General features: G+C 37.6%; 60 protein-coding genes (2 of these 60 cut by a window edge). 47 read left to right on the plus strand and 13 right to left on the minus strand.

Translation table 11 applies throughout. The features are described from left to right. From AC6CHJ_RS11455 to AC6CHJ_RS11495, 9 genes are all read left to right on the plus strand, one after another. On the plus strand, positions 1 to 268 hold the 3' portion of the coding sequence (locus tag AC6CHJ_RS11455; protein WP_066789619.1) for a YlbF family regulator. The gene continues 80 nt to the left of window position 1, outside the view; only the last 268 of its 348 coding nucleotides appear in the window; the start codon falls outside the window, past its left edge; its stop codon occupies positions 266 to 268. A 161-nt stretch (positions 269 to 429) separates the two neighbouring features. Next, a complete protein-coding gene (locus AC6CHJ_RS11460) occupies positions 430 to 1944 on the plus strand; it encodes a coproporphyrinogen III oxidase (protein ID WP_498288630.1) in 1515 nt (504 codons plus the stop codon). A 246-nt stretch (positions 1945 to 2190) separates the two neighbouring features. After that, a complete protein-coding gene (locus tag AC6CHJ_RS11465; RefSeq protein ID WP_498288631.1) occupies positions 2191 to 3051 on the plus strand; it encodes a DUF2785 domain-containing protein in 861 nt (286 codons plus the stop codon). A gap of 516 nt (positions 3052 to 3567) precedes the next feature. Beyond that, a complete protein-coding gene (locus AC6CHJ_RS11470; RefSeq protein ID WP_150285001.1) occupies positions 3568 to 4497 on the plus strand; it encodes an ABC transporter permease in 930 nt (309 codons plus the stop codon). Then, the gene (locus tag AC6CHJ_RS11475; protein ID WP_150285002.1) at positions 4497 to 5432 is read left to right on the plus strand and encodes an ABC transporter permease; all 936 of its coding nucleotides are present in this window, start codon (positions 4497 to 4499) and stop codon (positions 5430 to 5432) included. Before AC6CHJ_RS11470 ends, AC6CHJ_RS11475 begins: the two co-directional genes overlap by 1 nt. Before the next feature lie 27 nt (positions 5433 to 5459). Next, entirely contained in the window at positions 5460 to 6518 is a 1059-nt protein-coding gene (locus AC6CHJ_RS11480) for an ABC transporter ATP-binding protein (protein WP_498288634.1), read from the plus strand. Beyond that, positions 6511 to 7407 (plus strand): ABC transporter ATP-binding protein, encoded by an 897-nt coding sequence (locus AC6CHJ_RS11485; protein WP_150285003.1) that lies wholly within the window; start codon positions 6511 to 6513, stop codon positions 7405 to 7407. Before AC6CHJ_RS11480 ends, AC6CHJ_RS11485 begins: the two co-directional genes overlap by 8 nt. A gap of 245 nt (positions 7408 to 7652) precedes the next feature. Continuing rightward, entirely contained in the window at positions 7653 to 9290 is a 1638-nt protein-coding gene (locus tag AC6CHJ_RS11490; RefSeq protein WP_147196216.1) for a peptide ABC transporter substrate-binding protein, read from the plus strand. A 183-nt stretch (positions 9291 to 9473) separates the two neighbouring features. Beyond that, positions 9474 to 10259 carry an enoyl-CoA hydratase gene (locus tag AC6CHJ_RS11495; RefSeq protein WP_249774722.1) on the plus strand — a complete coding sequence of 262 codons (786 nt, stop codon included), beginning with the start codon at positions 9474 to 9476 and terminating at the stop codon, positions 10257 to 10259. A 58-nt stretch (positions 10260 to 10317) separates the two neighbouring features. Here AC6CHJ_RS11495 and AC6CHJ_RS11500 read toward each other — a convergent pair whose 3' ends face one another. Next, entirely contained in the window at positions 10318 to 10503 is a 186-nt protein-coding gene (locus AC6CHJ_RS11500; protein ID WP_066789599.1) for a YhzD family protein, read from the minus strand. 133 nt (positions 10504 to 10636) lie between these two features. On the opposite strand from AC6CHJ_RS11500, the gene AC6CHJ_RS11505 reads away from it, so the two are divergent. From AC6CHJ_RS11505 to yhaM, 3 genes are read left to right on the plus strand one after another with little or no spacing between them, the layout of a single operon-like run. After that, complete coding sequence (locus tag AC6CHJ_RS11505; RefSeq protein ID WP_498288637.1) at positions 10637 to 11848, plus strand: metallophosphoesterase family protein; 1212 nt, start codon at positions 10637 to 10639, stop codon at positions 11846 to 11848. A 22-nt stretch (positions 11849 to 11870) separates the two neighbouring features. Beyond that, complete coding sequence (locus tag AC6CHJ_RS11510; protein WP_498288639.1) at positions 11871 to 14729, plus strand: ATP-binding protein; 2859 nt, start codon at positions 11871 to 11873, stop codon at positions 14727 to 14729. Further along, positions 14726 to 15664 (plus strand): 3'-5' exoribonuclease YhaM, encoded by a 939-nt coding sequence (gene yhaM / locus AC6CHJ_RS11515; protein ID WP_147196222.1) that lies wholly within the window; start codon positions 14726 to 14728, stop codon positions 15662 to 15664. The genes AC6CHJ_RS11510 and yhaM overlap by 4 nt, the downstream gene beginning before the upstream one ends. 38 nt (positions 15665 to 15702) lie before the next feature. Here the strand turns inward: yhaM and AC6CHJ_RS11520 are convergent, their stop codons facing one another. After that, positions 15703 to 16578: a peptidylprolyl isomerase gene (locus AC6CHJ_RS11520; protein ID WP_446738992.1), complete on the minus strand. Its 876-nt coding sequence runs from the start codon at positions 16576 to 16578 to the stop codon at positions 15703 to 15705. 157 nt (positions 16579 to 16735) lie between these two features. Between AC6CHJ_RS11520 and AC6CHJ_RS11525 the strand changes: the two genes are divergently transcribed. Then, positions 16736 to 16846: a YjcZ family sporulation protein gene (locus AC6CHJ_RS11525; RefSeq protein ID WP_147196225.1), complete on the plus strand. Its 111-nt coding sequence runs from the start codon at positions 16736 to 16738 to the stop codon at positions 16844 to 16846. Between the two features lie 94 nt (positions 16847 to 16940). On the opposite strand, the gene AC6CHJ_RS11530 is transcribed toward AC6CHJ_RS11525, so the two are convergent. The 6 genes from AC6CHJ_RS11530 to AC6CHJ_RS11555 all read right to left on the minus strand — a co-directional run bounded on the left by AC6CHJ_RS11530 (position 16941) and on the right by AC6CHJ_RS11555 (position 19942). Then, on the minus strand, positions 16941 to 17126 hold the full coding sequence (locus tag AC6CHJ_RS11530) for a hypothetical protein (RefSeq protein ID WP_066789589.1): 186 nt from the start codon (positions 17124 to 17126) through the stop codon (positions 16941 to 16943). Between the two features lie 115 nt (positions 17127 to 17241). Then, a complete protein-coding gene (locus AC6CHJ_RS11535) occupies positions 17242 to 17826 on the minus strand; it encodes a DUF3267 domain-containing protein (RefSeq protein ID WP_066789587.1) in 585 nt (194 codons plus the stop codon). 221 nt (positions 17827 to 18047) lie between these two features. Further along, complete coding sequence (locus tag AC6CHJ_RS11540; protein WP_066789585.1) at positions 18048 to 18563, minus strand: HTH-type transcriptional regulator Hpr; 516 nt, start codon at positions 18561 to 18563, stop codon at positions 18048 to 18050. A gap of 117 nt (positions 18564 to 18680) precedes the next feature. Beyond that, positions 18681 to 19055, minus strand: coding sequence for a YtxH domain-containing protein (locus tag AC6CHJ_RS11545; RefSeq protein WP_066789583.1), 375 nt, complete (start codon positions 19053 to 19055; stop codon positions 18681 to 18683). Between the two features lie 146 nt (positions 19056 to 19201). Then, positions 19202 to 19543 carry a DUF3147 family protein gene (locus AC6CHJ_RS11550; protein WP_251647594.1) on the minus strand — a complete coding sequence of 114 codons (342 nt, stop codon included), beginning with the start codon at positions 19541 to 19543 and terminating at the stop codon, positions 19202 to 19204. Beyond that, positions 19544 to 19942 (minus strand): MarR family winged helix-turn-helix transcriptional regulator, encoded by a 399-nt coding sequence (locus AC6CHJ_RS11555; RefSeq protein WP_498288642.1) that lies wholly within the window; start codon positions 19940 to 19942, stop codon positions 19544 to 19546. Positions 19943 to 20227: 285 nt separating this feature from the next. Between AC6CHJ_RS11555 and AC6CHJ_RS11560 the strand changes: the two genes are divergently transcribed. The 11 genes from AC6CHJ_RS11560 (at position 20228) to AC6CHJ_RS11610 (ending at position 27771) form a co-directional block, all read left to right on the plus strand. Further along, the gene (locus tag AC6CHJ_RS11560; protein ID WP_498288644.1) at positions 20228 to 20755 is read left to right on the plus strand and encodes a GNAT family N-acetyltransferase; all 528 of its coding nucleotides are present in this window, start codon (positions 20228 to 20230) and stop codon (positions 20753 to 20755) included. Between the two features lie 9 nt (positions 20756 to 20764). Then, positions 20765 to 22237 carry an amidase family protein gene (locus AC6CHJ_RS11565; RefSeq protein ID WP_498288646.1) on the plus strand — a complete coding sequence of 491 codons (1473 nt, stop codon included), beginning with the start codon at positions 20765 to 20767 and terminating at the stop codon, positions 22235 to 22237. A gap of 104 nt (positions 22238 to 22341) precedes the next feature. Continuing rightward, the gene (locus tag AC6CHJ_RS11570) at positions 22342 to 22470 is read left to right on the plus strand and encodes a hypothetical protein (protein ID WP_498288648.1); all 129 of its coding nucleotides are present in this window, start codon (positions 22342 to 22344) and stop codon (positions 22468 to 22470) included. Continuing rightward, complete coding sequence (locus AC6CHJ_RS11575) at positions 22471 to 22860, plus strand: NUDIX hydrolase (protein WP_498288650.1); 390 nt, start codon at positions 22471 to 22473, stop codon at positions 22858 to 22860. It abuts the gene before it with no gap. Positions 22861 to 22901: 41 nt separating this feature from the next. After that, complete coding sequence (locus AC6CHJ_RS11580) at positions 22902 to 24167, plus strand: acyl-CoA thioesterase/bile acid-CoA:amino acid N-acyltransferase family protein (protein ID WP_498288652.1); 1266 nt, start codon at positions 22902 to 22904, stop codon at positions 24165 to 24167. A 61-nt stretch (positions 24168 to 24228) separates the two neighbouring features. Continuing rightward, entirely contained in the window at positions 24229 to 24507 is a 279-nt protein-coding gene (locus AC6CHJ_RS11585; RefSeq protein ID WP_498288654.1) for a YesK family protein, read from the plus strand. Positions 24508 to 24585: 78 nt separating this feature from the next. Further along, positions 24586 to 24990, plus strand: a complete 405-nt coding sequence (locus tag AC6CHJ_RS11590) for a VOC family protein (RefSeq protein WP_150285013.1) — start codon at positions 24586 to 24588, stop codon at positions 24988 to 24990. Between the two features lie 43 nt (positions 24991 to 25033). Next, positions 25034 to 25483 carry an NUDIX hydrolase gene (locus AC6CHJ_RS11595; RefSeq protein ID WP_498288656.1) on the plus strand — a complete coding sequence of 150 codons (450 nt, stop codon included), beginning with the start codon at positions 25034 to 25036 and terminating at the stop codon, positions 25481 to 25483. 37 nt (positions 25484 to 25520) lie between these two features. Beyond that, a complete protein-coding gene (locus AC6CHJ_RS11600) occupies positions 25521 to 26000 on the plus strand; it encodes a GNAT family N-acetyltransferase (protein ID WP_498288657.1) in 480 nt (159 codons plus the stop codon). Between the two features lie 152 nt (positions 26001 to 26152). Further along, entirely contained in the window at positions 26153 to 26671 is a 519-nt protein-coding gene (locus AC6CHJ_RS11605; protein ID WP_498288659.1) for a GrpB family protein, read from the plus strand. 38 nt (positions 26672 to 26709) lie between these two features. After that, complete coding sequence (locus AC6CHJ_RS11610) at positions 26710 to 27771, plus strand: DUF2332 domain-containing protein (RefSeq protein WP_498288661.1); 1062 nt, start codon at positions 26710 to 26712, stop codon at positions 27769 to 27771. Between the two features lie 41 nt (positions 27772 to 27812). Here AC6CHJ_RS11610 and AC6CHJ_RS11615 read toward each other — a convergent pair whose 3' ends face one another. Both AC6CHJ_RS11615 and AC6CHJ_RS11620 read right to left on the minus strand, forming a co-directional pair. After that, positions 27813 to 28340, minus strand: a complete 528-nt coding sequence (locus tag AC6CHJ_RS11615) for a tryptophan transporter (protein ID WP_498288663.1) — start codon at positions 28338 to 28340, stop codon at positions 27813 to 27815. Between the two features lie 132 nt (positions 28341 to 28472). Next, complete coding sequence (locus tag AC6CHJ_RS11620; protein WP_066789561.1) at positions 28473 to 28898, minus strand: HIT family protein; 426 nt, start codon at positions 28896 to 28898, stop codon at positions 28473 to 28475. A 246-nt stretch (positions 28899 to 29144) separates the two neighbouring features. Between AC6CHJ_RS11620 and AC6CHJ_RS11625 the strand changes: the two genes are divergently transcribed. Both AC6CHJ_RS11625 and AC6CHJ_RS11630 read left to right on the plus strand, forming a co-directional pair. Further along, positions 29145 to 29885, plus strand: a complete 741-nt coding sequence (locus tag AC6CHJ_RS11625; protein ID WP_066789558.1) for an ABC transporter ATP-binding protein — start codon at positions 29145 to 29147, stop codon at positions 29883 to 29885. Next, positions 29878 to 31059, plus strand: a complete 1182-nt coding sequence (locus AC6CHJ_RS11630; protein ID WP_150285020.1) for an ABC transporter permease — start codon at positions 29878 to 29880, stop codon at positions 31057 to 31059. The genes AC6CHJ_RS11625 and AC6CHJ_RS11630 overlap by 8 nt, the downstream gene beginning before the upstream one ends. A gap of 56 nt (positions 31060 to 31115) precedes the next feature. On the opposite strand, the gene AC6CHJ_RS11635 is transcribed toward AC6CHJ_RS11630, so the two are convergent. After that, positions 31116 to 31646 (minus strand): antibiotic biosynthesis monooxygenase family protein, encoded by a 531-nt coding sequence (locus tag AC6CHJ_RS11635; RefSeq protein WP_498288665.1) that lies wholly within the window; start codon positions 31644 to 31646, stop codon positions 31116 to 31118. 340 nt (positions 31647 to 31986) lie between these two features. Here AC6CHJ_RS11635 and hemE point away from each other — a divergent pair, with 340 nt between their 5' ends. The 5 genes from hemE (at position 31987) to AC6CHJ_RS11660 (ending at position 38205) form a co-directional block, all read left to right on the plus strand. Then, complete coding sequence (gene hemE, locus AC6CHJ_RS11640) at positions 31987 to 33048, plus strand: uroporphyrinogen decarboxylase (protein WP_150285022.1); 1062 nt, start codon at positions 31987 to 31989, stop codon at positions 33046 to 33048. A gap of 84 nt (positions 33049 to 33132) precedes the next feature. Next, positions 33133 to 34065, plus strand: a complete 933-nt coding sequence (hemH, locus tag AC6CHJ_RS11645) for a ferrochelatase (RefSeq protein WP_498288667.1) — start codon at positions 33133 to 33135, stop codon at positions 34063 to 34065. Positions 34066 to 34139: 74 nt separating this feature from the next. Continuing rightward, the gene (locus AC6CHJ_RS11650; RefSeq protein ID WP_150285024.1) at positions 34140 to 34646 is read left to right on the plus strand and encodes a FixH family protein; all 507 of its coding nucleotides are present in this window, start codon (positions 34140 to 34142) and stop codon (positions 34644 to 34646) included. A gap of 113 nt (positions 34647 to 34759) precedes the next feature. Then, the gene (locus AC6CHJ_RS11655; RefSeq protein ID WP_147196261.1) at positions 34760 to 35329 is read left to right on the plus strand and encodes a TetR/AcrR family transcriptional regulator; all 570 of its coding nucleotides are present in this window, start codon (positions 34760 to 34762) and stop codon (positions 35327 to 35329) included. 65 nt (positions 35330 to 35394) lie between these two features. Further along, positions 35395 to 38205, plus strand: coding sequence for a YhgE/Pip family protein (locus AC6CHJ_RS11660; RefSeq protein WP_498288669.1), 2811 nt, complete (start codon positions 35395 to 35397; stop codon positions 38203 to 38205). Between the two features lie 180 nt (positions 38206 to 38385). Here the strand turns inward: AC6CHJ_RS11660 and yhfH are convergent, their stop codons facing one another. Beyond that, positions 38386 to 38511: a protein YhfH gene (yhfH, locus tag AC6CHJ_RS11665; RefSeq protein ID WP_084246941.1), complete on the minus strand. Its 126-nt coding sequence runs from the start codon at positions 38509 to 38511 to the stop codon at positions 38386 to 38388. 139 nt (positions 38512 to 38650) lie between these two features. Here yhfH and lplA point away from each other — a divergent pair, with 139 nt between their 5' ends. From lplA to AC6CHJ_RS11695, 6 genes are all read left to right on the plus strand, one after another. Next, positions 38651 to 39643 carry a lipoate--protein ligase gene (gene lplA / locus AC6CHJ_RS11670; RefSeq protein WP_147196265.1) on the plus strand — a complete coding sequence of 331 codons (993 nt, stop codon included), beginning with the start codon at positions 38651 to 38653 and terminating at the stop codon, positions 39641 to 39643. Between the two features lie 98 nt (positions 39644 to 39741). Further along, positions 39742 to 40446: a response regulator transcription factor gene (locus tag AC6CHJ_RS11675; RefSeq protein ID WP_066789539.1), complete on the plus strand. Its 705-nt coding sequence runs from the start codon at positions 39742 to 39744 to the stop codon at positions 40444 to 40446. A 2-nt stretch (positions 40447 to 40448) separates the two neighbouring features. Continuing rightward, a complete protein-coding gene (locus AC6CHJ_RS11680) occupies positions 40449 to 41447 on the plus strand; it encodes a sensor histidine kinase (RefSeq protein ID WP_147196267.1) in 999 nt (332 codons plus the stop codon). A 97-nt stretch (positions 41448 to 41544) separates the two neighbouring features. Continuing rightward, complete coding sequence (locus tag AC6CHJ_RS11685; RefSeq protein WP_498288671.1) at positions 41545 to 42318, plus strand: ABC transporter ATP-binding protein; 774 nt, start codon at positions 41545 to 41547, stop codon at positions 42316 to 42318. Further along, a complete protein-coding gene (locus AC6CHJ_RS11690) occupies positions 42284 to 44224 on the plus strand; it encodes an FtsX-like permease family protein (protein WP_221298000.1) in 1941 nt (646 codons plus the stop codon). Before AC6CHJ_RS11685 ends, AC6CHJ_RS11690 begins: the two co-directional genes overlap by 35 nt. Before the next feature lie 119 nt (positions 44225 to 44343). Then, complete coding sequence (locus tag AC6CHJ_RS11695; protein WP_147196274.1) at positions 44344 to 45900, plus strand: fatty acid--CoA ligase family protein; 1557 nt, start codon at positions 44344 to 44346, stop codon at positions 45898 to 45900. 55 nt (positions 45901 to 45955) lie between these two features. Here AC6CHJ_RS11695 and AC6CHJ_RS11700 read toward each other — a convergent pair whose 3' ends face one another. Beyond that, positions 45956 to 47308 (minus strand): amino acid permease, encoded by a 1353-nt coding sequence (locus AC6CHJ_RS11700; protein WP_392996010.1) that lies wholly within the window; start codon positions 47306 to 47308, stop codon positions 45956 to 45958. A gap of 181 nt (positions 47309 to 47489) precedes the next feature. On the opposite strand from AC6CHJ_RS11700, the gene AC6CHJ_RS11705 reads away from it, so the two are divergent. The 10 genes from AC6CHJ_RS11705 to trxB all read left to right on the plus strand — a co-directional run. Further along, positions 47490 to 49463 (plus strand): S9 family peptidase, encoded by a 1974-nt coding sequence (locus AC6CHJ_RS11705; protein WP_498288674.1) that lies wholly within the window; start codon positions 47490 to 47492, stop codon positions 49461 to 49463. 195 nt (positions 49464 to 49658) lie between these two features. After that, complete coding sequence (locus tag AC6CHJ_RS11710) at positions 49659 to 50303, plus strand: DedA family protein (protein WP_244946695.1); 645 nt, start codon at positions 49659 to 49661, stop codon at positions 50301 to 50303. A gap of 285 nt (positions 50304 to 50588) precedes the next feature. After that, positions 50589 to 51821 (plus strand): EAL and HDOD domain-containing protein, encoded by a 1233-nt coding sequence (locus AC6CHJ_RS11715; protein WP_147196282.1) that lies wholly within the window; start codon positions 50589 to 50591, stop codon positions 51819 to 51821. A gap of 179 nt (positions 51822 to 52000) precedes the next feature. Continuing rightward, positions 52001 to 52399, plus strand: coding sequence for a cytochrome c551 (cccB, locus tag AC6CHJ_RS11720; protein ID WP_066789520.1), 399 nt, complete (start codon positions 52001 to 52003; stop codon positions 52397 to 52399). Between the two features lie 150 nt (positions 52400 to 52549). Then, positions 52550 to 53491, plus strand: a complete 942-nt coding sequence (gene hprK, locus AC6CHJ_RS11725; RefSeq protein WP_147196284.1) for an HPr(Ser) kinase/phosphatase — start codon at positions 52550 to 52552, stop codon at positions 53489 to 53491. A 28-nt stretch (positions 53492 to 53519) separates the two neighbouring features. Next, positions 53520 to 54329, plus strand: a complete 810-nt coding sequence (gene lgt / locus AC6CHJ_RS11730) for a prolipoprotein diacylglyceryl transferase (RefSeq protein ID WP_066789516.1) — start codon at positions 53520 to 53522, stop codon at positions 54327 to 54329. 35 nt (positions 54330 to 54364) lie between these two features. Further along, a complete protein-coding gene (gene ppaX / locus AC6CHJ_RS11735) occupies positions 54365 to 55024 on the plus strand; it encodes a pyrophosphatase PpaX (protein ID WP_498288677.1) in 660 nt (219 codons plus the stop codon). After that, the gene (locus AC6CHJ_RS11740; protein WP_249774702.1) at positions 55017 to 55535 is read left to right on the plus strand and encodes an acyltransferase; all 519 of its coding nucleotides are present in this window, start codon (positions 55017 to 55019) and stop codon (positions 55533 to 55535) included. Before ppaX ends, AC6CHJ_RS11740 begins: the two co-directional genes overlap by 8 nt. Positions 55536 to 55733: 198 nt before the next feature. Further along, the gene (locus AC6CHJ_RS11745) at positions 55734 to 57254 is read left to right on the plus strand and encodes a tetratricopeptide repeat protein (RefSeq protein WP_147196291.1); all 1521 of its coding nucleotides are present in this window, start codon (positions 55734 to 55736) and stop codon (positions 57252 to 57254) included. A 90-nt stretch (positions 57255 to 57344) separates the two neighbouring features. Then, positions 57345 to 57671, plus strand: partial view of a thioredoxin-disulfide reductase gene (trxB, locus tag AC6CHJ_RS11750; protein WP_147196293.1) — the beginning only. The gene runs 621 nt beyond the window's last position; only the first 327 of its 948 coding nucleotides appear in the window; its start codon is at positions 57345 to 57347; its stop codon lies beyond the right edge, outside the window.

A 57671-nucleotide genomic window follows, 5' to 3' on the forward strand; every position in this document is an offset into this window, starting at 1 on the left:
GATTGAAACAGTAAAGGGCGATAAAGAAGCAAAGGCTATTTTTAAGAGTTTCAGAGAGGTACAAATGAAACTTCAGAAAAAACAAATGCAAGGCGAGCAAATTGGCGAAGATGAGTTGCAATATGCTCAAAAAACTGCACAGCTAGCACAGCAAAATAAAAAAATCGCCAACATGCTGCAAGCAGAAATGGCTTTAAGCGGATTGATTGAAGAAATTAATCGTACATTAGTCAAACCAATTGAAGGATTGTATAATGAATTAAATTAGTTTTGAACAGCAGGCAACGTGAAAATACGTTGTCTGCGTTTTTTTGTGGAAAGAGAATGGACCTATAACTAATTACGCTTTGCACGATAAAATTTGCTACAATAGGTGAGATGGTTTGAAATCAGAGAGATTGAAACACATGGTAGAAAGAAGTGACTGGAATGAAAGTATTAAAAATAAATCCCGCATATCCGCAAGACTTTATGCGTGTTTTTCATGATATTACAAACTTATTTTTTGAAGATACAAAGATAGCGAAAAAAGAGATGGTGCCTGATTTAGAAGTGCATTTTACACATTCAATCAGTGATGACCATCTAATTAAAACAGAGGCAGAATTACAAGCAGAGGATGAAATTTACCGAAGCCATTATGAACAACAATATGCAAACGAAGGTACGGAAAGAGAACAGAAGATTCGTTTGAAAAGAGCTTTATCACATGTTTTGCTCGATACCTTAGAGCAAATGACAGAGATTAAGCAGCAGTGGGGAATCCTAACGGGCATACGTCCGACAAAGCTTTACCATAAATTTCGTAAAGCAGGCTTATCAGACGAAGAGATTCATCAAAAATTGGTATCTGAATTTAGCTTGTCAGATGGAAAGATAGACATGCTCAAGAAAATTGTTCAAACACAATTAAAGACGATTCCTGATTTAGATCAGATACACCAAGAAGTCAGCATCTATATAGGTATTCCTTTCTGTCCCACGAAATGTGCGTACTGTACGTTTCCTGCATATGCGATCCAAAGTAACAGAAAACAAGGGCGTGTTGCGACATTCCTAGATGGCTTACATTATGAAATAGAAGAAATGGGCAAGTGGCTTAAAGAAAATAATATAAAAATCACTTCTGTTTACTTTGGAGGAGGTACGCCCACTTCAATAGAAGCAGATGAAATGGATGCGCTATACAAAACGATGTTTGATTCATTCCCATATATGGAGGAAGTCCGCGAAATTACAGTAGAAGCAGGAAGACCGGATACCATTACAGAAGAAAAGTTGGAAGTGATGAAAAAGTGGGGAATTGATCGCATCAGCGTAAATCCTCAATCGTATACAGACGAAACGTTGAAAGCGATTGGACGGCACCATAGCGTTCAAGAGACCATAGATAAATTTTGGATGGCTAGAAAGTCTGGCATGAATAATATTAATATGGACTTGATTATCGGCCTTCCAAATGAAGGGCTAGATGAATTTGAACATTCAATAGAAGAAACAGAAAAAATGATGCCGGAATCTTTGACAGTCCATACACTAAGTTTCAAACGCGCTTCTGAAATGACGCATAACAAGGAAAAATATAAAGTGGCGGATCGTAAAACAGCGGAAGCCATGATGCACCGTGCTCATAGCTGGACAGAGGAGCATGGCTATACACCGTATTATTTATATAGACAAAAAAATATTTTGGGGAATTTAGAGAATGTCGGCTATTCGCTACCAGGCGAAGAAAGCATCTATAATATAGCAATCATGGAAGAAGCTCAAACCATCATTGGCTTAGGATGTGGTGCTTCTACAAAGCTTGTTAATAATGCCACAGGAAAAATTAATCAGTATCACAATCCTAAAGAACCAGCCCAGTATATTCTAACGTATCAAGATGCCTTCGATAAAAAAATCGACGCACTTAACGAACTATATGATATTGTGAAGAAATAAGCACCCATGCAATTTCTATACGGATTCTGTATAGAAATTGCTTTTTTTATTTCCAAATACAGACATATCTTGTAGATAATCAGGCTATACATAAATAACACATATTTAGCATAGGATAAATCATGTTAGGCAACGGACAACCTAGAGCAATAATGGTATAATAATTAGTACAATACAGAGTAAACGACATTATTCGACAGATTCATAGTCTTTAGTCGGCGGACTATTCGTATTGGAGGTTTAATTATGGACGAATATACACTCAAAACACAACTAACGGCAATCCATCAAGGAGAAGCCGAAGAAGAACAAAATCTATCTGAAATCATAACAGCGATGATTGAACATATAGGTTCTCCCGATAGCGACCTTAGAGAAAATCTTATCTACCAAACACTCTCTCGCTATATTGAAGACAATCGTTTGTCAGATGAGATGCTGACAGATCTCTTAAAGCTAGCTTTAAGTGATGATTATTTATTTTACGAAATTGGTGATGTGGGAACAGATCATATTTTCAAAAGAGCATCTGCTGTCTTATTAATTAAGTGGATACTCACGAAGGATCTAGAACGCGCATTCCTTTCTTTGCCACTCCTCGATAAAGCGAGGAATGAATTAGTCTTATATTTAGATTTAGAACAAGATTTAAGAGGTTACATTCCCGAAAAGGGATGGGCATGTACGATTGCTCATACAGCAGATGCAATTGATGCTTTAGTAAAGAATCCAAAATTGGATGTTGAGCAATTCCCTTCTATATATGAAGCTCTTGTGAATAAAGTATTTACAGCAACCATTGTATATGTAGATGACGAGGAAGAACACTTATTGGCACCGATCGTAACCATGCTTGGAATAGGATTATCTATTGAAACGGTTAGCGGCCTATCTCAGAAAGTACCAGTCTTTTTGGAACTCCAAAAAGAAAAGATGGAAGAGGAAAAATACGTAAGACTCTATAAAAATAGCAAAAATTTCTTAAAGAGCATGTATATTGCGACCGAGGAAAAGGAAGAATGGCTTCCTATCCACTCGAAGATTAATGTATGTTTGACTAATATTAATCAGCTGCACCCTCAAAGAAACTATATTGGAAAAATTTAATACTCCAAGACCTTCTCATTCATTAAATGAAAGAGAAGGTCTTTTTTATTAGATCTTATTAGGCTAATTAAAGCAAAATGCATGAAAAAAGTGCTATTACGACAATAAATAGATTAAAAAGAGAATTTAATATTAATTTCTAAGTTACCTATCCTATAATATCCGACATAAAAAATGATGATTCTCACTTTCTATCGCAAAATACGTAAAAAAATAATATAAATGTGACAATAGACTGAATATACTGGAACTAATATTTATGCTATTTTATTTATTTTTACTAAGTTAATTAACTATTTAGATGATTATCTATAAATAAAAATACAAAATCAACTAATAAATTGGGAAAACGATGACATTTTTGAATTAGGCTAATTGTATCTCATTTAAAAATATTCTATCAACTTCTTTTTTTCTTGTTATTAGTTTGATATAGTATTAACAAGCAAGGTTGTCGAAAAGCTGTTTTTGGTGACGACAACTACTTCTAACTATTAGATTGAGGAGGATATGAGAATGGTTAAGTATATCTTAAAAAGGCTTGCCTATATATTAGTTGCATTGTTTGTAATTGTTACAGCAACGTTTTTCTTAATGAGAATTGCTCCAGGTAGTCCTTTCGCTAGTGAGAAAAGTGTACCGCCTGAAATTCAAAAGGCATTAAATGAGGAATATGGATTGAATAATCCATGGTATATCCAATATAAAGATTATTTGGTTTCCACTGCAAAATTTGATTTTGGTGAATCAATGAAATATAAAGGTCGTTCAACAAACGATATGATTTCTGAAAGTTTCCCAATTTCACTTACTTTAGGGATTGAAGCAATGCTATTAGCTGTTGGCTTCGGTATATTAATTGGTGCGGCATCCGCGCTTTATCATAATAAATGGCCCGATTATCTCGGAACCACGTTTGCCGTCTTAGGCATATCTGTCCCGTCCTTTATCTTAGCGGGTTTATTGCAGTATTTTGTCGGGTTAAAGTGGGAGTTACTGCCGATAGCCGGCTGGAATGGCTTCATGTATAGCGTTTTACCAGCTATATCTATTGCCATCATGGATATGGGATTTGTCGCTAAATTAACTCGATCAAGTATGCTTGAACAAAATCATAGTGAATATGTAAAGATGGCTCGTGCCAAAGGGATTGGCAAGTGGACAACTCTTTTCAAGCATTCATTGCGTAATGCTTTAATGCCGGTTGTGACTTATTTAGGACCACTAGCTGCTGGTGTTATTACAGGTAGTTTCATTATAGAACAGATTTTTGCGATTCCTGGCTTAGGTAAATACTTCGTTACAAGTATTTCGAATCGTGATTACACTGTAATCATGGGTACAACAGTATTCTATTCAATTATTCTTTTATTTGCGGTATTACTCGTAGATATTCTATATGTAATTATCGATCCACGTATTAAGTTGAAAGGAGCGAAAAAATAATGACGCAATCATTTAAAGAAATTCCGAAAATTTCAAAAGATAAGTTTAAAATTATCGGAAGAAATGATAAAGATACAGAGAAATTAGCAGATAAATCCGTATCCTTCTGGAAAGAAGTAAGACTGCGATTTTCTCATAATAAGCTAGCTGTTTTTGGTTTAGTAGTTTTAGTAATCGTTGCATTGCTAGCTATTTTCGTTCCTTTGCTTTCTCCATATAGCTATCGCGAACAACTAGGTCTTTATAATGCACCACCTTCTTCAAAACATTGGTTTGGTACAGATGACCTTGGACGAGATGTGTTTGTACGTGTTTGGTTTGGAGCTCGAATCTCCTTATTTATTGGTCTGTCAGCAGCAATAATTGACTTAATTATTGGCGTAACATGGGGAGCAGTTTCAGGTTTATTGGGCGGACGCGTAGATGATATTATGATGCGTATTGCCGATGTTCTTACAGCGGTTCCTTATCTATTAGTAGTTATTATCTTGCTAGTAGTAATGAAACCAGGTTTAATTCCTTTAATTGTTGCTTTATCTATCACAGGTTGGGTAAAGATGGCTCGTATTGTACGTGGTGAAGTATTATCTATTAAAAATCAGGAGTATGTACTTGCAGCAAGAACTCTAGGTGCTGGCACGAAGCATATTATCCTAAAACACCTTGTACCTAATGCTCTAGGTGCAATCTTAGTTACTATGACATTAACGATCCCAAGTGCTATTTTTACAGAGTCATTCCTAAGTTACTTAGGATTGGGTGTTTCTGAACCAATGGCAAGTTGGGGAACAATGGCCTCAGAAGGGAATAAAGCAATTGATACAGCACCATGGCGTCTAATCTTCCCAGCTGTATTTATCTCATTAACAATCTTTGCGTTCAACGCAGTAGGTGACGGCCTTCGTGATGCGCTTGATCCAAAATTACGTAAATAATAATCTTTTAAAGAAGTAGGTGAGAGTATGAGCGAAACATTATTAGAAGTAAAAGATTTGAAAATAAACTTTAAAACTTATGCAGGGATTGTCCAAGCGGTACGCGGTGTTAACTTTGATTTAAAACAAGGCGAGACATTAGCTATTGTAGGGGAGTCAGGCTCCGGGAAATCCGTTACAAGCAATGCGTTGATGAAACTCATTCCACAACCACCTGGCATATATGATCAAGGTCAAATTCTCTTTGAAGGAAGAGATTTGATTCCATTGACAGAAAAAGAAATGACAAAAATCCGCGGTAATGAAATTGCGATGATCTTCCAAGATCCGATGACTGCGTTAAACCCAACGATGAAAGTTGGTAAGCAGATTATGGAAGTAATCTTAAAACATAATAAAAAAGCAACTCGTGACTCAGCTAAAAAGAGAGCGATTGAATTGTTGGATGAAGTAGGGATTCCTTTCCCAGAAAAACGGTTCAAACAATATCCACATGAGTTTTCAGGCGGTATGCGTCAACGTGTAGTTATTGCGATTGCGCTTGCAGCAGAGCCGAAACTATTAATCGCCGATGAACCGACAACAGCACTTGATGTAACGATCCAAGCGCAAATTATAGAACTGATGAAGAAAATTCAAAAGAATAGTAATACATCCATCATTTTCATTACTCATGATCTAGGTGTTGTAGCAAATATCGCGGATCGTGTAGCTGTTATGTATGCTGGCCAAATTGTCGAATATGGCGGGGTAAATGAAATATTCTATAATCCAAGACATCCTTATACATGGGGATTGCTTGGCTCTATGCCGGATTTAGAAAACAGTGAAGATGAATTATTGCGCACAATTCCAGGTTCACCGCCTGATTTAACTAATCCTCCAAAAGGGGATGCCTTTGCACCACGAAATGAGTTTGCTATGCAAATTGATTATGAAGAAGAACCGCCAATGTTCCAAGTAAGTGAAACACACTTTGCGAAAACATGGCTCTTACATCCTGATGCACCGCAAGTTCCAATACCGGAGGCTGTGCAAAAACGTATTGATGGTTACTTAGCAAAGGACGGTGTTAAACATGTCTGAGAAAATTCTAGAAGTCAAAAACTTAACGCAGCAATTTGGTTCTATTAAGGCTGTTGATGGTATTAGTTTTGATGTTTATAAAGGTGAAACATTGGGTCTTGTAGGGGAATCAGGCTGCGGTAAATCGACAACTGGCCGTTCCATTATCCGTTTGTATGATATGACAGATGGTGAGATCAAATTCAAAGGCGAAGATATTAATGGGAAGAAATCAAAAAGGGATTTAAAAGAATTTAATCGTGAAATGCAGATGATTTTCCAAGATCCCTATGCTTCATTAAATCCTCGTATGACAGCAGGAGAAATTATTGAAGAAGGCTTCGAAATACATGGCCTCTATAAAAATAGAAAAGAACGCAAAGAAAAAATAGGTTCTTTACTAGAAGTAGTAGGACTAAATCGTGAACATGCGAACCGCTATGCGCATGAATTTTCAGGCGGACAACGCCAACGTATCGGTATTGCTAGAGCGCTAAGCTTAAATCCAAGTTTCATTATTGCGGATGAGCCAATTTCTGCACTAGACGTATCCATTCAAGCACAAGTCGTGAACTTATTGAAAGAACTGCAAAGAAAACATGGTCTTACTTATCTGTTCATCGCTCACGATTTATCAATGGTGAAATATATTAGTGACCGTATTGCAGTAATGAGACGCGGAAAAATCTTGGAGCTTGGGACTTCAGAGGAAATCTATCAGAATCCGATACACCCTTACACGAAGTCATTGCTTTCAGCAATTCCATTGCCAGATCCTATTTCTGAAAGTACACGTGTAAGAATACCGTATGAACACGAAGACACTGATGCAGAAGCAACAATGCATGAAGTATTTCCGGGACATTTTGTATACGGTACAGATCAACAAATTGCAAAATGGTATAAATAGTTTTGTCTTTTATTTAATAATGAAAGATTTACTATATAAATCAGAGAGAAGCTATAGTTATATAACTAAAAACACAGAAAATTATAATAAAAGTATGTAAATAAGTTATATAATTAAAATATAAGAAAATTAAATTATCACTGAAAAATTAAATAATTTTCTTTTTTTATATAGTTTCCTCTGATATAGTTATAATAGTTACTCTTTGCTAGTAGCTAAAATGTACACCATAGAGGGGGATATTTATGAAGAAAAAGTTTTTATCGCTAGTGCTATTATCAGCATTAATGCTAGTGCTTGCGGCATGTAACTTTGGAGGTTCTAAAGACAAAGATGAATCATCTGGCTCAGGCTCTAAAGGCGGAGACAAAACATTGAATCTATCAATCACTTCAGAGCCACCAAGTTTAAATCCACAACTTGCTAATGACAGTACTTCTGGTGCGGTTATTCGTGCAGCATTTGAAGGTCTTACTCGTGTAGACAAAGACGGTAATGTTCAAAATGCAGCAGCAGAAGATGTAAAAGTAAGTGACGATAAATTAACGTATACATTCAAGTTGCGTGATACAAAATGGTCAAATGGCGATTCTGTAGTAGCTGGCGATTTCGCTTACGCTTGGAAATGGGCATTAGATCCAAAGAACGCTTCTGAATACGCTTCAATTTTGTACCCAATTAAAGGTGCAGAAGCATACAACAGCGGAAAAGGTTCTGCTGATGATTTAGGTATTAAAGTTGTAGATGACAAAACATTAGAAGTAACACTTGAAAATCCAACACCTTACTTCTTAGAATTAACAGCATTCTATACATACATGCCTGTTAATGAGAAAGTAGTAAAAGACAATAAAAAATGGTTCGCTGAAGCTGGCGATACTTATGTAACAAACGGTCCTTTCACATTAAGCGAATGGAAACACAACGACTCAATCACTCTTAAAAAGTATGCTGACTACTGGGATAAAGACAACGTAGCTTTATCTACTGTTAACATCAAAATGGTTGAATCTGAAACAACTGCTAACCGTATGTTCAAAAGCGGCGATATCGATTACTTAGGTTCTCCATATCAAACAGTACCACTTGATGCAATGGATGCTTACAAAAAAGACAAATCTTTAAAATCAGTTCCATATGCAGCAATCTATGAATACAAATTCAATACAAAAGGTAAATTCACTAAAAACGCTAATATCCGTAAAGCATTATCTTATGCAATCGACCGTCAAGGCTTAGCTGATAATGTACTAAAAGGCGGACAAAAACCAGCAATGAGCAATGTACCAGTTGCAATCGAAGGCTTTGAAGAAGAAAACAACAAATTCAAAGACAACGATATCGAAGCAGCTAAAAAAGCGCTTGCAGATGGTATGAAAGAATTAGGCATTAAGAAAGCAAGCGATATCAAAATCGGTATTTCTATCAACACAAGTGAAGCACACGCTGCTATCGCACAATACATTCAAGAAGGCTGGCACAAAAACCTAGGTATCGAAATTAAAATCGATAACTCTGAATGGCAAGTATATCTTGATAAAGTAACTGCTTTAGACTTTGACGTTGCTCGTATGGGCTGGATCGCTGACTATAACGATGCTTACACATTCTTAGAGCGTTATGATACAGCTAAAAATGGTAACAACGATACAGGCTGGGAAGATCCGAAGTACAAATCTTTACTAGTTTCTGCTACAAAAGAAACGGATGAAAACAAACGTCTTGATTTGTTAAAACAAGCTAACACATTGCTAGCTGAACAAATGCCAATCGCACCAATCTACTTCTACGTAAACAACTACGTAGCAAAAGATTATGTGAAAAACATGGCACCTAACAAAATCGGCGAAATTGATTTAAAAGCTGTAGATATTCAAAAATAATTTTGTTTAAGACTGCTTCCATCGAATCAAATCGATGGAATGCAGTCTTTTTTTATAATGAATCTATTAGGATAGCTATTAGAATTTGTATATTAAAAATTAATTTTATTATGACAGCAAAATAAAGAGGTTTTTAGATAAAAAAATCGAATTTATTCATTAAGCAAAGAATGGGGGGAGAATATGAGATTTCAAAGTATAACGTTTGAAAAGAATGGGAGATTAGCGATTATAAGCTTGAATCGTCCCAATGCGATGAATGCTATGGATGATACGATGCTCCAGGAATTGGCCGAGTGCTTTGAATTGCTTAAAAATGATGGAAGTATTCAAGTGCTGATGCTAAAAGGGAGTGGCAAAGTATTCTCTGCTGGCGGCGATATTAAAACGATGCTCGGAACAGGAGAAGATTCAATTGATATGCTACAAGCTATGGATACAATCTCTCGCATGATTAGAGCTTATTATACCCTTCCGATGATTACAATCGCGGCTGTCCATGGGGCTGCAGCTGGACTTGGATTTAGTCTTGCATTAGCAAGTGATATTATTATCGCTGAAGAGAATAGCAAACTTGCCATGAATTTTATCGGCATAGGTTTGATTCCAGATGGAGGCGGCCATTTCTTTATGAAAGAAAGAGTCGGTGTACCAAAAGCGAAACAGCTGATATGGGAAGGCAAGACGTTGGATGGTCCTTCAGCAAAAAGTCTGGGGCTGATTGATCAAGTAGCAGAAAAGGGGACAGCTGTTGAACAAGCTGTACAATTGGCACAAAACTTACTACATTCACCTCTAGCAGCCATGATTGAAACAAAAAGGATTTTAAATGGCCATAAACAAAAAGAATTAGATGAAATATTAGCGTTAGAAGCAAAAGGCCAACAGCTAATGAGACAAACTAGTGACCATTTAGAAGGTATACAAGCATTTATAGAGAAGCGTGACCCACATTTTGAAGGAAAGTAAAAAGAGACATTTCGACTTGAAATGTCTCTCTTTTCATTTATTCTTTCTAAAACTTCCACTATACATGAAATAGAATTAGCTTGCCTTGAGGATCTACTAGGCGATGAGTTTTTTCGCTATAGCCTAATTCTTCAATTTTTTCAGCCCCTTGTGATTTTGCTGTTGCCTGATCTGGAAAATCCCAAGCTTCATCTTTTAAAATTTCTCCCGATTTCTCGAATGCTGTAAAACGGTATGTTTGCATTCTAATCACCCCTTATATGAATATGTATTCATTATACAAAAAAATTGAAATAGCTGTACAATATATCGATACAAAATGTTAGAATAGTATGATAAAGTAAGAACAAATATTCGTATAAGGAATGAGGGATACAATGTCATCTATACGATTTTTCCACTGTGCTGATTTGCATCTGGATAGCCCTTTTAAAGGAATGTCTGATTTACCTTCCCATGCTTTCAAACGGCTTAGAAATAGCACATTCGATGCTTTTCAACAATTGATAAATGATGCCATACAAGAAAGACCAGATTTTATTTTAATAGTAGGCGACTTGTATGATGGAGAGGAAAGAAGTCTTAGAGCCCAGCAAATTTTTCAAAAAGGGATGGAGCAGCTCGCGGTGCATAATATCCCTGTCATTATTAGTTACGGAAACCATGATCATCTAAGCGGCAAGTGGACGCGTTTCTCGTTGCCGTCCAATGTCCAAGCTATGCCAGCAGAAACCGAGACCATCACTCTTCATATAAGAGGAATGAACGTCAATATTACGGGATTCAGTTATCGTGAAAGACATATTCCACAAGCGATGGTACAGAGTTATCCAGCCGCAAAAGATCGAGAAGCAATACATATCGGCATGCTGCATGGCAGTATTCGTGGGGATGCTACGCATGATGTCTATGCGCCTTTTACAATAGAAGATTTATTATCAAAACAATATGATTACTGGGCGCTTGGCCATATCCATAAACGCCAGATTTTGCATGAGAATCCGATGATCGTATACCCTGGTAACATTCAAAGTAGGCACCGTAAGGAACTAGGGGTAAAGGGTTTTTATGATATCGAACTATCTAAGGGACAGGCCACCTACAATTTCAGGCCTGCTTCCGCCGTAGTCTTTGAAGAAATAGAAGTGGACTGTAAAGAGATTCTGCATGCAAATGATTTGCTGAAAGTCTGTGCTGAAGCAATCGACGGATTTCGTAAAGAATACGGTGCTGGCCTCGTATGGCTCCATTTAAAAAATATCGATGAACGAGCCCGCACGTTGTTTGAAGATGCACAGCTTGCAGAATGGGTTGACATTATGAGAGAAGAACAAGAGAATGAAATGCCATTTGTTTGGATACAAGCTATTGCTGTCGACCTGTCTAGCATTTCTCACTATAAACCTACGTTTGCATCAGAATCAGTTTTGCAGGCGATCAATGAATGGTCTGATGATGAGATGAGAGAAATACTTAAAGAACTTTACCAGCATCCAAAGGCTGGGCGCTATTTAGATGAACTGACCTCTGAAGATTTAAAGAATCTTAGGTTTGATGCTGAGCATCTGTTTAAATTAGGCTTTCAATAAATAGAAGGATAGGGGGCATCATATGCGTATTCGTCGACTGGCTATTTATGGTTTTGGCCAACATGAAGAAATCAATATAAAGCTTCAGGAAGGGATCAACGTGTTTTATGGGATGAATGAAGCCGGGAAAACAACAATCCAGCAATTTATCCTTCAAATACTGTTTGGCTTTCCACAAAAGAATCAACAGCTCCCACGTTATGAGCCTAAAAAAGGAGGCAAATATGGTGGGCTGATTGTGCTGGAAGATGAGGAATTTGGTGTTTGTACAATAGAACGAATCCGAGGAAAGGCTGGAGGCGAAGTAACTGTCCACCTTGCAAATGGTGAATCGGGTGGTGATGAACTATTATCAAAAATTCTGCATAACTATAATCGACAGAGCTTTGAAGCTATATTTGCTTTTTCGGTGCATCCCCTCCAGCATATAGAAAAGCTTTCTGAGGAGGAACTGAGCCGTGTGCTTTTAGCATCAGGGACTACTGGTATTGACCAGCTATCAGCCCTTGAGCAAAAACACGATAAAATACAAAAAGAACTATTCAAAAAATCCGGGAAGCTTCCAATCATCAACAAACAAATAAATGAGATAGCCGCACAAGAAGCAGCCTTGAAAGAATATAAAAGAGCATTAGAGGAATATGAACCTGCCATCAAAAGAATTGATATCCTTGAAAATAAATTAGCTCAATTAGAAAATGATGAAGAAAGACATCGACAAAAGATACAGGAGTTAACCAAATACAAACAGATTTATCCATTGTTAAAAAGAAGAAAAAAAGCTCAAGAAGAGCTTTCATCTATTCGCTATACTACTTTTCCAGTCAAAGGACTTAGTCGATTAGAACAATTGGAAGAAAGGCATTTAGCCAATGAAGCGTCAATAGGAAGTATAAGGAAAGAGCTTAATCGTTTAGAAGATGTGCTACAAAAAGAATGGGATGAAGATCATTTCTTAAAAGTGCAGGAACTGTTGAATAGAGATAGTGAATGGCGGGAATGGCAAGCACAAATTCGCCAATTGAATAGAGAGATAGAAAAACAAAGACAAAGTATGGATGAGCAATTTCAATTAGTAGGTGTCATTCAGAAAGATGAACAGCGCTCATTGTTGGAAGCGGAGGTTTCCATACAGCAGGAAAATCAATTCTATCATCACTTAAAAGAGTTAAAACACCATGAAGACCAATTGGACATGCAGCAAAACATTCTCGATCAAATTCAAAAAGAAATACACTCACTAAGCTACAAGCTTGATGAAGCCTATCAAAATGCACCGACAGAACAAGAGCACACACGCTTAAAACGTTGGCAAGAAGAACGCTCTTCTCAATCACAGCAAGAAAATAGGCAATCGATTAAAGGAGGCAAACAGCAACCGGCAAAACTATTGGCCTTTGGACTAGCAGTAGTTTCCCTTGCTGTAGTTTTTATGTTCAACAGAACTGAGCTTGGCTTTATTGGATTGGCGGCTGCTATCTTTATCTATATAGCGTTTGATCGAAAAAAGACAACACAGAGACAGAATGGACCATATGCCGCAAATGACGCTGAGATGAGAGAAATTGAGGGGCATATTCTTCAATACGATCAGCGAGTGCTCTTCATTGAACAGCAATTAGAAGACAAAGAGAAGGATCAAAAAGCTGCTTTGCAAGAGTTTAATGATCTAACAATTAAAATGAATGAGAGTAAAAGAAAGCTCACTGAATTTCTACACGCTTATCGAATAGGCAGTCAATTCCAGTATGAGTTGTACAATGAACTTTTCCGTCTGATTCGTCAACTACAGCAAGCAAATAAGCAGCTTGAAATGAATCTTGAGCAATTACAAAAACTTGAACGTCTTAACGCTGACAGGCTCCAGGAAGGATATGAAATTTGTGGCATCGCTTGTACAGCTGAAAATTTTGCGGCGGTATTGAACAGCGTGCACCAACAATTAATGCAGGAAAAAAATACGTATGAAAATGCGATCGCTACAAAGCAACAACTTCTTTCTAAGTGGGATGAATTAACACTTCTCCAGCAATCTTATATGGATGAAATGAAAAAGTTATATGCTGAAGCCGGGGTCGACAGTAAAGAAGAATTCTATAAAGCTGGGGAACAATCTGTTTTGAATGCTAATCTAACCACTGAATTATCACAGATTAATGATCAATTGTCTTCCTACGACACAGATCTACTGAATCTAGACTTGCTAGATGAAGAAGCAACGGCTCGTTTAAATGACGAGATGAAGCATGAAAAAAATGTGCGTGAAGAGAAAAATGCCCTGTTAAAAGAAAGAGCAGAGCTGATTGCTAATACGCAACATCTATTAGAAGACGATCAATACAGAAATCAGATACAGTTATTTGAGCAGCAAAAAGCAAAGTTAAACCAACAGGCAAAAGATTGGATTGTATCAAAATTGATCTCTCATGCGATTGCCCAAACAGTCACGAGTTTAAAAGATAAAAAGCTGCCTGCAGTATTAGAGGAAGCCTCTCGATTTTTCGGTCTTTTAACGAACGGACGCTATGATTCACTTTATATCAATTCCGACGGTTATTTTGAAACAGGAGCTGCAGATGGCATGCACTATTCAATGTCTGAACTATCACAAGCAACGAAGGAACAAGCATATATTGCACTTCGCTTTGCATTAGCAAAATCCTTGAAAAATTCTGCGTCGTTTCCGCTTGTTATGGATGACCCGTTTGTCCATTTTGATACTTTGCGGATTCAGAACATGGTACAATTAATTGAGCGCATGATGAATGGCCATCAAATACTTTATTTTACTTGCCATGAAAGAATGCTAGATAAGTGGAGTAATGCAAAAATTATCCATGTAGAAGAATTAAAAAATGAAAGGGGATTGACTTCGGTATGAATGGGGTTGCAACATTACAAGCAGGAGCACCAGTCGATCAATATTTGCTCATTAAACAAGCGACAAAAGGCGTAACCACAGTGGGTAAGCCTTTTATGACACTCATTTTGCAGGACAAAAGCGGGAGTATCGAGGCCAAGCTTTGGGATACAGGAGAAGAGCAAGAGAAGTTGTATCAAGCTGGCGGCATTGTTCGCATCGGTGGCGAAATTCATGATTACCGTGGAAAACTTCAATTGAGGATAAAGGCGATACGTCCGGTAAAAGCGGATGAGAACATATCTGTTACAGATTTAGTCCAGTCTGCAGAAATACCGAAAGAAGAGCTATTCAATCAATTAATGGAATTCTTCTTTGAAATTCAAAATCCAACGATATCTCGTATTACAAGATATTTAATCATGGAAAATCAACAATCATTGATGACATATCCAGCAGCTACGAAAAATCATCACGATTATGCATCTGGATTGCTCGATCATGTTGTTTCTATGCTGAAGCTCGGAAAAGCAATAGCAGACTTATATCCAGTGCTAAATCGGGATCTTCTGTATGCGGGCATTATCTTGCATGATATTGGTAAGGTAATAGAGCTGTCAGGGCCTATTTCAACAAGCTATACGGTAGAAGGTAATATGCTTGGCCATATTTCAATAATGGTAACTGAAATAGCGATTGCAGCCAAAGAATTAAATGTGGATGGGGAAGAGGTTATGCTATTGCAGCATATGGTTCTATCACATCATGGTAAAGAAGAGTGGGGCAGTCCGAAGAAGCCTATGCTTCAGGAAGCTGAAATCCTCCATTACATCGATAATATTGATGCTAAAATGAATACATTAAAACGTGCACTCGGTAAAACGAAGCCCGGAGAATTCACAGAACGACTTTTCCCATTGGATAATCGTTCATTCTATAAACCAACAATAGAATAAAAAAAGCCCTGGATCATGGATCCAGGGCTTTTTATGCATTATTTTGTAGCTGCTGAGCTTTTAAATTGAGCTAATGCGTCTTTTAAGTCTTTGTCTTTAATTTTCACGTCTGCATCTTTTACAAGTTTAGATACTTTTGACAACAGTTGTGATTGGTCAGCTTTTTGAAGTTGAAGTTTTTTCTTAATTTCAGCTTTGTTATCTTCATAAGAGCCTTTCACTTTTGCATCGCGCTCATCTTCTAATTTAATGATGTGATAGCCATATGATGTTTTAACAGGTTCACTGATTTCACCTTTTTTAAGAGCATAGGCAGCTTTAGTAAATTCAGGGACCATTTTGTCTGGACCGAACCAACCAAGTTCGCCGCCAGCTTCTGCTGAGCCAGTATCTGTAGAGTTTTTCTTAGCAAGCTTAGCAAAGTCTTCACCTTTATCTAATTTTGCTTTGATGTCTTTAGCTGTTTTTTCATCAGCTACAAGGATGTGGCTTGCTTTCAACTCTTTTGACATCTCGTCATAATAAGATTTCATATCTGCTTCTGAGACTTTTACGCCATCAGCCATAGCAGCTTCTTGTAAAAGGTTCAATTTAATGCTGCGTTTGAATGATTTGTCATTTAGATTTTGAGCTGCCAACGTTTGTTCGTAGTTTTCGCCCATTTCTTTCTTTTGTTTTTCGTATTCTTTATTAACTTCTTTATCAGACACTTTATATTTATCGTTCAATACTTTTTCAATGACAATCAATTGCAATGCTGATTCACCAACGGAATCCTTCATTTCACTGTAAAGCTGATCTTTTGTCACATCGCCGACTTTTGAAGTTGCGACTTTTTCATCTCCGGCATTTCCGCATGCTGATAACGCGAGTACAGATGCTGCAAGTGTTAATGATAGTACAGTTTTTTTCATCTTTCTAATCTCTCCCAACTTGAGTTCCTACTACTTATGCACATGTAACTATACCATAGAACGATGAGAAAAGGAAAAGGTTGCAGGGGAAATCGCCTAAAGAAGTTTTAAAGTACTGAATAAGATATAAAAGAAATGAGCAAAGGAGGTGCTAAGAATGAGTGGTGGAGGACACGGCGGCTACGGCGGTAACTACGGTTCCGGTTTCGCTTTATTGGTAGTTCTTTTCATTTTATTGATCATTGTAGGTGCAGCTTACATCTACTAATTGAAGAAGGAAAAGCCGCTTACATTGACTTGTAAGCGGCTTTCTTCTTATACACTATAGGCACGAAAAGACTCATGACCATGCATAGTCTATTTTAAACTGTAAACATCATTTCTAAGTAAAATGATACAAGTAAGATTGTGATCAGTACATTAATAGTGCGATAAATTTTAGGTTGTTTCTCCTCGGGGATTTCTTTCTGTGCGCAAAGTGTAAAAGTCATGCGGTTAATTTGGAACAGATAGAATACCGAGAATAGGACGACAATAGCGATGATCAAGTCTTTTCCTCCCCTCTATTAATACCCCTTAAGCATAACAAAAGAGAGATAAATATGACAAGCCAGTTCCCTTTTTATGCTCCACAAAAAAGTAGAAAAAAGAAACAAGCAAAAATCATGGAAGATGAGTAAAGTTTCTGCTTAGGACAGTTTCACTCTCATTGTCATAGGAAATCAAAATTTCAAAGCCTTTATCTGTCTCTTCTATAAATGCTTTTTTAGGTGAATGGATTAAATGTTTTACATACAGCAAATCGATTACGCACAAACCACAGTGATAGGCCAATAAAATGGCGAAATAATGACGGTAAGTCGAATAAATCAAGCCACCCATAATGAGTATGCTATTGAGCACGACAAAAGGAATCGTCAAAGCAATCATATAGCGTAGTTTAATAATGGGTTCGGTAATACGAATGGAGAGCAAAGGAATAACACCAAATTGCTTTTCAAGCTTAAAGCGCAACCGATTGTGGCAACGAGCCAATGGTAAAAAGTGCAGTAACTTATGTGCCGGGTAAACCATTAAAAAACCAGCCAAAAATAATGGGAATAATCGATCTGTCACTGGACTGTCCCGATAGGCAGTCATCGTAATATAAAAGAAAGAAAAGGCCAGTAACATAAATATAGCTGAGAAAAGAAATAGTCGATGATGGCCGTATTGTTTTTTGACATTAATGTGTTTCCAGCAGTGCACCTCTTAGCATCTCCTTTTCTATACGAATAAAAAGCTTAGATACATACAGTAAAGCTTTTTATATAGAAAATCAAGATGAATTTTTTACGTCTCAACATCGTCTACAATGCACAGGAATTTGGCATTAGAAAAAGTACATAAATCTACAAAATTCCACCATTTATTTCGAAAAAAATAAATCCAATATCATCCCAGTAAAAGGCATGATATTGGATATAAAGTCAATCTTCCATCTTCTTTAATGAAACCTCAAAAATCTCCATAAAATCATCGCCGTAGATATTACGAATTAGGGCGATTAATTCGAAAAATTGTGGAAATTCGCCATACAACTCTCTTAGAGGGATAGAACCATCGATCACAGTATGTCTCGAATGATTAAAGTTTCCATACAGTTCTAAAAGTAATTCGTGGCCTTTCTCGGTTAGTTCAACATATGTATTTCGTTTGTCATTATCGCGTTTTGAAAATGACAGCAAGCCGCGCTCTTCTAAATTTTTCGAAAAATTAAAAGCCGTCGAAACATGCATAACGCCGAACTTAGCAATATCCGAGATAGAAGCGCCTTTTAGATTGTTTGCAATAAGCAATACATGATGCTCGTTAATATTTAACCGGTAGGGCTTAATCCATGCTTGCCAATCCTTTTCCACGGCTTTCCAAAGAGCCTTGGATAATTGGGCAATACGTTGTGAATAAAGCATGGCTTCTTTAGCCGCGATCATTTCTTCAGACATAGCGATCACCACTTTCGTCATTTCTTCATATTATAGCATTTTCATAAGTAGTATAGAATGAAATTCGAAAATATTAAAGAAGGAAATTTTTTTGTAATACTATATTGCCCAAGTAAATTATTTCTTTTTACGATTTTTAAATTCTTCCACTTGTTGTTGAATTTCTTCAACAGAGCTTTGCAATGATTTAATATCGCTTTGCAATTTGTTTTGAACAGGTGTTGTTTCTTGTTTCCATTCATTAACGGAAGATTTTACATCATCCACAAAGTGCGGGATAGTTGATTTTGATTCTTCTTTAATTGTTTTAATAGAGTCTGTCATATTTTGAACCTGCGTTTTTAGGTCTTGTAGTTGTGCATTCATTGAATCTTTTGTATCTGAAAGAGATTTGCGAAAGTCCTTGCCAGATTGAGGTGTTGTGAAAAGCATAGCTGCTGCCCCTCCTAATAGGCCAGTAGTCATGCCAAGTAAGAAATTAGAGATTTTCATAGTATTCAGTCTCCTTTCATTATTATATTCATTTCCTTTATATACTATATTAAAACATGTTTTTAGAAAAATAAATTGTTATTTTTTTGGACTGGAAGGTAGAGAAAAGAGAATCAGGTCTTCACAGTTAAACTTTCATATGTACACTATGAAATAAAAGCGCCTATGATAAATTTTTGTCCGATTAAAAATACGCCCCACACAGCTATCCCTAATGATAATGCCAATGCAAGATGTAAAGAATGCTTTAAGGAGATATATATGACAAACAGCATAATCGCAGTTGCCGGAAAACCTGCCAGAACACCGAGTGTAAATTTATTGATTGTATGCGTAGCTTCTCCTTGAATCGTTAGCCAAATAATACTTAAAATACTGATCAATGGTAATGCAGCTACAATGCCTCCGTATAAAGGGAATCGTCTTGCCAATTCTGTAACAACGCCAATAATGACTGCTGAACTTAAAATTTTTAGAAATAAGTACATTTATTTGGATACCTCACTTAATAGCTGAAACGCTTCAACTATCTTATTTCTCTCATCGCTTGTTAATTTATTAAGCGCGTCTTGCAATTTTTCTTCGTCTAGTTCCGTGTTCTTTTTCAAAATAGCATTCCCTTTATCAGTTAAATGGAGATAGACTTTTCGTTGATCCTCAATGGACCTTTCTTTATGGATCCATCCGTTATCTACTAACTTTTTCACATGCTCCGAAGCGGTATTATGTGAAATTGTCAGATGATCTGCAATATCACGGATTGTGACAAATTGTTTTTTCTCTACAATTTGCAAAATACGAACACTTCGGTGGGAAATAGCTTCCTCTTGGTTAGGGTGTAAATAGAAATAAATATTAGTAAAATATTTATTTATGTCTTGAATCATATAGAATGCACTCCCTTTATATCGTGTATACAGATTATATCGTATTTACAGATATAATTGTAGTGCTTTAATAACCTTTAAGTCGAAAGGAATGTAATTTGGAAAAAAATCCTATTAATTAGCAGGAGTTATATAGATTAAATTCGAATATTATATATTAGTAGATCTTGTCGATTTTTTTATTGTTAGGGGATTTTTAGTGCAAATTGTAATTGAATGTTAGAAATCGGGGAACAGCTTTCATTCAAGGATCAGTCGTAATTCTATATGAATAGAGGTAGAGTCATGGAAATAAGAAGGGCACAATCGAATGATGCATCAGGAATTGCAAAAGTTCACGTGGATAGCTGGCGAACAACTTATAAAGACATTATTCCAGAGGGCTTTCTAAATAATTTGTCGTATACAAAACGTACAGAGTTATGGGAGAAAAATATTGCAAGTGAAGATAAATATGTCATTGTTGCGGTCAATAATGAAGGACAAATTGTAGGATTTGCAGACGCATGGAAGAGAGAAGACAACCTGGTGGAAAACGCATGTGATCTGACCACCATTTATATCTTAGAGGAGTATCAGGGAAAAGGCATTGGGAAGTTGCTGATGAATGAACTATTCAAACATTTTATCCAAATGGGTTATGAAAGAATTTTTGTAGAGGTCCTAAAAGAAAATAAAACTCGCCTATTTTATGAACATTATGGCGCTAAATTAATCAGAAAAGTCCAAATTCAAATTGGCGGGAAAATGTTGAATGAATTGATTTATGAATGGGAGAATGTCGATGAAGTGGTACAAAAACTTAGGGATTGAAGAACTAGCATGGATATAAGGTTTAAAAGTTTTTTAAAAGAAGAACTCACTATCAATGAAATTCAAGAAGCAATGAGTGAAGATAAAATAACTTCAAAAGAGCTCGTAATGTACTATTTATATCGAATAGCTAAGTATGACCAAAGCGGGCCAACCATCAATTCTATGCTTGAAATAAACCCAGAAGCCATATTTATAGCTGAAGCGTTAGATAATGAAAGAAAGCTAAAGGGTGCTAGGGGACCATTACATGGTATTCCAGTTGTCATCAAAGATAATATTGAAACAAAAGATTCCATGCATACGAGTGCAGGAACAATTGCCTTAGAAAATCATTTAGCTAGGCAGGATGCATTTCTGGTGAAGAAGCTCCGTGAAGCAGGTGCTGTTATTTTAGGTAAAACAAATATGACAGAGCTAGCCAATGCCGTGTCGAGTGATATGTGGGCAGGATACAGTTCTAGAGGAGGACAAACATTAAATCCTTATGGTGATCCTAAGCTATTTGTTGGGGGTTCCAGTTCAGGATCTGCAGTGGCGGTTGCCTCGAATTTTTCAGTGTTATCGGTAGGAACAGAAACTGATGCCTCCATCCTTAGCCCGGCTATTCAAAACTCCGTAGTTGGTATTAAACCAACTGTCGGTTTAATTAGTCGAAGTGGCATTATGCCTTTTACATACTCACAGGATACGGCGGGGCCATTCGCACGCACTGTTACAGATGCGGCCATTTTACTTGGTACCTTAACAGGGACAGATGAAAATGATATTGCCACCTATAAAAGTGAAGGGAATTCACAACAAGATTATACAGGGTGCTTAGATTCAAAAGGATTATTCGGTGCTAGAATCGGTATGTTTAATAACATTTCTGAAGAATACAAAGAGTCAGAGGAATATGATGAACGATTATTTAATAATTCTATTCAGTTAATGATTGAACAAGGAGCTGAAATTATTGAGAATATAGAAATTCCGTCTTTTTATAGAGAATGGAATTGGGGTGTCTCAATGTATGAATTAAAGCATAGTTTAAACAATTATCTTGCTAAATTACCAGCTTATATTCCTGTTCACTCAATATCTGAATTAATACAATTTAATAAGAGTATCAAAGAAAAAGCATTGAAATATGGTCAGGATAAATTGGAACAAAGAGAAGATATCTCTAACACGTTAAGAAATCCTGAATATTTATTGTCGAAAATAGATGATATATATTTTTCTCAAGAACAAGGAATTGACCATGCGTTGAAAAAATATGAACTGGATGCTATTGTCTTTCCTTCATATATTGGGTCTACCATAAGTGCTAAAGCAGGTTATCCATCCATAGCTATACCTGCGGGATATATGGAAAGTGGAAGACCATTTGGTATAACTTTTGCAGGCACTGCCTTTAGTGAAGATGTCTTAATCAAACTAGCTTTTGCTTTTGAACAAGCTACTAAGTGCCGAAAGCCTCCGGAATTCTATAAATAGTATGAAATGTTTATCAGACGTAAAATTAACCTGATAAGTCTAAAAGTATTTAATGGAGAACCTGTATAAACTTGTACCAATTACGATCGGACGGGGGAATCTGCATGGAAATGTGGGATGTTTACGACAAAGACAGAAAGCTGACAGGTAAACAGATGAGGCGCGGTGATGCTTTTGAGCAGGGGGACTTTCATTTAGTTATACATGTATGTCTTTTTAATCAGCAAGGTTAAATGCTGATTCAACAGCGGCAGCCGGATAAGGATGATTGGCAGAACATGTGGGATCTTACGGTGGGCGGCAGCGCATTAGCAGGGGAAACAAGCCAACAGGCTGCAGAAAGAGAAGTGGAAGAGGAGATTGGTCTTGTGCTTAATCTTCAAAAACTGCGCCCTTCTGTAACAGTTAACTTCGAGTATGGATTTGATGATTACTATGTGATTGAAACAGATGTAGACCTCCCGAAACTTCCACTGCCAACTGAAGAAGTAAGCCAAGTAAAGTGGGCAGCTAAAGAAGACATTTTTCATTTAATTTCGGAGGGCCAATTTATTCCATACCACGAGTCATTGATTTCATTATTATTTGATACGAGACATATGATAGGAGCACATAAAAACTAGTGGATCATGACAGCTAACGAAATTTACATAGGAGGAAAGCAATGAATCCAGTAATACATGTTGCACAAAATAGTTCATTACTAGATACATCTTTAGAAATCCAAATTTCAAACCTTCCACCCCATCAGGTTGTAACAGTCGAAGCAAAAATGAGGGATAACCTTGGAACTAGCTGGCAATCTTTTGCAGAATTCAAGTCTGATTCCAAAGGAGAAATTAACTTGGCGAAAGCACAGCCGCTATCAGGTACTTATTCTGCGCCTGATGCAATGGGGCTTTTTTGGTCAATGATTCCGCTGACTTATGAGCCAAAGAGAAAAACGCCTCTACAGCCATTGGAAACAAAAATAACGGTCATGAAGGAACATGAAATCTTAGCCACTCATTCTGTTACGCGTCATATAGTTTCTCCAGCAGCGGATAGAATTCCAGTACGTGAACGAGGGCTGATTGGTACATTCTTTTGTCATTCAAAGAGCGGTCCACTCCCTACCATCATTGTATTAGGCGGATCAGAGGGTGGATTGCGAGAGAGTAATGCCGCATTGTTAGCTTCCTATGGTTTTAATACATTAGCTTTGGCGTATTTTGGTATGGAAGATTTACCAAAAGAGCTAATAGATATCCCTTTGGATTACATTGAGAAAGCCATTGATTGGTTGACTGATTACCCAAAGGTAGACGATACAAGAATTGGGTTAATGGGAACGTCTAGGGGCGGTGAACTAGCCCTGTTAAGTGCTTCCATTTTCCCGTCTATCAAGGCAGTTGTAGGCTTTGTGCCAAGTGGCGTTATTTATCCAGGGATCGGGCAATCAGCCATTGGCGTTCCTTCATGGCAATTTAAAGGGAAATCATTTCCCTTTGCTTATGGTGAGGTGCCAAAAGAAGTTGGCGAAGAAATTCGACAGGCAAAACAAGCAGGAAAGCCTATATCATGGCGCAAAACTTACCACTTTTGGGCAGTGGGTGAGAAAGAGGCAGAAATAGAAGTAGAAAATATTAAGGGACCAGTTCTTTTGATTTCAGGTGGGGATGACCAGCTATGGCCTTCAGATTTGTTATCAGAAAAAGTGATAACCAGATTAAAAGAACACAATCATCCTTATGATTATGAGCATATCAATTATCCAGAAGCAGGACACTCTTTTGGCCCTCCTGGTTTACCAACCACTCAATTGGTTCTCCCTTATGGGAACGGAATGCAATTGTTGTTTGGTGGAAATCCAAAAGATAATGCACATGCACAATTTGATGCGTGGCGAAGAGTAAAGGTGTTCTTTGATCAGCACTTAACCGATTCCTGAATCTCTGTGCTAGGTTCGTTTAACAGGATGACAGAATAGAATAATAATGGAGGTGATAAAAATGAGTACATTAATGCTGGCGGGATGGACGCCTATTTTGGTTCTAGGGATTCTATTTCTTATGGTTGTTTACTTTATTGCCCACAAGGTATCTAGAAAAACTTTATATTCCGTTTCAATTATATTGAGTTTAATATGTATCGGTTTAGTAATTTATAGTATATATTTTGTTCGTGGGTGGGATGGATTGGGTTACTTATTTACTGCTGTAAGTGTTCTTGCAGGAACATGGATCGGCACTCTAATGGGACTACTCAATAATAAGAAACAAGCGTATTAAATTATAAATAGACAGGGCTAATTTTTTAGCCCTTTCAGTCTTAATTAGAATACATACAAGAAAAAGGAGTAAGATTTCATGCTTAAACGTTATATACACCATTTGTGTATACAAACTAATACATATAAAGAAAGCTTAGAATTTTATACAAAGGCCTTAGGGTTTGAAGTGGTTGAGGAAACACCAAAATTTCATGGACGAGCATTTAATACTTGGTTGAAGTTAGGTGACTTTTATATCGAATTACAAACAGGCAAGTTTGGTGAAAAGCTAGTCGCGGCTAATTCGAATAGTGAAGGATTAGTTCATTTCTGTTTATGGGTGGAAAACCTTCCACTAGAAGTCGAGCGATTAAAAGAATTGAAATCCCATTTTATTTTGAAGGATGAGGAAATCATCTATCATGTCGAAAATGGATCTTTATGTAAGGTGAAAGCACCTGAAGGAACGATTGTGGAATTACGTACTAACAAAGGAATTTAAAGGTGAAGTGTTAAAACTAAAATATAAATGAGATGAGAAATATATGATTTTAGTTGTTAGTGTATCGATTATAAAAGATAAGGAATTATTAATGATTGAAGAAAAAAGAGATTCTGGAATAAATCAATGGAATTTTCCTTCGGGTCGAATAGAAAAAAATGAAGATATTATGGCCGCTGCCATAAGAGAAGTTAAAGAAGAAACAGGATTAGATGTGGAATTACTTCTTGCAACTGGCGTTTATAACTTCACAAGTGATTCAAGTGATCAGGTTATTTTATTCCACTTCATAGGAGAAATTGTAAGTGGAGAAGTTAACATAAGTGAAGAAGCTTTTACTAATTTTAGGTGGGTACATTCAAAGGGAATTTTAGCTATGCCTGATGATACACTACGGAATTCAAAAGTAATCAGACAAATAACAAAGAATATCGTAAACCGGAATTTTTATTCAACTGCTTTATTTAATAGAGACTTATTAACACAGTCATAGTGAATGAAGTTAATTAAATTGATAAGTGGGTGAAAGGATGGAGATTAACCTAGTAAAGGCAACAGATAATGATGCACAAGCTATTTTTAATATGCAAGTAGCAGCATTTAAACCATTGCTAGAGAAATACAAAGACGATGAAATCAATCCAGCAAATGAAAGCATGGAAAAAGTATTAAAAAGAATCAATAGAGAGGATGGTAGCTTTTTTAAAATCTTAGCTGCCAATAAGATGGTAGGGGCTATATGTATTTCGTGGAAAGAAGAAACACAATTTTGGATTAGCCCTATGTTCATCTTACCTACATATCAAGGGAAAGGTATTGCACAGAAGGCGATTCATATAATTGAAGAAATGTATCCACAGGCTGTTAGTTGGGAATTAGCGACGATAGTAGAGGAAGAGAGAAACTGTTATTTGTACGAAAAGATTGGCTATAAGCAGACAGGCTTCAGCAAGAAAATAAATGATTGTATAACTCTTATCTATTATAAGAAAGTTTGTCAAACGAGCTAACCTCTAGGGGTAAGTAGAAATGTGGGGTTTAGATGGAAAAATAATAATACGTCCATTGATAATTTGCATTTTTAGAAATGAGGATTCTATTCTTACCGCTGAATGTAATGAAAAGCTAGTGTCGCATTAAATGAAAATAAGGAGAATCTTTCATGGATGAACAAGTAGTAATCGAAGAATATAATGCCGATTGGCCAAGAATGTATGAACAGGAAAAGATAGATTTAATAAAAGTATTCAACGATAAAAACATTGTAATCGAACATTTCGGCAGTACTTCTATCAAAGGATTAGAAGCAAAACCAATATTGGATATAATGGTTGCCGTAAGAGACTTGGAAGAGGTAGATGAGTTCATACGGCCGTTAGAGAAATTAGGCTATGAATATGTTGAACATAAGGAATTTCCGAATCGCAGGTTTTTTAGAAAAGGGGCACGGAGAGCGGGGACACATCATCTGCATGTCTATAAGTACAATAGCGGTGAGTGGAATAACAAAATTCTCTTTCGGGATTATTTAAGAACCCATCCCACAGAACTTTTACAATACGCTCGATTGAAGAAAGTGCTAGCGGAAAAATATAAGTATGATAGACCTGCATATACGAAAGCAAAAGAGCCATTTATTCTAGAAGTTATAAAGAAAGCAAAGGGAATTAGCCCAAAGTGATTTGCAAAAATAATAGTTTTATTAAAGGGGAATTATTTATGCAAAATAACGATATGTTAAAAAGATTATCCCAAAGATTTATTACTTTTGCCGAAACAGAATGTAAGGACTCCAGTGAATTATATAAAACACTTTCATTGGCCATTGCAAAGGATGATGAACTCCTAGAATTGTGCACACATGCGCGAAGTGGACAGCCTGTTCCTAATTTATTATTTGGAGCAGTCCATTATCTTTTATTAAAAGGGACCGAACATAAATTAAAAGAGTTTTATCCTAGCATTGTGGTTGAAGCGAAATTACCTAATGAAGCATTCGATTACTTTAAAGAGTTTTGTGTGCAACATAAAAATGACATTATTCATCTGTTGCAGACGAAAATGGTTCAAACGAATGAAGTGCGAAGATGCGCTTATCTTTATCCTGTGTTTAGCTTTATTTATGAAAAGTCACAAAAACCCTTAGCGCTTATTGAAATTGGTACAAGTGCCGGTTTGCAACTTCTCTGGGATCAGTACGCCTATTCCTATAAAGAAGATGAAGTTTTTGGAAATATAGAGTCAAGGTTACATATCACCTCAGTCTTAAAAGGCGAGATGGCGCCTCATGTTTCCTCAACACCTCCACCTGTTTCATCAAGAGTAGGAATTGATTTAAATACAGTCGATTTAATGGATGAGGAAGAATATATATGGCTTAAGTCGCTCATATGGCCAGAGCACAAAGAAAGACTTGCGATGTTTGTGTGTGCTGCCAGTTATATTGAAGAATGTCCTGTTCAATTGGTGGAAGGGGATGGCGTTTCGTTATTGAGAGATCTTGTGAGCCAAATTCCAACAAATAGTACGATCTGTTTATTTCATACACATGTAGCTAACCAAATGCCACAGGAGACAAAAGAACAACTTTTAAGTATTGTGAAATCCATTGGTCAGGAACGGGATGTTTTTCATATCTACAACAATATCCAAGATCGCAACTTACACCTCGATTACTACTTGAACGGAGTAGAACACCAGCAGACAATTGCTGAAACAGAAGGACACGGCAAGTGGTTTAAATGGTTGCTGAAGGAAACTGAGACGACATCAAAACTATAATTATTATTAAAAAGAGCTAACCCATTTGGGTTAGCCCTTTTTTATGCTTTCGTTATAGCTGTTATAAAATTAGATCGCTTCACTAAGTTCACGATAATTGGATAGATGATGATAAAAGCGATTATATTCATCGCTGTAGCCGGCAATACAACTGTTAGGAAAAGCAGTGTAAATGGAACCTTTGCACCTACAAGGAAAATAGCAGTGCTAAGGAACACGCTACCAGATACAATTGTGCCAACTCCCACTAGAATTGTTGATACAGGGAGTTTATGGGCTGCCTTTTTCAGTAAAGCCACTGCCGCATAAATAATAATGGCTGTGACAATTTTATCGATAATATTCGGTACAAAACCTCCAGGGAAAGTAGAAAATAACCCCGAAATGACACCTGTTGCAATGGCAAGCAGAAATACTTCTTTTGGACGGGGGAACAATAATATTCCGATTAACATCATGGTCAGCATGAAATCTGGCTTCATGCCTCCATTAAAACCTGGAATCACCACATACAATGCGGCACCGATCCCTACAAGCAATGCCATTAACACAAGATTTTTTGTCTTCAACTCTCATCTCTCCTATTCTATTGACTAAACTCAACTCTCGTTCTCCTTTCGTATCCTCCTGATCGAAAGCGAAAACTTATATTGATTTTACAATTGCCATCGTTAAAAGGCAAGGGGGGATCCTTGAAAGATTTATTTATTCAAATTCGCGATTACTTCGTCTGCTAATGTTTTTAACATTTCTGGAGCAAACTCATCTTCTTTTGTAATCCAAGTTGTTTTAAATCCATCCGTTTCATCATATCTTGGTATAAAGTGCAGATGGAAATGGAAGACGCTTTGGCCGGCCGCTTCTTCGCAGTTGTTCAATAAATTCATCCCTGCAGGTTGGAAACTATCTTTGATAGCATTTGCTATACGCGGTGCTACTTTAAAAAGATTGGCTGCAGTTTCTTCAGACATTTCATACACATTTTTCACATGTTCTTTTGGGATAAGCAATGTATGGCCTTTTGTTAATGGCATGATATCCATAAAGGCATAGACATATTCGTCCTCATAAATCTTTGTACTTGGAATAGAGCCGTCAATGATTTTGCAAAATAAACAATCGCTCATAATAACACACCTTTCACTAATTTGCTTTTCATTTTACCATATTTGGAACTCTTATATAGAATGAAGTAAAATTGGGTTAGAGTTCTTCCAGTGGGAAGAGAAGCGGCCGATAATTAGATCTGTCGCTCTGAAGAATGCGTTATTTAGATTGAAAATAGCAGCGTATTCGTTGAAAAGCCCTTAGTTTGTTCTATATAGATAGAAGAATTTTTGCTAAACTAGAAGAAGAATAGGAGTGACGTAGAAATGACGGTATTACAATTACAGTCAGTAACGGGCGGCTATACAAGAAAGCCTGTAATTCATGATTTATCTTTTGCAATTGAACCAGGAGAGTTAGTTGGATTGATCGGTCTTAATGGTGCGGGTAAAAGTACAACAATTAAGCATATTATTGGCTTGATGACGCCGCAAAAGGGTGAAATATTGCTTAATGGCGTTTCCATTAAGGATGATATAGAAACCTATCGTTCATCATTCTCCTATATTCCAGAAACCCCCGTTCTTTATGATGAGCTAACATTGAAAGAGCATCTTGAATTAACGGCAATGGCATACGGAATTGACGCTGAAACAAGGGACAAACGTGTAGAACCGCTATTAAAAGAATTTAGAATGGAAAAAAGACTGAACTGGTTCCCATCTCATTTTTCAAAAGGGATGCGGCAAAAGGTGATGATTATGTGCGCCTTTTTAGTAGATCCATCACTATATATTATCGATGAGCCGTTTGTTGGCTTGGATCCATTAGCAATCCAATCATTGCTCGACCAAATGGATGAAAAGAAAAAAGAGGGAGCTTCTATTTTAATGTCTACGCATGTGCTGGCGACTGCTGAGAAATATTGCGATAAGATTTTGTTGTTGCATAACGGCAATCTACGGGCTCATGGCACAATGGATGATTTGCGCCAAGCATTCAATATGCCTCATGCTACGCTCGATGATTTATACATCGCGATGACAAAGGAGCAGCATTATGAATAATTTGCTTGATGTGTGGCGCGTGCGATTTGGCCATTATATGGGCGAAATCCAAAAATACATGCGATACGTTTTTACCGGACATTTGGCGATTGTCATAATGTTCGTTCTTGGAGCGGGTGGCTATAAATACAGTGAATGGCTTAAAACAGCTTCTAGCGATTTTCCTGCCATTTGGCTGACAGGTGCTATTATTGGTCTAGTGGTCGGTTTAAGCCGTCCAGTTACCTTAATACGAAAGCCTGATGAAGTCTATTTATTGCCACTTGAAACGAAGTTGCCCCTGTATTTTAAAAAGGCGCTCAAGTATACGTTCAGCTCCCAAATGATCTTGGTGCTGGCTCTTTATCTAGTAACATGGCCGATGCTGCGACAAGTGGCAGGATTAAAGCCATCTCTCATATTTGTTGGATTAGTAGCAGCACTCTTAATAAAATACTGGAATGTACACAGTGAGTTTATGTATAGATGGGCATACAAAGGCCATTATGCCTGGGTAGACCGTCTTGTACGCATGATTATTTCTGGGGTTCTCATCAGTTCTATTCTTTCTGTGCAAATCATACCGATTGTTGTGCTGGTAGTGATTCTAGTAGTGTATCCAATTAACTGGCGTAACAAAATGAAGGAATTGCCATTCCCATATGAGCATTTTGTTAAATTGGAAGAAAACCGCATGATGGGCATCTATCGATTTGCCAATTATTTCACGGACGTACCACATATTCATGGCAGTATTAAACGGAGAGCATGGTTGGATTTCCTTTATGGGGTTATTCCTTATGCTAAAAAGAATACGCAGGAATATTTAGTTTTCCGTACATTTATTCGAACAGATGACCACTTTTATCTATGGGTAAGATTAACGGCGATAGCCGCTTTAGTAGCTGCATTTGTCCATATGCCGATTGTGATTGGCGTAATTGTCGGTGCAATGGCCTTCGCTACAGCTATTCAGCTGAAACAAGCGCTCACATCGTCTAACGATTTTCGAATGGACATGCTGTTTCCTTTACCAGACAATTCACGTCAATTAGCAAGCGTAAAAATTGTCCGTTATACCATCATTGTCCAAGGTCTCATTGTTGGGCTTGCTGGTATCATGACGCCTTACTTCTATATTCAAGCATTGATTGTATGGGTTGTAGGGGAGATGACCCTTCGTTTGAGCAAGTAAAATGAATTAAAAGAAGATGGAATGCCAGTTGGCGCTTTCCATCTTCTTTTTTATTATTATTCTTCCTGTTCTTCTTCTAGTTTGGTTGTGGTATATGTTTTTACGTATGGATGGCTGACAAAGATGTTACCTGTATCCACTCCATTGATATTCTTTTTGGGATGTTCGAAGGTTTCTTTGTAGGTGGGGCTTGCTTTCCAAGCTTCAAATGAATGTGGACCATTCCACACAGTCAAAGAAATATAGGCTTCATCTTGGAAAGGACGTGGTCGTAATAGTCGGTAAGAATTAAAGCCTGGCTCCTCTTTCAGTTTTTCGATTACTTTTAAGAAGTTATCTTCAAATACAAGATGGCTTTCTTCTTTTACAGGAATATAGTTTAACGCGTAGAATCCATTTTGTTCGAGTTGACCTACTTGATGGACAATCTCATAGCTTTTAGGCGTGGCGAAGACGCTTTTCTTCTCAGATTCATGAAGCAGGACGGTTTTGTCGGCTCCATAAAGTAAGATCATATTTTCATTGCTATGCTTTTGTTGAATGCTTTCCATAAATTCCGGTGTGCCTGAAGTTAAGTATACGTACATAATTTATTCCTCCTAATGAAAGTAAAAAATAAGCGCTGGAGAAAACCTTTACTTTATTATATGTATTCCCTAATAGCTTTAAGTATAAACGTTTGCTAGGTGAGTTAATAATAGAAACAGTTACTAAAGGGTATAAGTGAGAAAGGACTGAAATGGGAGCCGAAGTTCATTAGACTATTGCTGATTGCAAGGCATTGTCAAAATAATGTCGCAAATTCCTACGTTTTTTTGACAAATTGCACGTTGAACTATACAAGTCTGAAATAAACGTCTATCATAAAATTGGATATGAATGTCGAGTCAAACTAATTTACTAATTATGAAAGGAAGATTACTTGCCATGGGAACATTTAATGATACGCTCCTGCGCGCGGCGAGAGGAGAAAGAACGGCGTACACGCCAGTTTGGTATATGAGGCAAGCGGGTCGTTCGCAGCCGGAATATCGCAAGATTAAAGAAAAGTATTCACTAGAGGAGATTACTCACCAACCGGAGCTATGCGCATATGTAACACGTTTGCCAGTGGAAAACTATAATGTAGACGCTGCCATTTTGTATAAAGATATTGTTACACCGCTTCCTGGAATGGGAATAGACGTGAAGATTAAAGAAGGAGTCGGACCGGTTATTACCAATCCAATCAGGACTGCAAACGATGTCAGCAAGCTACAAGAGTTCCATCCTGAAGAACATGTACCATATGTGCTTGAAACGATTAAACTTTTAACAGAAGAACAGCTGGATGTTCCTTTAATTGGCTTTGCCGGTGCACCATTTACGCTAGCAAGCTACATGATTGAAGGGGGCCCTTCTAAAAACTATGCGTTAACAAAGTCCTTTATGGTATCAGAACCAAAAGCATGGTTTGTCTTGATGGATAAATTGGCTGATATGATTGTTGCTTATCTAAAAGCTCAAATCAAAGCAGGCGCGAAAGCGTTCCAAATTTTCGATTCTTGGGTAGGCGCATTAAGCCAACAAGATTATTCCATCTTCATCAAACCTGTGATGGAAAAAATCTTTAACGAAATGAAAGACGAAGGTGTGCCAATGATTATGTTTGGTGTTGGTGCAAGCCACCTAGCTATGGAGTGGCATGACCTTCCAGTAGATGTAGTCGGCTTAGATTGGCGTTTGCCAATTAAAGAGGCACGCCAAATGGGCATTACTAAACCGGTACAAGGTAATTTAGATCCTACATTGTTATTAGCTGACTGGTCAGTACTAGAAAATCGTACGAAGGAAATTATTGACCAAGGATTACAAGTTCCTGGGCATATCTTCAACTTAGGCCACGGTGTATTCCCATCTGTAAATCCGGATGTCTTAAAGCGTTTAACAGCGTTTATTCATGAATACAGCGCACAAATAGTAAAAGCAAACGCAAGCACTGCAAAATAACGTCTAAGCATTTAAAGGGAAAGAAAACTGTTATATCCCTTTATATTTGAGCATAAAGAAAAATATAAATGAGGTGTCTTAACTATGAAAAAACAAATCGGACTATTAGTAATGGCATATGGAACGCCAAATAGCGAAGAGGATTTAATTCCTTACTATACGCATATTCGTCACGGTCACCGTCCAAGCGATGAGCATATTGAAGACCTGCGTAGCCGTTATCAAGCAATCGGCGGCATCTCACCTTTAGCAGAAACAACAAGAAAACAAGGTAAAGCGTTAGAAGCACGCTTAAATGAGGTCCAAGATGATGCAGAATTCAAATTGTATATCGGTCTAAAACACATTGCGCCATTCATTGAAGATGCAGTAGAACAAATGCACAATGACGGCATTACAGAAGCTGTATCAATCGTACTTGCACCGCATTTTTCATCTTTCTCTACCAAGTCTTACAACTCAAGAGCTTTAGACAAAGCTGCTGAACTGGGCAATCTAACAATCCATACGATTGACAGCTGGTATAAAGAAGAAAAATTCCTGCAATATTGGACAGAAAAAATTAATGCAGAGTTCGATACAATGTCTGATGAAGAACGTGAAACAGCATGCTTAATCGTTTGTGCACACTCACTTCCTGAAAAAATTATCGCAATGGGTGACCCATATGCAGATCAATTGCATGAAACAGCTGAAATTCTGCAACAACGGACTGGCGTGAAGAATATGGAATTTGGATGGCAATCAGCAGGCCAAACAAAAGATCCTTGGCTTGGACCTGATGTTCAAGATTTAACTCGTGATTTATACAATAACAAAGGATACCGTTCATTTGTGTATACACCAGTTGGATTTGTAGCTGAACACTTAGAAGTGCTATATGACAATGACTATGAATGTAAAACAGTTTGCGAAGAATTAGGTGCTAACTATCATCGCCCTAAAATGCCAAACGACCACCCGTTATTCATTGACGCGTTAGCAGATGTTGTACAAAAAACATTGGCGAATGCCTAAACAACAACTTAACTCTATCTCTTAAGGGATAGAGTTTTTACTAAGAGAACACTCTTTCTAAAAGGAGAAAAGAAATGAAAAAAGCTTTTATTAGTGTTGCGATCATTGCTGGTGTTCTAGCAGGATGCAATAATGCAGATACATCTAAGAATGATGATGCCTCTAAAAATGCAAGCCAATCTGCTATAGAGGTGAAGGTGGATATCCAAACACCTGATCATGTAAAGGCGAAGAAAGATATAGAATTAGTGGCACACGTTACACAAGCGGATAAAGCTGTGGACGATGCAGACGAAGTAAAATTTGAAGTATGGGAATCAGGCCACCGTGATAAAAGTGAAATTTTAATGGGTGAACTCGATAAAGACGGTGTGTATAAAGCAACAACTAAATTTAGCCATGATGGTGTTTACTATATGTATGCACATACTACTGCACGCGGCCTGCATGTAATGCCAAAGAAAAAAATAACTGTAGGCAAACCAGACCTCAGCAAAGTCAAAGAAGATAAAGATGATGGAAAAATGGATATGAATATGATGGATATGGACCATTCTAAAAAGGATGAAGACGACCATTAATAGCTGAAAAAAATAGTTGCACATTCTAAAAATATGATGTAGTATTATTGACCAGATGACTGAAAATGTTTTCTGGTCAATTTTATTTTTGAGGGAAGTAGGTGAGAAACAAAATGGATCGTAAGCAAGAGATTCTAGAAGCGGCTTCCAAGTCTTTTTCACTGTTTGGGTACAAAGCGACTACAATGGAACAAGTCGCTAAATTAGCAAACGTTGGGAAAGGAACTATTTATACTTTCTTCGCCAATAAAGAAATCCTGCTTCAGGAAATTGTATTAAAAATGATACTGGAAATGAAAGCAGAAGTAGAGGTTGAAATAGATCCTACATTGCCTTTTAGAGATAATGCACACCGTGTATTGATGAAAATCCTGCAATTCCGTGAGGTGCATCAACTTTATGCGAAGCTGGTAGAGGAAGAAAAAGAACTTCGAACACCAGCGGTTAAAATTATGCTCGAACGGGTAGAAAGTGAGATAGTATCCTATATTGCTGAAAAATTTGATATTGCGATAGGAAAAAAGGAATTGCGTGAATGTGATTCTGAACTTGTTGCATATTTGTTATACAAAGCATATATTGCATTTGTAGCCGACTGGGGTCAAACACATGAAAAAGAGTTAACCGAAGACCAAATCGCTTCATTGTTTCAAAACACTATTTTTCGTGGGCTTTTGCCCTAATTCTTTTTGAATAAAATTGACCAATTGAACAATTGGGTCAGTTGGTATTAAGGAGGACTAAAAGCGTGATTAAAGCAGAATGGAGTGCAATTTTTCATTCTAAAAAGGTTTTAGTTGCTATCATCGCCATTTTATTTGTTCCTATTATTTACGCGGGTACATATTTATGGGCGTATTGGGATCCATACTCACACTTGGATGAACTCCCAGTAGCTATTGTAAATGATGATACTGGAGCAAAATTGGATGGCAAAAAGCAAAACCTAGGGAATGACCTTGTCGAAAGGTTAATCGACAGCAATAAATTTAAGTTTAAGGAAGTCTCCGATTCAGCCGGAAAAGATGGTTTGAAGAATCGCGATTATTATTTAGAAATTCTTATTCCAAAAGATTTCACTAAAAATGCAGGTTCTTTATTAGAAGATGATCCCGAACAAATGAAGATCATATACCGGCCAAATGAAGGGTATAACTTCTTGGGAAGCCAAATCGGGAATTCAGCAATCGAATTGGTTCGTAAAGAAGTCAATAAACAAGTATCAGCAACTTATGCAAAAACATTATTTGCTAATATAAAGAAAATGGGCAATGGATTTGGCGATGCCGCCAATGGTGCTGGCAAACTAGCAACAGGTGCCGGCAAGCTGGATAAAGGCGCAAATCAGCTCAATGAAGGTGTTCAATCTGCAAAAGAAGGCTCCACAAAACTGAATAACGGAGCACAATCAGCCAAAAATGGCGCCTACGACTTAAAAAATGGCGTGGATTCAGCAGCGAACGGTGCGAATAAGCTAAATGACGGTGCGAATTCAGCAGCCACTGGTGCAAAGGATTTAGAAAATGGCATTAACTCAGCAGCAGATGGCGCGAATAAATTAAATGATGGTGCGAATTCGGCAACCACTGGTGCAAAGGATTTAGAAAATGGTATTAACTCAGCAGCAGACGGTGCGAATAAGGTAAATGACGGTGCCCAATCCGCTATCAATGGCTCGAAAGAATTGCAGAATGGTATCAACTCAGCTAAGAGTGGTTCCACTCAATTGCAGACAGGTTCATCTGACTTGAAAAAAGGAACAGAAACCTATGTTTCAGAGTTAGAAGGCAATACACCTAAAATTAAAGCTTTAAATGATGGCGCACAAAAGGTAAATAACGGCGTGGCAACATTAAGCGGTAGCTTGTCTCAATTAGTGCCAGGAGCTGCGTATGTTTCAAACGGTGTGACAAAACTGGTGAATCTTATTGGTGAATTTCCTAATCAAGTCCAGTCATTAAAAACAGGTGTTGCAGATATAAATGGCAAAGCAACCAACCTGACAGCTAATAGCTCATCTTTATCTAACAATACGAAAAAGTTAATTGAACAAATTAATAATATGGATATTCCGGCAGAGCAAAAACAAGAATTGCTACAGACGGCTAATGCTGTAGATAAAGATGCGTCAACTGTGAATACAGGAGCTGGAAAACTAAGTGAAGTTACTTCACAAGTAAACCAAAGTATAAGCAGCATTAATGCACCAAGTACGGGAGACGACTTATCTAAACTAAAACAAGGCGCAGCAGATGTATCGAAAGGTCTAGATCAAATGAATCAATCCGTCTCAAATGAACTTGCCCCAGGAACAAAAGATTTGGCAGACGGCACAAGCCAGCTTGCAGACAAATGGAACAGTTCAATTGAAGGTGCGAAAAAATTAGATGCAGGTGCTGGTCAGTTAAACACAGGTATTTCTTCGCTTGATAATGGATTAGGCCAATTGCAAACAGGTTCAGGTAAATTAACTTCAGGCCTTGGTACACTAAGCAATGGCACAAACTCACTTGCAAATGGTATGGGTAAACTACAAAATGGTTCTACTCAATTAACGACAGGATTAGGTACATTAAGCAATGGTACCAAATCATTAGTTGGTGGTATTGGTCAATTGCAAGCAGGTTCAGGTCAATTATCAACAGGATTAGGTACATTAAGTAACGGTACCAAATCATTAGTTGGCGGAATGGGTCAATTGCAAACAGGCTCAGGCCAGCTGGCAACAGGTTTAGATACATTAAGCAACGGTACCAAATCATTAGTCAGCGGATCAGCACAGCTATCTGATGGTTCTAGCCAGCTTGCATCAGGTGCAGGCGAATTGCAAGACGGTGCGGATAAACTGCAAGGTAAACTAGCAGATGCCCATGACCAAGCTTCTAAAATTAAAGCAAATCAAAAAACGTATGATATGGTCGGCGAACCGGTCGAAGTAGAGAAACAAGAAGTAAATAAAGTACCAACCTATGGTACAGGTTTTGCTCCATTTATGCTTTCTCTCGGCTTATTCGTTGGAGCCCTCATGCTGTCGATTATTTATCCATTTGTAGACGCAGCAATCAGACCGAAAAACGGCTTTTCTTGGTTCTTAAGTAAAGTATCCGTTTTAGCTGTTGTTGGATTGGTTCAATCGACACTTGTTGTCATTATCGCTTTATTTTTCCTAAAAATAGAGGTAGTCAATGTACCAGCGTTTATATTCATGACTGTTTTGGCAAGCTACACATTCTTAGCACTAATTCAAATGCTTGTTTCCATCCTAGATAATCCAGGCCGTTTTATTGCGATCATTATCCTAGTATTGCAATTAACAACAAGTGCGGGTACATTCCCATTAGAATTAGTGTCAAAACCATTACAAGTATTTAATAAATTCTTACCGATGACGTATTCAATCCAAGGGTTTAGAGCAGCCATCTCCACAGGCGATATGAGCTTCTTTGCCTTTAATGCAGTTGTATTAATTTCCTGCATGGTTGTATTCTTAATCATTACTTGCGGCTATTTCGTTTTACGTTACAAAAAACGTTTCTCAAGAGAAGCAGCAGCTGAATAATTAAAAAGAAAAGACCAGAGATTTGTATTCTCTGGTCTTTTCTATGTATCTAATAGAAAAAGGATTGTGAATGAGATTCACAATCCTTTTTCTGCGATTTTGTTGTAAGCAAATGTTGTAAGCAAATTACTTATAGGTTCATTCTCTAAGGAATGAGCACAAGAGCAAGTAATATGGATGTTATAAGGTATTGCAATGTTCACAAGTGTTTGCATAGCACTCACTTTGTTCATCGATTTTTTCGCCACATTCTACACAGTGTTTATCAGGTAAGTTTTTGAAAAATTCTACAACGTTTTCTAACATTGAATTCTCCTCCTTAACATATCTGTTATATTACTGCTTTGTTATAATGTATTGTATTATAACAGGTGGAGAAATGTCAATACAAAAACCCAAATATATTGTAAAATAAACGTAGTATTGTAACTGAGGAGTGTATTCAATGTATTTTATAGATAATAAAGGAATCACAGATCCACGTATTAATTTGGCTATTGAAGAATATGCACTGAAAACGTTAAATGTGGAAGACGAATCTTATTTGCTTTTTTATATAAATCAACCATCTATCATTATTGGAAGAAATCAAAACACAATTGAAGAAATTAATACAGATTACGTGGAAGATCAGAATATTATTGTTGTGAGACGCTTATCAGGCGGCGGCGCAGTCTATCATGATCTGGGCAATTTAAATTACAGCTTTATCACAAAAGATGATGGCGAATCGTTCCAAAACTTTAAGAAGTTTACGCAGCCTGTTGTGGATGCGATGAAAAACCTAGGTATCCAATCGGAGCTGTCTGGCCGCAATGATATCCTGGCTGAAGGACGCAAAATTTCAGGGAACGCTATGTTTTCTACAAAAGGCCGCCTATTTAGCCATGGTACCCTTTTGTTTGATACAAATATTGATGAAGTCGTAAATGCATTAAAAGTGAGAAAAGAAAAAATTGAATCAAAAGGGATCAAATCTGTCCGTTCTCGTGTAGCTAATATTGTGGACTTTATGGACAAACCAATCACAGTTGAAGAGTTCCGAATGGAAATCTTAAAATCGATATTTGGCGGAGAAGAAAATATTCAATACTATGAATTCACCGATGAAGATTGGGCAAACATTCATAAACTATCAGAGGAGCGATATCAACAGTGGGATTGGAACTATGGCCAATCACCGAAATTCAATATTCAACGCTCTAGTAAATTCCCATCCGGTTTTATTGACTTGCGCTTAGAAGTCAACAAAGGCTTGATGGAGGATGTGCATATCTTTGGCGATTTCTTTGGCGTAGGGGAAATGAAAGATATCGAAGAAGCTTTAAAAGGAAAAAGATATAGCTTAGATGCAATAGGAGAAGCTCTTGAAGGAATCGACATCCCGACTTATTTTGGCGGTGTATCGAAAGAAGAATTCCTAAAGCTTATATACTAAACGAACAAAAAAGTTGTTTCTGTACAGGCAGTCACACTAATCGGCTGTCTGTGTAGGAATCCAATAGAAACGAACACTTATTGAAAGGGGGGAGTTTAATGGCTACACATCGGATCCTTATTGTAGAAGATGATTTAAAAATAGCATCTCTGTTGGCGGAAACGCTCAGAAGGTATCATTATGATGTAAAGGCAGTAGAATCCTTTGAAAACATTTTGGAAGAGTTTCAAATGTTCAGCCCTCATATTGTCCTGTTAGATATCAATTTGCCTTCATATGACGGTTATTATTGGTGTCGCCAGTTAAGACAAGTGACTACATGCCCCATTATATTTATTTCGGCTCGCTCAGGCGAAATGGATCAAATCTTTGCATTGGAGAATGGCGGAGATGATTTTATAACAAAGCCATTTAATTACGAAATTGTTCTAGCTAAGATTAAAAGCCATTTAAGAAGAACATACGGGGAATATGCGGCAACCCAAAAAGAAAGAGTCATTAAACTTGGGCAATTTCAGCTTTATATAGAAAGAATGGAGCTCCACAGTAAGAACGAAATTATACCTCTGCAGAAAAAAGAATGTGTCATTCTGGAATTATTAATGGGCTCGACTCCAAAAGTCGTGACGCGTGAACAGCTTTTAGAAGAGCTATGGGATGATCAATCATTTGTAGATGAGAATACGCTTAATGTGAATATGGCTCGCGTACGAAAAAAACTCTCCGATTACTCCATCCAATCTTCTATCGAAACAGTTCGGGGCGCTGGTTATCGATTTGTATTATGTGAAGAGGAACAATAACAATGGATTCTATCAAATTATTTATAAAGGATCATATTGGTTTTTTAATCTTTAATCTGCTCCTAGTTTTATTTATTCTTTTGCTCTATTGGCTAGATGGCTTTAGAAATACAGATACAGCCATATATACAGTAATCATTTCAATCATTTTGACTATTACTTTCCTATTCACACGCTATGTTATGAGACAGTCCTTCTATGGGAAAATACTGCAAAAACCTTTAAAGATGGAAGAGGCTTTGCAGAAAAATGCTAAAATGCCGGAAAATATAGCCACTGAAAAGTATATACACGAGCTATACCGGTTATATGAATTAGAAGCTCAAGCCCTATACGCTCATCAAAAAAGGCAAATGCAGTTTATGAATCAATGGGTACATCAAATGAAAACGCCCATCAGCGTTTTGGAGCTGTTGCTGCAAGATGAAACTGAACTGGACCGAGAAAGTGTTCGAGAAGAAGTCGAGCGATTAAGGCGAGGTTTAGAAACCGTTTTGATGAATGCGCGTCTAGATACTTTTGAAGAGGATATGAAAATTGAACAGGTAGCATTATTACCATTGGTCAGCTCGGTTATTAATGAAAACAAACGTTTATTTATTAAAAATCAGGTATATCCTCAAATTAAAGTGGACGAAGATTGTATAGTAGCGACAGATGCAAAATGGTTTAAGTTTATCGTTGGGCAATTCATTACAAATGCGGTGAAATATACGTTTGAAAAAGGAAAAAAAGTATATATATCATCCTCTCATGACCATGGGCACGTCATCCTTACCATTAAAGATGAAGGCATTGGAATCCCGCCTTCTGATTTAAAACGTGTAACCAAAGCCTTTTTCACAGGAGAGAATGGCCGGAAAACAGCCGAATCGACCGGTATGGGACTATATTTGGCAAAAGAAGTATGTGAGAAACTTGGCCATCATATGGAGATTGATTCAGCAGTCGGGGAAGGTACAACAGTGCGCATTTCTTTTAAGTGTCACTTCCACGAATGAATTTGACTAGACCTACAAAAATTCTGTTTCCCTAGCTTTGTCTACCCGTTTATGTGAAAGAAAGCCTTCTAGAAAATGATAAAAGCGAGGAATTCATATGGCATTATTGAATATACAAGACGTGACAAAAGTATATGAAGGAAAAGTAACGCACCGTGCAATCAATCAGTTAAGCTTTGAAGTTGAAAAAGGCGAATTCTTGGCTGTTATGGGTCCATCAGGAAGCGGAAAAACCACATTGCTTAATATGATTTCAACTATAGATACGCAAACATCTGGCGACATCGTAATAAACGGGATCAGACCCTCTGAACTTAAGAAGAATGATCTGGCTTACTTTCGAAGAAGGCAGCTAGGTTTTGTTTTTCAAGACTTCAATCTTTTACAAATGCTAACGGTTGAGGAAAATATGGTGCTGCCTTTGTCACTGGATGACCAAGATCCTTCCATGATGCAGGAAAGGGTGCAGCTGGTTGCCAAACAATTGGGCATAGAAGATATTCTGCAAAAAAGGCCAAATGAGATATCAGGTGGCCAAGCTCAACGGACAGCAATCGGACGGGCCATCATTCATAAGCCATCCCTTCTGTTGGCTGATGAGCCTACAGGAAATCTGGATTCCAAGGCTTCAGGAGATGTGCTGCAATTGCTTGGCCGTATTAATCAAGAGGAAAATACAACCATCGTGATGGTAACGCATGACCCGATTGCAGCAAGCTATTGTGACCGTGTACTTTTTATAAAGGATGGCGAGTATTTTAACGAAATTTATAAAGACAACCATCGTCAAACCTTCTTCCAGGCGATTTTAAATGTGTTGAGCTTATTAGGAGGGCATGTCGGTGACTTTTCGACAATTCGCATTCCGTAACGTAATCAGAAATCGTCGAGTCTATGCAGCTTTCTTTCTCTCAAGTGTTGCCTCTGTTATGGTTTTCTTTATTTACTCAATGCTGATGTTTCATCCCAAACTCGAAAATGAATTTCTGCAGGAAATTGCTTTTCAAGGGATGGTCATAGCAGAAGTAATTCTTGTTTTATTTATGTTGTTCTTTTTGCTGTACTCGATGAGAGCCTTTTTGGAGGCACGCCTAACGGAATTTGGCTTATTGCTTCAGTTAGGGATGGAAAAGAGAAAGCTAAATAAACTGATACTATTTGAGACAATGATTATCGGTATGGCAGCAATTATTGTGGGCATTCTTTTTGGCTATGCCTTTGCAAAATTTTTCTTTATGATTGTTCGAGAGATTTTGCAGATTGATAGCCTTCCGTTATATTTTTCTTGGAAACCATTTGCGCTGACCATTAGTATCTTTACAAGCCTATTTGTCATCATTTCTTTTATTAGCGTAATGTTTATAAAGGATGTTCATTTAGTCAGCTTGTTGAGAGGTTATTGGCGGAATGAGCAGTTATCCAAGTTTTCCGTTTGGAGAGGACTCCTCGGTATGCTGTTGCTGTTGGCAGCCTATATAATGGCAAGCCAAATACAAAAACAGTATCTAGTCATCTTTACAATATTGACTCCGCCTTTTGCCGTGCTGGGAACGTATTGGTTTTTTACAGATTCCGTACCTTTTTTATTATCACGCTTACGGGCACATAAGAAATGGTACTGGAAGAAGTACCATATCATATCGCTTGCAAAGATATCTGCTATCATGAGGGAAAATGCAAGAATGTTTTTTATCACATGTATGGTATCGACATTAGCCTTTTTAGCTGTTGGAACGCTGAGCTCTATGTCTACATTTACGCATCAGTATCATCAGCTCAATCCGTTAGGCCTTGTCTATTCTAGTAAATATGGAAATCCCTATGAACGAGAGCATATTACAGGGTTGATTAATGAATTAGAGGAGAAGGGGCTAAGTTATCACTTAAATAAATTTGATATCAAACGTCAAACTTCCTCCTATACAAAAAGGTCTGTCAAGATTATGAAGCAGTCGGATATCAATCGATTGGCCATTGTTTTTGGCTATCCAGTCGTCAATTTAAGACCTGGTGAGGCGATGTTTTTGCCGTATTCACTCGATTCTATTAATGAGTTAAAGACGAAAAAAGTAAATACGGTCCTTGAGGAAAATAACGTTTCGCTTTCCATTGATAAGGTCTACCCGAAGGTGCTATTTTCACCGACTGAATTAGGTACGAATGTGATTATCGTTAATGACATTGACTTTCACATGATTATAGATCCTATCCAAGGAGCAGAAACAAGACAATCAACAACCCATATCTTTGTATTCTATGTGCCTCAGTGGACTGAGACAAAAGATATTGGAACAGATTTAGATGTAATGGTTTCGAACGCCTATGTGGCCAATAAGCAGGATCAGCTGCCTTTCTACTTTGAAAATCCGGGTTTAGACTATTCATTTTTCCGTTCTACTTTTGCGTTATTGTTATTTATCGGCCTGTTGGCATCAACTGTCTTCTTCCTTGCTTCTGGCAGCTTTATATACTTCAAGTTATATACAGGTCTTGAAGAAGACAAAAAACAATTCGATACACTCCGTCGAATGGGCGTGACACATAAAGAACTAAGAAAAATTGTCGATAGCCAATTAATTACGCAATTCTTCTTACCATGGGGATTAGCAATGCTCCATAGCACATTTGCTTTTATGGCGTTGCAAGTATTCTGGAAAGGCATAGCAGATCTCTCTATCATAAAAGAAACGATCATCGTGTTGGCAGGGATTACGGCTATCCAAATTTGTTACTTTTATTTGATTCGTTGGCGTTACCTTGCACATATAAGAGCTTAATCAAAAACAATAGACACTAGAAATAGCTGTCTATTGTTTTATTATTCTGATTTCTATATAATAGAGGAGAGTAAAAATGAATGACTATTCATTTTATTCTAACAAAAAGGGGTGGGAATATGAATTTAGTGTCAGAGATTTATAACACATCTTTAAAGCAAGCCGACAAGATTGCGTATCATTTTGGGGGAAAAGATACGACATATGGGGAGTTTGAAGAGTCCGTTTCGAAGCTTGCTACTGCATTAAAGGATTTAGGGGTAGAAAAAGGGGATCATGTGGTTTTCTTATTAGGAAATACACCGCATTTTATTATCTCTTTATATGCCACAATGCGTATTGGAGCTACAGCCATTCCAGTGAATCCACTGTATACGCCGGATGAGATTACATATATTGTTCGAAATGGAGATGCGAAAGCGATCATCGCGTTAGATGCTTTGCTTCCGCTCGTAGAGGCTGGCTTAAAGGCTTTCCCAGAAGTAGAAACATATATTGTCTGTGAAACAAATGAAAATACAATCGAAAAACTGAAAGCATTACCGCCAAATATAAAAGAAAGAGTCCATTCATTTGGACAAATTATGAAAGAATCTTCACCTTCTGTAAAGCCGATGGAGATTGATAGCGATGACACGGCTGTTATTTTATACACGTCGGGTACAACAGGGCGCCCAAAAGGTGCGATGTTGACGCATGGTAATCTTTATTCAAATGCTCGGGACATTGCAGACTATTTAACATTCACTGCGGAAGACCGCGTGATCACTACATTACCTGTATTTCATGTTTTCGCGCTTTCCGTTGTAGTAAATGCACCATTATTAACATCAGCCGAGTTGATCATAACACCTACTTTCAGTCCAAAAGAAATCTTCCGTATTGGACGAGAATTCAAGCCAACTATTTTTGCTGGTGTTCCAACTATGTACAACTTCCTTTATCAATATCCAGAAGGAAACCCAGAGGATTTAAAATCCCTGCGACTCGCAATCTCCGGGGGTTCTTCTATGCCGGTCGCGTTGCTTCATAACTTCGAAGAGAAATTCAATGTTCGCGTTTCTGAAGGCTACGGATTATCGGAAGCTTCACCAGTTACTTGTTTTAACCCACTAGATCGGGAACGCAAGGCAGGTTCTATTGGTACGAATATCGTAAATGTTGAAAATAAAGTGTTCAATGAGTTAGGAGAAGAAGTGCCGGTCGGAGAAGTCGGAGAGCTTGTTGTAAAAGGACCGAATGTAATGAAAGGGTATTATAAAATGCCAGAAGAAACAGCTGTGGCCATTCGTGATGGTTGGCTGTATACCGGAGATTTGGCGCGAATGGATGAAGAAGGATACTTCTATATTGTCGATCGTAAAAAAGATATGATTATTGTCGGTGGCTATAACGTCTATCCGAGGGAAGTAGAAGAAGTATTCTATGGCCATCCTGGCGTTCTGGAAGCAGCAGTAGTGGGCATTCCAGACCCTAACTTAGGAGAAGAAGTATTAGCATATGTTGTATTGAAGGACCCTTCAATTACGGAAGATGAATTGCATACCTATTGTAAAGAGCATCTAGCAAAATACAAATGTCCAAAAGAAATTATACTATTAGAAGAGCTACCAAAAAATACAACAGGTAAAATACTGCGTAGAAATTTAAAAAGCCAAGCATTGTCTCGTGCATAAGGAATACAAAAAGATGGTTTGGGGTTGTCTCCCAAAACCATCTTTTTTATGCCTCTTATGCTTTTTTGTATTTTACGAGATATAAAACGACTAAGAAAATGATCCAAATCGGACCAACTATAAGTGCGACTCGAGTATCAGGGAACACCGCCATTAAGCATACGACTAACACTAAAAAAGCAATAGCAAGGTATGAGCTGAATGGATATAAAAACGCTTTATAGCTCAATTTAGAAACTTGAGTTTCGGATAAGGATTTACGGAATTTCATTTGACTAATCAATATGACAATCCATGTCCATACAGCGCCAAACGTAGAGATGCTTGTCACCCAAACGAAAACTTTTTCTGCTACCACATAGTTTAGAAGTACACCAATCAGTAAAACGAATGCTGAAGCGATGATTGCAACTGACGGAACACCGCCTTTGCTTACCTTCTTAAATAGGGCAGGTGCCTGTTTTTGTTCAGCTAGATTGAACAACATACGGCCTGTACTAAAAATACCACTATTGCAACTAGATAGAGCAGCTGTCAAAACCACAAAATTGATAATCCCTGCTGCATAGCGTAATCCTATTTGATCGAACATCAATACAAATGGGCTATTATTGGTATCTATCTCGTTCCATGGATAAATCGACATGATAACAGTTAACGCACCAATATAGAAGAGCAAAATTCGCCATAAAACAGTGTCAATCGCTTTAGGAATCACTTTTTTGGGATTTTTAGCTTCACCTGCTGTAACGCCAATCATTTCCACGCCAAGGAATGCAAACATGACGATTGGGAGCGAATAGAATATTCCTTTTACACCGTGAGGCATAAAACCGCCGTGACTCCAGAGATTGCTAATGCCGACTGCAATTCCGCCATTGCCAATTCCAAATAGGATAACACCTAGGCCCAATACAATCATCGCGACAATAGCAAATATTTTAATGAAGGCAAACCAAAATTCAAATTCACCAAATGCACTAACGGCAATTAAATTAATGATTGTCATGAGAATTAAAGCTGCTAGCGCCCAGACCCATTTCGGAGAATCAGGGAACCACAATTGCATATAAATGCCGACTGCTGTGATTTCTGCCATACAAGTGGCAATCCATAAAAACCAATAGTTCCAGCCAGTAATAAATCCTGCCATTGGTCCAAGATAATCCTGGGCATAACGACTAAAGGAACCGGCGACTGGATTTTCGACAGCCATTTCACCAAGTGCTCGCATGATGATGAAAATTACAATCCCTCCGAGAGCATAGGCGATTAAAATAGAGGGACCAGCTAACTGAATAGCGCCTGCTGAACCTAGAAATAATCCAACTCCAATAGCAGCGCCAAGCGACATCAAGGTGATATGTCGGGACTCCAACCCACGTTGAAGATGTGGTTTTTTGCTCATAAGTAAAACTCCTTCAATCCTTAAAATAATATTTACTCTAGCATCATACCATATTAGGTACTAGATAAAAAAGAATAATCTGAATTCTGTTACTATATAAGTAAAAAAGCAATAAAAACATTTCCTTAGTATTACGAAATAAGTTATAGTATAAATAATCTGAAAATAAGGAGTGTTAAATATGAAAAAAACGATTCAAACGCATGACTTGTTTCAATTGACTTCAGTAGGAGCACCTGTTTTATCACCTAGTGGGAAAGAGGCTGTGGCGATACAAACAAAGATGGATAAAGAAAAGAATAAGTATTTTTCGTATTTAATCCATATCGATTTGGAAACGAACGATGTAGTGCAATGGACATTTGGAGAAGAGCGTATTTCATCTGTTAAATGGTCAAATGATGGCCGTTCCATTGCTTTTTTGTCGACAAGAAAAGAAAAAAATCAGTTATTTGTGTTATCTGTTGGTGGTGGAGAAGCAAAACAATTGACTGAGTTCGACAAGGGTGTCGACTCATTTCTTTGGTCCCCGTCGAATGAAGAAATTTGGTTTTCTGCACGCGTAGAAGACGGAAAAGAATTTACTGATAAAAAGGAAGAGAAGAAAGAGGAATTACCCGAAGCTTATGTAGTAGACGGAATGAAATATAAGCTCAACGGCGTAGGATTACTTCCGCAAAAAACACATAGCCAAATTGGGCAAATTAATATTCATAGTAAGACAATCAACCGATTATTTACTGATACATATGATTATAGCTTGCAAGATATTTCTCATGATGGGTCGAGCTTAATTGTTTCAGTGAATCGCGTAGAGAACACAGATAATGATTGGCGTTCACCTGTTATTTTGATCGATCTAAAGACCAAAGAAGAGGAAATCATAGTTGAAGAGGAAGGATATTACGGATCTGCTACCTTTTCATTTGATGATCGGTATATTGCCTATCAAGGCAGTGATTTTGCATACAAAAATGCAGCACAGGGCAACCTCTTTATATATGATAGGGAAAGCAAGCATTCTTGGAATTTAACACAAGCGCTTGATTTGCCAGTAGGAGACTTATCAGTTGGCGATGTGCAGCAAAATACAGAGCTAAAAACAGTAGTGTGGACTGAGCATAATGACTTGTACTTCGTCTTATCCACATTTGGAGATGTAAGACTGTATTATGCAACTCTAGAAGGAGCGATTTATCCTGCAAGCCCTGAAGATGAGCATATCTATGGATTTGATGTATCAAGAGACGGAAAAACCGCTATTTTAGCTGTAAGCAACCCTGTGTTTCCTGGAGAGCTTTTCAAGTATGACATTGCACTTGGGAAAAGAGAACAAATCACACATTATAATGATGCATGGCTTGAAGAAACAACGCTTGTACAACCTGAAAAAATAAGCTATGAGGGTGATGAAGGTTGGACTGTGAATGGCTGGATTATGAAGCCTGCTACTTTTAAAGAAGGCGAGAAATATCCACTCATTGTCGAAGTTCATGGTGGACCGCACACTATGTATGCCAATACATTCTTCCATGAGCTGCAATTGTTAGCTGCACAAGGCTATGGAGTGTTATATGTGAATCCACGAGGTAGCCATAGTTATGGTCAACAGTTCGTTGATGGGTGTCGCAATCATTATGGTGAAGGGGATTATGAAGATATAATGGCAGGACTTGACCATGTCCTGGCTGACTATAATTGGATTGATACGAGCAGATTAGGCGTGACAGGTGGCAGTTACGGCGGCTTTATGACCAATTGGATTGTCGGTCATACAAATCGTTTTAAGGCAGCAGTCACACAACGTTCTATTTCAAACTGGGTAAGCTTCTTTGGCGTTTCAGATATCGGCTACTATTTCACTGAATGGCAGATAGGTGCTGACATGACGGATGTAGAAAAACTATGGCAACACTCACCATTAAAATACAGTCAAAACATTGAGACACCACTCTTGATATTGCACGGGGAAGAGGATGATCGCTGTCCGATTGAGCAAGCGGAACAGCTATACATTACTTTAAAGTCGATGGGCAAAACAACACAATTTGTCCGTTTCCCAAAAGCCGAACACAACTTATCACGTACAGGATTGCCTAATTTAAGAATTCAAAGACTAGAGCAAATCTTAGATTGGTTTAAGAAATATTTATAAGAGGGCATAATTCAAGTATTTCAATCTTTATATGAAAGATATAAGTTAAGTAGTCCGTTGATGTTAATAAAATTTTTCCGAAACCTTCTATTGAAGCAATCGTTTGTATTGTATATAAACTTCTAAACAGTGACATCATTTCGAGAAAAATGTATGATGGTTAAGATGATACTATAGAATGAGAGTGAAAGAATGATTGATCTAATAGTAGGGTTATTTAATTTTATTATGCATATTGACGAACATTTAAAAAGTATAGTCAGCCAATATCCAAAGTGGGTATATGGGATACTATTTTTAATCGTATTCGTGGAGACTGGTGTTGTTATTATGCCGTTCTTGCCGGGCGATTCATTACTATTTGCGGCTGGAGCCATGGCTGCCATTGGTGGTTTAAACCTATGGACTGTTCTTGGCATATTCTTTGTAGCAGCCGTATTGGGCGATTCATTGAACTATGAAATCGGTAAGAAAGTGGGCGGAGCTATTTCAAACCACCGCTTTTTTGGTCGATTTATAAAAAAAGAAAATTTGGATCAAGCGCATGCTTTCTTTGAAAAACATGGCGGTAAAACCGTTATGATTGCTCGGTTTATGCCCTTAATTCGTACGTTCATTCCATTTGTGGCAGGAGCCAGCAAAATGCGTTATCCATACTTTATTATGTACAACGTGGCAGGTGCATTGCTGTGGGTACTAATCGCAGTCTTTTGTGGTTACTTCTTTGGAAACATCAAAATTGTGAAAGATAACTTTTCTGTTTTCATCTTAGGAATCGTGTTTGTTTCAATTCTGCCAGCCATTATTGGTTTGATCGCTCCGAGGTTTAAAAAAAAATAAAAGTATAAGAAAGCATCCCTTGTAAAAGATAAATATTTATAAGGGATGCTTTTTGTCGGTTAAAAAGGTTTTTATAACTTTTTACAGATATTATTGAAATAAATGTTATAATATTGAATAAAAGTGAAACTTCGCTCAAACGAAATTCTATCGAGTGTTAGTTGACTAATCGGGCGTTAAAGGCAAAGGATTCTCACCAATATTTTATCAATTTATTTACATATGGGTGGGATTAAAACCAAGTTAAAAAGAGATAAAAGTAGCGTAAAGCGGAGGGGCGTCAAAATGGAAGTCTTTATTGGTAGGCAGCCTATATTTAATGGCTTTGATCAAGTTCAGTCATATGAATTGTTATATAGAAGCGGGAGTGAGAGTAATAGATTCCCTTCCATTGATGCTGATTTAGCAACAGTAGATGTGATTGTTAATTCGCTCTTCTCTATCGGGATGGATGTCCTGTCGAATGGAAAGCCTTGTTTTATCAATTTTACAGAAAATTTATTGATGAGCGATATTTTTGACCACTTAAATCCTGTGCAGTTTGTTATCGAAATACTGGAGGATATCCCTATAACGAAGTCTTTAATCCGTCGTTTAAAAGAATTAAAAGTAAAGGGCTACCGAATAGCGCTTGATGATTTTGTTTTGCATGATTTCTCTGCGACTTACGAAGAATTATTTACATATATAGATATCATTAAGGTAGACTTCTTGAATACTAAAAAGGAGGACCGGCAAAAAATTGAAATGCTGGTCAAACGAAAGTTTCCACATATCACGCTTTTGGCAGAGAAGGTTGAAACAAGAGAAGAATATGAAAAAGCATTAAAAAAAGGATACAAACTGTTTCAAGGCTACTACTTTATGCAACCGCAAATTATTAAAGGACAGGATGTGCCTGCTAATTTATTGCATTATTATCAGGTAATTGCTTTATTACGAGCGGAAGAGCCTGATATCAACCAAATTAGCGAGAATATTGAACATGACATTGCATTATCGTATAAGCTTCTACAGTTAATCAATTCCTCAGCTAAACGCACAAAATCCAAAATCAGATCGATCAAACAAGCGATACTGCTCCTAGGTCTAGAGGATCTGAAAAGATGGGTGTATATCTTAATTTATCGTGAATCACAAAAGTTTAATACAGGTGGCACATTTGATGAATTGATGAAAACCTCTTTAGTACGTGCCAAAACATGTGAGTTATTAGCGAAACATACTAGAAAAAAGAATATGTCTGAGTATTTCTTGATAGGTATGTTTTCGTTAATAGATGCCATACTACAAAGGCCTATCCATACAATCCTTCAGCATATGCCTTTAACGGACGAAGTAGCAGAGACAATCTGCGGTGGGGATACGGATATGCAGCCGTTTCTTCAGCTAGCCATCGCCATAGAGAGAATGCATTTAGAGCAAGTCAGTGTATTAGCTGACGATTTAGAGATCCCGTATGATTCCATTGTTTCTATTTCGAAAGCTTCTGCCAAGTGGGTTAATACTATTTGCTAAAAAATGAACTATTATTGTTTAAAAAGAAAAAATACGGGTATAAATAAAGGGCTATTATTTTATAGTTCTAATTGCATGAAAGCGTCACAATTAAATAATATCACCATGTTTAATTTGTGAATGTCTTTGGTATACTTACTGTGTAAGCGTACTAATCCCAATCCATAGGAGGTATGATGATGAAAAAAGCTTTATTAGCAATGTTGTTCGGTTCAGCGCTTGTACTAGGTGCTTGTGGTGGCGGAAATGATAGCGATAAAGACAAATCCGCTACTGATACTACAACAACTGAAAACAATAAGACGGATAATACCGCAGACAACAATAAGACTGACGAGTCTACTTCTAACTCAACAGCAAAAGTTGATGCAGAAGCGGTTACACAACAAAAATGTATTTCATGTCACGGCAATGAATTACAAGGTGCAGTCGGTCCTGACCTAAGAAAAATTGGTTCACAGCTATCTGAAGATCAAATCAAAGATGTCTTGAAAAACGGTAAAGGCAACATGCCAGCTGGTCTAGTAGAAGGTGATGAACTAGATGCTGTTGCAAAATGGCTATCTGAGAAAAAATAATGATTTAAACTAGCTTTCATCTAAGGGAGCTAGTTTTTTTGTTGTTTAAATAAATACTATACATAACCAAGCAAAGTTGCATGATATGTTCTTCTATATACTTATGTTAGAATGTTGATAGCATAGAGATTTGAAAAGGTGGTCAGTAAGATGGCATTAGACCAAGTGAGTACAAAGGACATTATTGAAGCATTACATCTGACGTTAATTAGCGGTGAAGAAGGAATTGGCCGCCATATTTTAACAAGTGATATATCGCGTCCAGGCCTAGAAATGGCGGGTTATTTTACGCATTACCCGGCAGAACGCGTACAGCTATTAGGAAAAACGGAGCTGTCTTTCTATGAGTTGTTGTCAGAGGAAATACAAATTGACCGAATGAACAAGCTTTGTTCAAAAGAGACACCCGCAATCATTGTTTCACATGATATGGAAGTGCCAAAGGCTCTTGTAGAAGCCTCTAAAAAACATCAAGTCCCAGTGTTAACAACAAAACTGCCAACAACCCGTTTTTCGAGCCAGTTGACCAATTATTTAGAAAGTCGTTTAGCGCCTTCTACAGCTATGCATGGCGTACTGGTCGACATTTATGGCATTGGCGTACTGCTTACAGGGAAAAGTGGTGTGGGCAAAAGTGAAACAGCGCTAGAATTAATAAAAAAAGGGCATCGTCTTGTTGCGGATGACTGTGTAGAAATTCGCCAAGAAGGAGAAAGCTTAATTGGAAGTGCTCCTCCTTTAATCAATCATTTATTAGAAATTCGTGGACTAGGTATTATCGATATTATGACGTTATTTGGGGCGAGCGCTGTTCGCAAGCATAAACGTATTTCTCTCGTTGTCGATTTAGAAATTTGGGATTCTGAAAAAACCTACGATCGGCTAGGTCTTGAAACGGAAACACTGAAAATTATTGATACAGAATTACCTAAGCTAACAATCCCTGTAAGGCCGGGAAGAAATTTATCTGATATTATTGAAGTAGCTGCTATGAATCACCGCTTGAAAACGCTAGGCGTTAACGCAGCAGAAGAATTCTCTAAAAGATTAAATCGAGTAATTGAAGAGAAAGATGAATCAGGATTAAAGTAAAGCAGATGGAATGGAAGGAGCAACAAATGTGTTTGATTCAATTTTATTAGCCATAGATCCTGTGGCACTTAAGCTCGGCCCTATTTCGGTCAGATGGTATGGAGTCATTATTGCAACAGGTATTGTAATAGCCTATATCGTAGGACAACGCGAAATGCGCAAAAGAGGGTTTAATGAAGATTTTCTAACCGATTTACTAATATGGGCAGTGCCCATCTCTATAATTTGCGCGAGAATTTATTATGTCATTTTTGAATGGCCATATTATGCTTCACACCCAGATCAAATAATACAAATTTGGCATGGAGGCATAGCCATCCATGGAGCATTAATCGGTGCATTCATCACGGCGATTATTTTTACACGTAAACGAGGCGTTAGCTTCTGGAAGGTAGCTGATATCTTGGCCCCTTCACTTATTATCGGACAAATCGTTGGCCGTTGGGGAAACTTTATGAACCAAGAGGCATATGGCGGTGTTGTGAGCCGTTCATTCTTAGAGAGTTTGCATTTGCCAAATTGGTTAATTGAACAAATGAATGTAAATGGTTTCTATCATCATCCTACATTTTTATACGAATCGTTGTGGAATCTAGTAGGATTGGTTCTATTATTATTGCTTCGTAAAGTGAACTTACGGCGTGGGGAAATATTCCTTACATATATAATGTGGTATTCGTTTGGTCGTTTCTTCATCGAAGGAATGCGTACAGACAGTTTGTTGATCGGTAATTTGAGAATGGCCCAAATTGTATCGCTAATTGGTTTAATCGTGGGCGCCATCCTGATTATTTACCGCAGGGTAACAATAAAAAAACCAGTGCGCTATAAGGATTAGGAGAAGTTATTGGACAAGAAAAGGGGTATGTAAAAATGACAGATACAAAATTTAAAGGATTGCTTTTTGACTTTGATGGAACATTGCTAGACACGAATGAACTGATAATCCAAACATTTTTATATGTGTTAGATGCGGAATTTCCCGGGAAATTTACAAGAGACGACATGCTTCCTTTTATCGGCCCGACATTAATCGAGTCATTCTCATCCATAGATGCTGAAAAGGCTGAAGATTGGATATTGAAATACCGCGTTTGGAACGAAGAACATCATGATGAGCTAGCAAAGGAATTTGATGGTGTAAAAGAAACGTTGGAATTGCTTTATGAGAAAGGAATTCGCCTAGCAATTGTCTCAACAAAAAGAAGAGAGCCATTATTAAAGGGTCTTCGTTTGCTAGGGGTTGAACATTTGTTTGAAGTAATTGTCAGCATAGATGAAGTAACACATGCCAAGCCAGATCCCGAGCCAATCTTATTAGCCCTAAACAAAATGAACCTTAATAAAGATGAAGTAATAATGATTGGAGACAACTCCCATGATATTGAAGGTGGGAAAAACGCGGATGTCAAAACGGCAGGTGTTGCCTGGTCTGCAAAAGGAGAAGAATTCTTGATGAATTTCAATCCGGATTATATGCTACACCACATCACTGACTTATTAGCTATAATAGAGGAGCCTGTGCATGCGTAGAACAGAGAGGTACCCTGTTACAGGGTCTACCTCTCTTTGGCAAATCTATAAGACCGTTTCTTTTTGGAAAGTCGCCAAATGCTTTATCGTGATTGAAATCGCTCGCTATACCCCTTTCCTTTCTATGAAAAATTGGTTGTATCGGACTTTCTTGAAAATGGAAGTCGGAGAAAAAACCTCTTTTGCATTGAAAGTCACACCAGACACAATGTTTCCTGAACGGATAAAGGTAGGCAGCGATACCATTATTGGCTTTAATACAACCATCCTCGCTCACGAGTATTTAGTTAATGAGTATCGCTTAGGCGATGTTATCATTGGGGATCGTGTTATGATTGGGGCCAACACGACTATTCTTCCAGGAGTTGAAATTGGCGACGATGCGATTGTCTCAGCTATGACACTTGTAAACAAAGATGTGCCAGCAGGCGCATTTGTAGGTGGCAATCCAATGAGGATTATTTATCCAAAGGAAAACAAAGCCTCTGATGGACCAAATACCACTAAATAAGTAGAGATGCGAGGGAGCTCCACTCAACGAGACAACACAATGTATCGCTGACTGGAGCTCCGATTAACTTCTCGCTAAGTAGATGAGGGAAGATTTTTTACGTATGAAATGAACAATTATATGATATAATGGTGGATACTATGTTTAAGGAACGTATGAAAGCGTTCCTTATTTTATTTCGGAGGATCATTTCAAGATATGAAAAGTGAACATAATACGCGGAAAAATGTTGTTTCCTTTATTCCTAGCGGAGAATTTTACTATAAAAAAGCTGTACAAGCACTAAATCGAGATCAAGAAGGGAAAGCGCATAAATATTTAAAAAGGGCAGTGGAGCTTAGCCCAGATGATTCTCTTATTTTATTGCAATACGCTATTCTCGAATTGGAAGCGGGGCAGCTTGACCATGCCTTAGATTTATTAAAAAAAGCAAATGAGATTGATCCAAATGAGCCCGAGATTCTCCTCTTTTTAGCAGAAGCTTCTGCGCAAGCTGGCTTTACAGATGATGCTAAATATTATGCGGAAGAATATCTTCGCCTTGATGAAATGGGTGAATATGCTGAAGAAGCCATTGATATTATTGAGTTTGCTACGTCAATGGAAGAGAGCGGCTTTTCACTTCAACCAGTGGAACGTGAGGTTGCTTATTTGCAGGAAAAAGCCAGAAAGTACATGGAAACTGGCGAATTAGATGAAGCTATTACCATATTAGAAGAAATTATTGCAGATCATCCAGATGTCTGGCCTGCATACAACAATCTATCACTTGCCTATTTTTATAAAGGTGATGCAGAACAAGCAAGAGCCTTGTTGTACCAAGTGTTGAAAGGGAATTATGGCAATTTGTTTGCATTATGCAATCTAACGGTCATGGCCTATTATGAAAAAGATGATAGCGAGGTCGAGGAATTAAAGTCATTGCTTGTGAAGCTTTGCCCATATTCCTTTGAACAGCGCTATAAACTGGGTGCGACATTAGCTTTAATCGGCTGTTATAAAGAAGCATACCATTGGCTACATAGTATGAAAGTGCAAGGCTTTCAAGGAGACTCTGGCTTTTACTTTTGGCTATCACATGCCTCATATTTTACTGGCCATGAAGAAGAAGCGAGAGAAACATGGGATGAGCTGATTGCTATTGATCCAGAAAAGAAAGGGTTTGAACCTTGGCTAATCAATAATGCGCTGGAAGATGAAGAAGCTATTGAAAACAATCGAAATTTCATTATAGAAAAATTAGAAAGTGGCTATAGTAGCGAGAGGCTGCTTGGTTTATTTTTGCTTGGCAAATCGCCGTACCAGCAAGAAATCGTCGGCCATCCTAGCATTATCAATGTAGATGAATACACCACTATCGAAAAATTATTTTTGGCGTATGCACTAGATCAAGACTTTTTAGGAGACGGCGAACGTATAAAAGTGTTTTTGAAAGCTATTGAAGTAGCAGAACTTCTATATAAGGAATTCAAGCCACTGAAGCTACACGACACATTTATATTCCAAATGTGGTTTGTTCTTTTTGAACGAGCATGGGAAAAAGAGTATCTATTTAAAAATCCTAAAGCTCTTGCAGCGGCAACTGAATATATGTATAAATCGTCGCGCACGAAGGATATCACAAAAAAAGAGATTGCTAAGTACTATGGTATATCTTCACAGACTTTAACGAAATATGTGAATGAACTTATTCAGTATTTGCCTTTATTTGATCAATAGAGTCATGCTGCAAGCAGATATCTTGTCATAATGAAAGGATATCCTCTAAGATTAGAACTAATGAAATAGATCCAACTAGGAGGAGCAAACATGTCAGAAGAAAAAATTTATGATGTTGTGATTATTGGTGCAGGACCTGCCGGAATGACAGCAGCAGTCTATACATCACGCGGTAATCTTTCTACTTTGATGTTAGAAAGAGGTATTCCAGGCGGACAAATGGCGAATACGGAGGAAGTCGAAAACTATCCTGGTTTTGATTCCATTTTAGGACCTGAATTATCGACTAAAATGTTTGAACACGCCAAAAAATTTGGTGCAGAATATGCTTACGGCGACGTAACAGAAATCGTTGATGGCGAAGAGTATAAAACAATCAAAACAACTTCTAAAGAATTCAAAACACGTGCAATCATT

The organism is Rummeliibacillus sp. GQ308 (assembly GCF_059759115.1).

Coding starts and splice junctions, on each gene's coding strand:
- AC6CHJ_RS11460 (WP_498288630.1), top strand. CDS start 430: ATGAAAGTATTAAAAATAAATCCCGCATATCCGCAAGACTTTATGCGT.
- AC6CHJ_RS11465 (WP_498288631.1), top strand. CDS start 2,191: ATGGACGAATATACACTCAAAACACAACTAACGGCAATCCATCAAGGA.
- AC6CHJ_RS11470 (WP_150285001.1), top strand. CDS start 3,568: ATGGTTAAGTATATCTTAAAAAGGCTTGCCTATATATTAGTTGCATTG.
- AC6CHJ_RS11475 (WP_150285002.1), top strand. CDS start 4,497: ATGACGCAATCATTTAAAGAAATTCCGAAAATTTCAAAAGATAAGTTT.
- AC6CHJ_RS11480 (WP_498288634.1), top strand. CDS start 5,460: ATGAGCGAAACATTATTAGAAGTAAAAGATTTGAAAATAAACTTTAAA.
- AC6CHJ_RS11485 (WP_150285003.1), top strand. CDS start 6,511: ATGTCTGAGAAAATTCTAGAAGTCAAAAACTTAACGCAGCAATTTGGT.
- AC6CHJ_RS11490 (WP_147196216.1), top strand. CDS start 7,653: ATGAAGAAAAAGTTTTTATCGCTAGTGCTATTATCAGCATTAATGCTA.
- AC6CHJ_RS11495 (WP_249774722.1), top strand. CDS start 9,474: ATGAGATTTCAAAGTATAACGTTTGAAAAGAATGGGAGATTAGCGATT.
- AC6CHJ_RS11500 (WP_066789599.1), bottom strand. CDS start 10,503: ATGCAAACATACCGTTTTACAGCATTCGAGAAATCGGGAGAAATTTTA.
- AC6CHJ_RS11505 (WP_498288637.1), top strand. CDS start 10,637: ATGTCATCTATACGATTTTTCCACTGTGCTGATTTGCATCTGGATAGC.
- AC6CHJ_RS11510 (WP_498288639.1), top strand. CDS start 11,871: ATGCGTATTCGTCGACTGGCTATTTATGGTTTTGGCCAACATGAAGAA.
- yhaM (WP_147196222.1), top strand. CDS start 14,726: ATGAATGGGGTTGCAACATTACAAGCAGGAGCACCAGTCGATCAATAT.
- AC6CHJ_RS11520 (WP_446738992.1), bottom strand. CDS start 16,578: ATGAAAAAAACTGTACTATCATTAACACTTGCAGCATCTGTACTCGCG.
- AC6CHJ_RS11525 (WP_147196225.1), top strand. CDS start 16,736: ATGAGTGGTGGAGGACACGGCGGCTACGGCGGTAACTACGGTTCCGGT.
- AC6CHJ_RS11540 (WP_066789585.1), bottom strand. CDS start 18,563: ATGTCTGAAGAAATGATCGCGGCTAAAGAAGCCATGCTTTATTCACAA.
- AC6CHJ_RS11545 (WP_066789583.1), bottom strand. CDS start 19,055: ATGAAAATCTCTAATTTCTTACTTGGCATGACTACTGGCCTATTAGGA.
- AC6CHJ_RS11550 (WP_251647594.1), bottom strand. CDS start 19,543: ATGTACTTATTTCTAAAAATTTTAAGTTCAGCAGTCATTATTGGCGTT.
- AC6CHJ_RS11555 (WP_498288642.1), bottom strand. CDS start 19,942: ATGATTCAAGACATAAATAAATATTTTACTAATATTTATTTCTATTTA.
- AC6CHJ_RS11560 (WP_498288644.1), top strand. CDS start 20,228: ATGGAAATAAGAAGGGCACAATCGAATGATGCATCAGGAATTGCAAAA.
- AC6CHJ_RS11565 (WP_498288646.1), top strand. CDS start 20,765: ATGGATATAAGGTTTAAAAGTTTTTTAAAAGAAGAACTCACTATCAAT.
- AC6CHJ_RS11570 (WP_498288648.1), top strand. CDS start 22,342: ATGGAAATGTGGGATGTTTACGACAAAGACAGAAAGCTGACAGGTAAA.
- AC6CHJ_RS11575 (WP_498288650.1), top strand. CDS start 22,471: ATGCTGATTCAACAGCGGCAGCCGGATAAGGATGATTGGCAGAACATG.
- AC6CHJ_RS11580 (WP_498288652.1), top strand. CDS start 22,902: ATGAATCCAGTAATACATGTTGCACAAAATAGTTCATTACTAGATACA.
- AC6CHJ_RS11585 (WP_498288654.1), top strand. CDS start 24,229: ATGAGTACATTAATGCTGGCGGGATGGACGCCTATTTTGGTTCTAGGG.
- AC6CHJ_RS11590 (WP_150285013.1), top strand. CDS start 24,586: ATGCTTAAACGTTATATACACCATTTGTGTATACAAACTAATACATAT.
- AC6CHJ_RS11595 (WP_498288656.1), top strand. CDS start 25,034: ATGATTTTAGTTGTTAGTGTATCGATTATAAAAGATAAGGAATTATTA.
- AC6CHJ_RS11600 (WP_498288657.1), top strand. CDS start 25,521: ATGGAGATTAACCTAGTAAAGGCAACAGATAATGATGCACAAGCTATT.
- AC6CHJ_RS11605 (WP_498288659.1), top strand. CDS start 26,153: ATGGATGAACAAGTAGTAATCGAAGAATATAATGCCGATTGGCCAAGA.
- AC6CHJ_RS11610 (WP_498288661.1), top strand. CDS start 26,710: ATGCAAAATAACGATATGTTAAAAAGATTATCCCAAAGATTTATTACT.
- AC6CHJ_RS11620 (WP_066789561.1), bottom strand. CDS start 28,898: ATGAGCGATTGTTTATTTTGCAAAATCATTGACGGCTCTATTCCAAGT.
- AC6CHJ_RS11625 (WP_066789558.1), top strand. CDS start 29,145: ATGACGGTATTACAATTACAGTCAGTAACGGGCGGCTATACAAGAAAG.
- AC6CHJ_RS11630 (WP_150285020.1), top strand. CDS start 29,878: ATGAATAATTTGCTTGATGTGTGGCGCGTGCGATTTGGCCATTATATG.
- AC6CHJ_RS11635 (WP_498288665.1), bottom strand. CDS start 31,646: ATGTACGTATACTTAACTTCAGGCACACCGGAATTTATGGAAAGCATT.
- hemE (WP_150285022.1), top strand. CDS start 31,987: ATGGGAACATTTAATGATACGCTCCTGCGCGCGGCGAGAGGAGAAAGA.
- hemH (WP_498288667.1), top strand. CDS start 33,133: ATGAAAAAACAAATCGGACTATTAGTAATGGCATATGGAACGCCAAAT.
- AC6CHJ_RS11650 (WP_150285024.1), top strand. CDS start 34,140: ATGAAAAAAGCTTTTATTAGTGTTGCGATCATTGCTGGTGTTCTAGCA.
- AC6CHJ_RS11655 (WP_147196261.1), top strand. CDS start 34,760: ATGGATCGTAAGCAAGAGATTCTAGAAGCGGCTTCCAAGTCTTTTTCA.
- yhfH (WP_084246941.1), bottom strand. CDS start 38,511: ATGTTAGAAAACGTTGTAGAATTTTTCAAAAACTTACCTGATAAACAC.
- lplA (WP_147196265.1), top strand. CDS start 38,651: ATGTATTTTATAGATAATAAAGGAATCACAGATCCACGTATTAATTTG.
- AC6CHJ_RS11675 (WP_066789539.1), top strand. CDS start 39,742: ATGGCTACACATCGGATCCTTATTGTAGAAGATGATTTAAAAATAGCA.
- AC6CHJ_RS11680 (WP_147196267.1), top strand. CDS start 40,449: ATGGATTCTATCAAATTATTTATAAAGGATCATATTGGTTTTTTAATC.
- AC6CHJ_RS11685 (WP_498288671.1), top strand. CDS start 41,545: ATGGCATTATTGAATATACAAGACGTGACAAAAGTATATGAAGGAAAA.
- AC6CHJ_RS11690 (WP_221298000.1), top strand. CDS start 42,284: ATGTCGGTGACTTTTCGACAATTCGCATTCCGTAACGTAATCAGAAAT.
- AC6CHJ_RS11695 (WP_147196274.1), top strand. CDS start 44,344: ATGAATTTAGTGTCAGAGATTTATAACACATCTTTAAAGCAAGCCGAC.
- AC6CHJ_RS11700 (WP_392996010.1), bottom strand. CDS start 47,308: ATGAGCAAAAAACCACATCTTCAACGTGGGTTGGAGTCCCGACATATC.
- AC6CHJ_RS11705 (WP_498288674.1), top strand. CDS start 47,490: ATGAAAAAAACGATTCAAACGCATGACTTGTTTCAATTGACTTCAGTA.
- AC6CHJ_RS11715 (WP_147196282.1), top strand. CDS start 50,589: ATGGAAGTCTTTATTGGTAGGCAGCCTATATTTAATGGCTTTGATCAA.
- cccB (WP_066789520.1), top strand. CDS start 52,001: ATGAAAAAAGCTTTATTAGCAATGTTGTTCGGTTCAGCGCTTGTACTA.
- hprK (WP_147196284.1), top strand. CDS start 52,550: ATGGCATTAGACCAAGTGAGTACAAAGGACATTATTGAAGCATTACAT.
- ppaX (WP_498288677.1), top strand. CDS start 54,365: ATGACAGATACAAAATTTAAAGGATTGCTTTTTGACTTTGATGGAACA.
- AC6CHJ_RS11740 (WP_249774702.1), top strand. CDS start 55,017: ATGCGTAGAACAGAGAGGTACCCTGTTACAGGGTCTACCTCTCTTTGG.
- AC6CHJ_RS11745 (WP_147196291.1), top strand. CDS start 55,734: ATGAAAAGTGAACATAATACGCGGAAAAATGTTGTTTCCTTTATTCCT.